Source organism: Pseudomonas sp. NPDC087358 (assembly GCF_044900785.1).
GTDB lineage: Bacteria > Pseudomonadota > Gammaproteobacteria > Pseudomonadales > Pseudomonadaceae > Aquipseudomonas.
Window position 1 is genome coordinate 1 of record NZ_JBJDOA010000020.1, and the last position, 53,055, is coordinate 53,055.

The 53,055-nt window shown below is 61.0% G+C and carries 42 protein-coding genes; 22 read left to right on the forward strand and 20 right to left on the reverse strand.

The window, feature by feature from the left end; all coding sequences use genetic code 11:
* Positions 1 to 167: 167 nt before the first annotated feature.
* The 6 genes from msrQ to ACI2KS_RS28380 form a co-directional block, all read right to left on the reverse strand.
* Positions 168 to 788 (reverse strand): protein-methionine-sulfoxide reductase heme-binding subunit MsrQ, encoded by a 621-nt coding sequence (msrQ, locus tag ACI2KS_RS28355; RefSeq protein WP_404624348.1) that lies wholly within the window; start codon positions 786 to 788, stop codon positions 168 to 170.
* Positions 788 to 1,801 carry a protein-methionine-sulfoxide reductase catalytic subunit MsrP gene (gene msrP / locus ACI2KS_RS28360; RefSeq protein ID WP_404624349.1) on the reverse strand — a complete coding sequence of 338 codons (1,014 nt, stop codon included), beginning with the start codon at positions 1,799 to 1,801 and terminating at the stop codon, positions 788 to 790. The genes msrQ and msrP overlap by 1 nt, the downstream gene beginning before the upstream one ends.
* Positions 1,802 to 1,874: 73 nt before the next feature.
* Positions 1,875 to 2,723, reverse strand: a complete 849-nt coding sequence (pssA, locus tag ACI2KS_RS28365; protein ID WP_404624350.1) for a CDP-diacylglycerol--serine O-phosphatidyltransferase — start codon at positions 2,721 to 2,723, stop codon at positions 1,875 to 1,877.
* A gap of 153 nt (positions 2,724 to 2,876) precedes the next feature.
* Complete coding sequence (gene ilvC / locus ACI2KS_RS28370) at positions 2,877 to 3,893, reverse strand: ketol-acid reductoisomerase (RefSeq protein ID WP_404624351.1); 1,017 nt, start codon at positions 3,891 to 3,893, stop codon at positions 2,877 to 2,879.
* A 48-nt stretch (positions 3,894 to 3,941) separates the two neighbouring features.
* Positions 3,942 to 4,433 carry an acetolactate synthase small subunit gene (gene ilvN, locus ACI2KS_RS28375; RefSeq protein ID WP_093469284.1) on the reverse strand — a complete coding sequence of 164 codons (492 nt, stop codon included), beginning with the start codon at positions 4,431 to 4,433 and terminating at the stop codon, positions 3,942 to 3,944.
* A 2-nt stretch (positions 4,434 to 4,435) separates the two neighbouring features.
* Entirely contained in the window at positions 4,436 to 6,160 is a 1,725-nt protein-coding gene (locus ACI2KS_RS28380; protein WP_404624352.1) for an acetolactate synthase 3 large subunit, read from the reverse strand.
* Between the two features lie 409 nt (positions 6,161 to 6,569).
* Between ACI2KS_RS28380 and ACI2KS_RS28385 the strand changes: the two genes are divergently transcribed.
* A complete protein-coding gene (locus ACI2KS_RS28385; protein WP_404624353.1) occupies positions 6,570 to 6,998 on the forward strand; it encodes a DUF4124 domain-containing protein in 429 nt (142 codons plus the stop codon).
* A gap of 3 nt (positions 6,999 to 7,001) precedes the next feature.
* On the opposite strand, the gene ACI2KS_RS28390 is transcribed toward ACI2KS_RS28385, so the two are convergent.
* From ACI2KS_RS28390 to mrcB, 3 genes are read right to left on the reverse strand one after another with little or no spacing between them, the layout of a single operon-like run.
* Positions 7,002 to 7,331, reverse strand: coding sequence for a YqcC family protein (locus tag ACI2KS_RS28390; protein ID WP_404624354.1), 330 nt, complete (start codon positions 7,329 to 7,331; stop codon positions 7,002 to 7,004).
* Positions 7,324 to 8,079 (reverse strand): tetratricopeptide repeat protein, encoded by a 756-nt coding sequence (locus ACI2KS_RS28395; protein ID WP_404624355.1) that lies wholly within the window; start codon positions 8,077 to 8,079, stop codon positions 7,324 to 7,326. The genes ACI2KS_RS28390 and ACI2KS_RS28395 overlap by 8 nt, the downstream gene beginning before the upstream one ends.
* Before the next feature lie 16 nt (positions 8,080 to 8,095).
* Positions 8,096 to 10,417, reverse strand: coding sequence for a penicillin-binding protein 1B (gene mrcB / locus ACI2KS_RS28400; protein WP_404624356.1), 2,322 nt, complete (start codon positions 10,415 to 10,417; stop codon positions 8,096 to 8,098).
* 133 nt (positions 10,418 to 10,550) lie between these two features.
* On the opposite strand from mrcB, the gene ACI2KS_RS28405 reads away from it, so the two are divergent.
* The 3 genes from ACI2KS_RS28405 to ACI2KS_RS28415 all read left to right on the forward strand — a co-directional run bounded on the left by ACI2KS_RS28405 (position 10,551) and on the right by ACI2KS_RS28415 (position 13,066).
* Positions 10,551 to 12,086: an AAA family ATPase gene (locus ACI2KS_RS28405; RefSeq protein WP_404624357.1), complete on the forward strand. Its 1,536-nt coding sequence runs from the start codon at positions 10,551 to 10,553 to the stop codon at positions 12,084 to 12,086.
* Positions 12,087 to 12,184: 98 nt separating this feature from the next.
* The gene (locus ACI2KS_RS28410) at positions 12,185 to 12,529 is read left to right on the forward strand and encodes a pentapeptide repeat-containing protein (RefSeq protein ID WP_404624358.1); all 345 of its coding nucleotides are present in this window, start codon (positions 12,185 to 12,187) and stop codon (positions 12,527 to 12,529) included.
* Between the two features lie 240 nt (positions 12,530 to 12,769).
* Positions 12,770 to 13,066 (forward strand): TfoX/Sxy family protein, encoded by a 297-nt coding sequence (locus ACI2KS_RS28415; protein WP_404624359.1) that lies wholly within the window; start codon positions 12,770 to 12,772, stop codon positions 13,064 to 13,066.
* A 200-nt stretch (positions 13,067 to 13,266) separates the two neighbouring features.
* Here the strand turns inward: ACI2KS_RS28415 and deoC are convergent, their stop codons facing one another.
* The 4 genes from deoC to ACI2KS_RS28435 all read right to left on the reverse strand — a co-directional run bounded on the left by deoC (position 13,267) and on the right by ACI2KS_RS28435 (position 16,882).
* Positions 13,267 to 14,028, reverse strand: a complete 762-nt coding sequence (gene deoC, locus ACI2KS_RS28420) for a deoxyribose-phosphate aldolase (protein WP_404624360.1) — start codon at positions 14,026 to 14,028, stop codon at positions 13,267 to 13,269.
* A 153-nt stretch (positions 14,029 to 14,181) separates the two neighbouring features.
* A complete protein-coding gene (locus ACI2KS_RS28425) occupies positions 14,182 to 14,949 on the reverse strand; it encodes a heme ABC transporter ATP-binding protein (RefSeq protein WP_404624361.1) in 768 nt (255 codons plus the stop codon).
* Positions 14,949 to 15,932 (reverse strand): FecCD family ABC transporter permease, encoded by a 984-nt coding sequence (locus ACI2KS_RS28430; protein WP_404624396.1) that lies wholly within the window; start codon positions 15,930 to 15,932, stop codon positions 14,949 to 14,951. The genes ACI2KS_RS28425 and ACI2KS_RS28430 overlap by 1 nt, the downstream gene beginning before the upstream one ends.
* A 50-nt stretch (positions 15,933 to 15,982) precedes the next feature.
* On the reverse strand, positions 15,983 to 16,882 hold the full coding sequence (locus ACI2KS_RS28435) for a hemin ABC transporter substrate-binding protein (RefSeq protein WP_404624362.1): 900 nt from the start codon (positions 16,880 to 16,882) through the stop codon (positions 15,983 to 15,985).
* A gap of 174 nt (positions 16,883 to 17,056) precedes the next feature.
* On the opposite strand from ACI2KS_RS28435, the gene ACI2KS_RS28440 reads away from it, so the two are divergent.
* Positions 17,057 to 17,386, forward strand: coding sequence for a Rieske (2Fe-2S) protein (locus ACI2KS_RS28440; RefSeq protein ID WP_404624397.1), 330 nt, complete (start codon positions 17,057 to 17,059; stop codon positions 17,384 to 17,386).
* Here the strand turns inward: ACI2KS_RS28440 and sfsA are convergent.
* Both sfsA and ACI2KS_RS28450 read right to left on the reverse strand, forming a co-directional pair.
* Entirely contained in the window at positions 17,364 to 18,107 is a 744-nt protein-coding gene (sfsA, locus tag ACI2KS_RS28445) for a DNA/RNA nuclease SfsA (protein WP_404624363.1), read from the reverse strand. The two genes, ACI2KS_RS28440 and sfsA, sit on opposite strands and share 23 nt — an antisense overlap.
* Positions 18,107 to 19,279 carry a pyridoxal phosphate-dependent aminotransferase gene (locus ACI2KS_RS28450; RefSeq protein ID WP_404624364.1) on the reverse strand — a complete coding sequence of 391 codons (1,173 nt, stop codon included), beginning with the start codon at positions 19,277 to 19,279 and terminating at the stop codon, positions 18,107 to 18,109. The genes sfsA and ACI2KS_RS28450 overlap by 1 nt, the downstream gene beginning before the upstream one ends.
* Positions 19,280 to 19,633: 354 nt before the next feature.
* On the opposite strand from ACI2KS_RS28450, the gene dksA reads away from it, so the two are divergent.
* From dksA to ACI2KS_RS28515, 13 genes are all read left to right on the forward strand, one after another.
* Positions 19,634 to 20,077: an RNA polymerase-binding protein DksA gene (gene dksA / locus ACI2KS_RS28455; protein WP_404624365.1), complete on the forward strand. Its 444-nt coding sequence runs from the start codon at positions 19,634 to 19,636 to the stop codon at positions 20,075 to 20,077.
* Positions 20,078 to 20,300: 223 nt separating this feature from the next.
* Positions 20,301 to 21,188 carry a tRNA glutamyl-Q(34) synthetase GluQRS gene (gluQRS, locus tag ACI2KS_RS28460; protein ID WP_404624366.1) on the forward strand — a complete coding sequence of 296 codons (888 nt, stop codon included), beginning with the start codon at positions 20,301 to 20,303 and terminating at the stop codon, positions 21,186 to 21,188.
* A 123-nt stretch (positions 21,189 to 21,311) separates the two neighbouring features.
* Entirely contained in the window at positions 21,312 to 21,488 is a 177-nt protein-coding gene (locus ACI2KS_RS28465; RefSeq protein ID WP_002552060.1) for a hypothetical protein, read from the forward strand.
* Positions 21,472 to 24,426: a sensor histidine kinase gene (locus ACI2KS_RS28470; RefSeq protein ID WP_404624367.1), complete on the forward strand. Its 2,955-nt coding sequence runs from the start codon at positions 21,472 to 21,474 to the stop codon at positions 24,424 to 24,426. Before ACI2KS_RS28465 ends, ACI2KS_RS28470 begins: the two co-directional genes overlap by 17 nt.
* A gap of 22 nt (positions 24,427 to 24,448) precedes the next feature.
* Entirely contained in the window at positions 24,449 to 25,885 is a 1,437-nt protein-coding gene (locus ACI2KS_RS28475; protein WP_404624368.1) for a sigma-54-dependent transcriptional regulator, read from the forward strand.
* 767 nt (positions 25,886 to 26,652) lie between these two features.
* Positions 26,653 to 28,050, forward strand: a complete 1,398-nt coding sequence (locus tag ACI2KS_RS28480) for a polynucleotide adenylyltransferase PcnB (RefSeq protein ID WP_404624369.1) — start codon at positions 26,653 to 26,655, stop codon at positions 28,048 to 28,050.
* Positions 28,051 to 28,067: 17 nt separating this feature from the next.
* Positions 28,068 to 28,547, forward strand: a complete 480-nt coding sequence (gene folK, locus ACI2KS_RS28485) for a 2-amino-4-hydroxy-6-hydroxymethyldihydropteridine diphosphokinase (RefSeq protein ID WP_404624370.1) — start codon at positions 28,068 to 28,070, stop codon at positions 28,545 to 28,547.
* A gap of 329 nt (positions 28,548 to 28,876) precedes the next feature.
* On the forward strand, positions 28,877 to 29,677 hold the full coding sequence (gene panB / locus ACI2KS_RS28490; RefSeq protein WP_404624371.1) for a 3-methyl-2-oxobutanoate hydroxymethyltransferase: 801 nt from the start codon (positions 28,877 to 28,879) through the stop codon (positions 29,675 to 29,677).
* Entirely contained in the window at positions 29,674 to 30,525 is an 852-nt protein-coding gene (gene panC / locus ACI2KS_RS28495) for a pantoate--beta-alanine ligase (RefSeq protein WP_404624372.1), read from the forward strand. Before panB ends, panC begins: the two co-directional genes overlap by 4 nt.
* Positions 30,526 to 30,532: 7 nt before the next feature.
* Complete coding sequence (panD, locus tag ACI2KS_RS28500) at positions 30,533 to 30,913, forward strand: aspartate 1-decarboxylase (protein WP_404624373.1); 381 nt, start codon at positions 30,533 to 30,535, stop codon at positions 30,911 to 30,913.
* Between the two features lie 162 nt (positions 30,914 to 31,075).
* Entirely contained in the window at positions 31,076 to 32,740 is a 1,665-nt protein-coding gene (gene pgi, locus ACI2KS_RS28505; RefSeq protein ID WP_404624374.1) for a glucose-6-phosphate isomerase, read from the forward strand.
* Between the two features lie 79 nt (positions 32,741 to 32,819).
* Positions 32,820 to 33,689, forward strand: coding sequence for an oxygenase MpaB family protein (locus ACI2KS_RS28510; RefSeq protein WP_404624375.1), 870 nt, complete (start codon positions 32,820 to 32,822; stop codon positions 33,687 to 33,689).
* Between the two features lie 374 nt (positions 33,690 to 34,063).
* Positions 34,064 to 35,242 (forward strand): acetyl-CoA C-acetyltransferase, encoded by a 1,179-nt coding sequence (locus ACI2KS_RS28515; RefSeq protein WP_404624376.1) that lies wholly within the window; start codon positions 34,064 to 34,066, stop codon positions 35,240 to 35,242.
* Between the two features lie 91 nt (positions 35,243 to 35,333).
* Here the strand turns inward: ACI2KS_RS28515 and mgtA are convergent, their stop codons facing one another.
* Entirely contained in the window at positions 35,334 to 38,072 is a 2,739-nt protein-coding gene (mgtA, locus tag ACI2KS_RS28520; RefSeq protein ID WP_404624377.1) for a magnesium-translocating P-type ATPase, read from the reverse strand.
* Between the two features lie 543 nt (positions 38,073 to 38,615).
* Here mgtA and ACI2KS_RS28525 point away from each other — a divergent pair.
* The 3 genes from ACI2KS_RS28525 to ACI2KS_RS28535 all read left to right on the forward strand — a co-directional run bounded on the left by ACI2KS_RS28525 (position 38,616) and on the right by ACI2KS_RS28535 (position 43,019).
* A complete protein-coding gene (locus tag ACI2KS_RS28525) occupies positions 38,616 to 39,632 on the forward strand; it encodes a class I SAM-dependent rRNA methyltransferase (RefSeq protein WP_404624378.1) in 1,017 nt (338 codons plus the stop codon).
* Between the two features lie 111 nt (positions 39,633 to 39,743).
* Entirely contained in the window at positions 39,744 to 42,701 is a 2,958-nt protein-coding gene (locus ACI2KS_RS28530) for a DUF748 domain-containing protein (protein ID WP_404624379.1), read from the forward strand.
* Between the two features lie 30 nt (positions 42,702 to 42,731).
* On the forward strand, positions 42,732 to 43,019 hold the full coding sequence (locus ACI2KS_RS28535; protein WP_404624380.1) for a DUF2845 domain-containing protein: 288 nt from the start codon (positions 42,732 to 42,734) through the stop codon (positions 43,017 to 43,019).
* Between the two features lie 195 nt (positions 43,020 to 43,214).
* Here the strand turns inward: ACI2KS_RS28535 and ACI2KS_RS28540 are convergent, their stop codons facing one another.
* The 4 genes from ACI2KS_RS28540 to ACI2KS_RS28555 form a co-directional block, all read right to left on the reverse strand.
* The gene (locus ACI2KS_RS28540; protein ID WP_404624381.1) at positions 43,215 to 44,894 is read right to left on the reverse strand and encodes a methyl-accepting chemotaxis protein; all 1,680 of its coding nucleotides are present in this window, start codon (positions 44,892 to 44,894) and stop codon (positions 43,215 to 43,217) included.
* Between the two features lie 487 nt (positions 44,895 to 45,381).
* The gene (locus ACI2KS_RS28545) at positions 45,382 to 46,755 is read right to left on the reverse strand and encodes an HlyD family type I secretion periplasmic adaptor subunit (RefSeq protein WP_404624382.1); all 1,374 of its coding nucleotides are present in this window, start codon (positions 46,753 to 46,755) and stop codon (positions 45,382 to 45,384) included.
* A complete protein-coding gene (locus ACI2KS_RS28550) occupies positions 46,745 to 48,898 on the reverse strand; it encodes a type I secretion system permease/ATPase (protein ID WP_404624383.1) in 2,154 nt (717 codons plus the stop codon). Before ACI2KS_RS28550 ends, ACI2KS_RS28545 begins: the two co-directional genes overlap by 11 nt.
* Before the next feature lie 46 nt (positions 48,899 to 48,944).
* Complete coding sequence (locus tag ACI2KS_RS28555) at positions 48,945 to 50,294, reverse strand: TolC family outer membrane protein (RefSeq protein ID WP_404624384.1); 1,350 nt, start codon at positions 50,292 to 50,294, stop codon at positions 48,945 to 48,947.
* 391 nt (positions 50,295 to 50,685) lie between these two features.
* Between ACI2KS_RS28555 and ACI2KS_RS28560 the strand changes: the two genes are divergently transcribed.
* On the forward strand, positions 50,686 to 53,055 hold a 2,370-nt coding region (locus ACI2KS_RS28560; protein WP_404624385.1), incomplete at its 3' end, for a retention module-containing protein.

Genomic DNA, 53,055 nt, shown 5'->3' on the forward strand with positions numbered 1-53,055 from the left:
CTTGCTGTCAACTCCTTTCTCACCGCTGTCGATTCAAGCATCTGAACCGAAGCGCTTCCTCGCTGCTTACTTCGTCCAACTCTTTGATTCTCAAGAAGTTTTTCGTTTCGTCTGCGCCGGAAGTGGGGCGAATTATAGACAGATCCGGAGGGGCGTCAAGCACTTATTTAAACTTTTGTTACAGCGCCCGCTTTGCGACTTGTGAAGCGAGGGATCCGCCGAGCAATCGCGGGGATCCTTAACAGCAGCAGGAAAACGCCGACGCCTGCATAGTAAGCCCACTCCTTGAGGTCGGCCCTGACAATCCACAACATATGCAAAAGGCCCAGCCCCAAAATCACATATATAAGCCGGTGCAGCTTCTTCCACCGCCTACCCAACCGCCGCTGACTAAAGCGATTGGACGTCACCGCCAACGCCAGTAAACACAGAAAAGCCAGGCTGCCGACGATGATATATGGACGCTTGACCAGCTCGACGCCCAATTGAGCCCAATCGAACCCCAGGATGAAAAAGCCGTACGCCGACATATGCACCACTACGCAAGCAAAGCACCACAAGCCTAGCTGCCGCCGAACCGCAATCCACCCCGGCCAACCAGTGACCCGCTGCAAGGGCGTCATGGCCAATGTGATGAGCAGCAGCACCAATGTGCCCAGCCCGAATCGATCCACCAGCACCTTCCCGGGGTCTGGCCCCAGATCGAGGATCCATGCCTGACGGAGCCAGAACACAGGTGGAACGCAGATCGCGATAAAGACCGCCAGGCGCCATAACCGGTAACGCATCAATAATCCTTGCGCAGGTCCATGCCCGCATATAAAGAAGCGACTTGCTCTGCGTAGCCGTTGAACATTTCCGTAGGCCGGATATTGGGGCTGAACAGGCCGCTGGGCAGCCGCCGTTCGCGCGCCTGAGTCCAGCGCGGATGATCGACGCTGGGGTTCACGTTGGCGTAGAACCCATACTCATTGGCCGCGATGCTCTGCCAGGTGGTTTTTGGCTGCTCGCTGACCAGACTGATGCGCACGATCGACTTTACGCTCTTGAAGCCGTACTTCCATGGCACCACCAGACGCAATGGCGCGCCGTTCTGATTGGCCAGTTCTCGTCCGTACATGCCTACCGCCAGAATCGCCAACGGGTTCATCGCCTCGTCCAGGCGCAGCCCCTCGACATAGGGCCAGTCGATCAGTGCAAAGCCTGAGCGCTGTCCCGGCATGGTCTTGGGGTCCTGCAGGGTTTCGAAGCGGATGTACCGGGCCTTGGCGGTGGGCTCGACTTGCTTGAGCAATGCCGAAATGGGAAAGCCTATCCATGGAATGACCATCGACCACGCTTCGACGCAGCGCAAGCGGTAGATACGCTCCTCCAGCTGATAGGGCTTGATGAAGTCCTCTAGCGCATAGCGGCCCGGCTTACCGACCTCCCCATCAATCACCACACTCCAGGGTTCAGTCTTCAAGGAACCTGCGTTTTGCGCCGGGTCGCCCTTGTCGGTGCCGAACTCATAGAAGTTGTTGTAGTGCGTGGCGTCCTTGAAGGGGGTGATGGCCTCATCCTTCACGGTCACGGCCTGCCACTGAGTCGAAGAGAGTTTGTTCTGGAACCAGTCCGGCGCGCTACCCGCCTCCACCCCCGCATATTGCGAAGGTTCGGCCGCCTGCGCCCATGAGGGCAAGGCGCTGATGGTCAGCCCGGCCAGCGAGGCGCCCAACAGTGAACGGCGAGAGAGGTAGATTGATTCAGGCGTGACATCCGACTCGTTGCAGGCGGATGCGGCGGGGATCTTGATAAGCATGACAACTCCACAGTCAGCAGGATTGATGCACCTTACTAGCCTGTGGAGTATGCGGGGAAACGGATCTGTAGTTCTATTTGTGACGACGAAGCCGCAACAGGTACTGAACCGGGCCCGAGGCTGCGTAGCCGAGGAAGATCAGCAGCAGGATGCGGGGCGGATCGCTGAATACCACCGCAAACACCAGAACCACGGCCAGGATTGCAACAAAAGGTACGCGGCCCTTCAGATCCAGCTCCTTGAAGCTGTTGTACTTGATGTTGCTGACCATCAGCATGCCGGCCGCCGCCACCAGCAGCGCCACCAGGAATGACAGTTTTGAACCCTGAATACCGTAATCGCTGAACGCCCAGACAGTCCCCGCCACCACGCCGGCGGCCGCAGGACTGGCCAGACCGATGAAATAACGCTTGTCCGCCTTGCCCACCTGCGTGTTGAAGCGCGCCAGGCGCAACGCCGCACCCGCGACGTAAATGAAGGCGACCATCCAGCCAACCTTGCCCATGTCGCCCAGCGCCCAACCGAAGGCCAGCAACGCCGGTGCGACACCGAAGGCGACCATATCCGACAGCGAATCGTACTCGGCGCCGAACGCACTCTGAGTGTTCGTCATACGCGCAACACGACCGTCCAGGCCATCGAGCACCATGGCCACGAATATGGCGATGGCGGCGAACGCAAAGTACTTGCTCGCCCCGACCAGGTCACCAGCGCTCAAGGCACTCTGCGCACTCATGGAACTGATGATCGAGTAGAACCCCGCAAACAGGTTCGCCGTGGTGAAAAGGTTGGGCAGCAGATAAATGCCGCGATGCCGGACCTTGCGCCCTTCAGCGTCATGGCCCTCTTCTATATGCTCATCGATCGGTAGCAGGCTTTCGGCGTCAGAAGCCTTGTTTGGCTCATCGGGACGTTCGCTCATGGACAATACCTTGCAGCTATGAATTTTCGACAGATGCTCACGGCGCCTTGGCGCCAGCGAACGATGCAGCTTTATACCAGATGAGCCCCCATAACGAAAAAACGCGACCCTGAGGTCGCGTTTTTCATTAACCGGAACTGGATTCAGACAATCTTAGTTCTTGGTCTGGTCGACGATCTTGTTCTTCGCGATCCAAGGCATCATCGAACGCAGCTGCTCGCCGATGATTTCGATGCCGTGAGCCTTGTTGTTACGACGCTTGGCGGTCATCGAAGGGTAGCCGCTTGCGCCCTCGGCGATGAACATCTTGGCGTATTCGCCGTCCTGGATGCGCTTGAGTGCATTGCGCATGGCCTGACGGGATTCGGCGTTGATGACTTCCGGACCGGTCACGTACTCGCCGTATTCGGCGTTGTTGGAGATCGAGTAGTTCATGTTGGCGATACCGCCTTCGTACATGAGGTCAACGATCAGCTTCAGTTCGTGCAGGCACTCGAAGTAGGCCATTTCTGGCGCGTAGCCAGCTTCAACCAGCGTTTCGAAACCGGCTTTGACCAGTTCGACGGTACCACCGCACAGGACGGCTTGTTCGCCGAACAGGTCGGTTTCGGTCTCGTCCTTGAAGGTAGTTTCGATGATACCGGTACGGCCGCCGCCAACGCCCGAAGCGTAGGACAGCGCAACGTTCTTGGCGTTGCCCGAGGCATCCTGGTAAACAGCGATCAGGTCAGGGATACCGCCGCCTTTGACGAATTCGGTACGCACGGTGTGACCTGGCGCTTTTGGCGCGATCATGATCACGTCCAGGTCAGCGCGTGGCAGAACCTGGTTGTAGTGAATGGCGAAACCGTGGGAGAAGGCCAGGGTGGCGCCTTTCTTGATGTTTGGCTCGACTTCGTTCTTGTACAGCTGGGACTGGAATTCGTCCGGGGTCAGGATCATGACCAGGTCGGCACCGGCAACGGCGGTGGCAACGTCGGCCACTTTCAGGCCGTGAGCTTCAGCCTTGGCGACAGTCGCCGAACCTTTACGCAGACCAACGGTGACATCAACGCCGGAGTCTTTCAGGTTGCACGCCTGGGCGTGGCCTTGGGAACCGTAACCGATGATGGCAACTTTTTTGCCCTGGATGATCGAAAGGTCGCAGTCTTTGTCGTAATAAACTTTCATGAAATTCCCCTGTTATCTTGGCCATCAAGGCCATTCGCAAAATTTAGGTTAAATGCTCAGCACTTTGTCGCCGCGGGCGATGCCCGTGACGCCGCTGCGTACGGTTTCCAGGATGGCGGTTGTGCCAATGGCCTGAATAAAACTATCCAGTTTGTCGCTCGTCCCTGTCAGCTGCACGGTGTAGACACTGCTGGAAACATCAACGATCTGGCCGCGGAAGATGTCCGTGGTGCGCTTGATTTCGGCGCGCTGGGCGCCAGTGGCCTTGACCTTGATCAGCATCAGCTCGCGCTCGATGTGAGCACTTTCCGACAGATCGACCAGCTTGACCACTTCGACCAGCTTGTTGAGGTTCTTGGTGATCTGCTCGATCACCTCATCATGGCCGACAGTCGTGAGCGTCAGACGCGACAGGGTCGGGTCTTCGGTGGGCGCCACGGTCAGGCTTTCGATGTTGTAGTTGCGCTGCGAAAACAGACCCACGACGCGGGACAAGGCACCCGGTTCGTTTTCCAGCAATAGCGAAATGATGTGCCGCATGATTAAGTCCGCTCCGTCTTGCTCAGCCACATATCGCGCATCGAGCCGTCTCTGATCTGCATCGGATAAACGTGCTCGGCAACATCGACCTGGATGTCGAGGAACACCAGGCGATCTTTCATGGCGAACGCTTCTTCCATCTTCGGCTTGAGGTCTTTCAGGTCGGTGATCTTCATACCGACGTGGCCGTAGGCTTCGACCAGCTTGACGAAGTCAGGCAATGATTCCATGTAGGAATGCGAGTGGCGACCGCTATAGCTCATGTCCTGCCACTGACGGACCATACCGAGCACGCCGTTGTTGAGCAGGATGATCTTCACCGGCAGGTTGTACTGCAGGCAGGTCGACAGTTCCTGAATGTTCATCTGGATGCTGCCTTCGCCGGTCACACAGGCAACCTGAGCATCCGGAAAGCTCAGTGCAACGCCCATGGCCGCCGGAAGACCGAAGCCCATGGTGCCCAGGCCACCGGAGTTGATCCAGCGATTGGGCTTGTTGAAGCGATAGTACTGGGCCGCAAACATCTGGTGTTGACCGACGTCGGAGGTCACGTAGGCATCGCCCTTGGTCACTTCGCACAGGGTCTCGATGACTGCCTGAGGCTTGATGAGGCTGCCATCGCCGCGGTTGTAGGGGAACAGGTCGCCATCGCCACGCCATTCGTCGATCTGCTTCCACCAGGTCGCAACCGACTCCTTGCTGGGCGTCTCGCCGATTTCCTTGAGGGTCGCGACCATTTCGGTCAGCACACTCTCGACCGGCCCGACGATAGGAACGTCGGCCTTGATGGTCTTGGAGATCGAAGCCGGGTCGATATCGATGTGGATGATTTTCGCGCCAGGGCAGAAGCGCGCCGGGCCGTTGATCACCCGATCATCGAAACGCGCACCGACCGCCAGGATAACGTCCGCGTGGTGCATGGCCAGGTTGGCGGTGTAGCTGCCGTGCATACCCAGCATGCCGACGAACTGACGGTCGGTGCCAGGATACGAACCCAGCCCCATCAGCGTATTGGTCACTGGAGTGTTCAGCAGTCGCGCAAGCTCGGTCAACGGTGCAGAGCCGTTGCCCATGATCACACCGCCGCCGGCGTAGATGATCGGACGCTTGGCCGCCAGGAGCATTTCCACAGCCTTGCGGATCTGCCCCGAGTGGCCACGTACGGCCGGGCTGTAGGAGCGCAGCTTGGCTTTCTTGGGAAAGACGTATTCGAATTTCTCGGCCGGGTTGGTCATGTCTTTCGGGATGTCGACCACGACAGGACCAGGACGACCGGACTGCGCCAGGTAGAAGGCCTTTTTCAGGACTTCAGGGATTTCCGACGGATGCTTGATCATGAAGCTGTGCTTCACGATAGGCCGGGAGATACCGATCATGTCGGTTTCCTGGAAGGCATCGGTACCTACCATGTTGCTCGGTACCTGACCCGACAGGACAACCATCGGAATCGAATCCATGTAGGCCGTTGCGATGCCGGTGATGGCGTTGGTGGCGCCGGGACCTGAAGTCACCAGTACTACGCCAGCCTTGCCGGTGGCGCGGGCATAACCGTCGGCCATGTGAGTGGCAGCCTGCTCGTGACGAACAAGGATGTGGCTCACAGCCGGTTCTTGGAACAGCGCGTCGTAAATATGCAGGAGGGCACCGCCGGGGTACCCATAGATATGCTCAACGCCTTCGTCACGCAAAAAGCGGACGACCATTTCAGCGCCAGATAAAAGCTCCACGTTGTTCACCTCTAAAACGCCAGAAAACCGTCCAGTGCAGCCGGGGACGGGTCTTAATAGGTTTACTGCAAAGCAGAGCATGAGCGACGGTGGTCGCCGACTACGTCAGCACTGACTGAGCAAGTATTGGGAGCTCCCCTGAGTGTTTCGGGGTCTTCCCACCCAGCGCGAGGTAACGCGTTGCGGGTGTAACAGGTCGACGCGGGTGTGCGCCTCATGATCTACCGAGACGGTCTGCTTCTGGCAGTCCCTCTACAGCGAACTTTGGATTGTTCTGATTCGTCCGTCTCAAGTCAAGTCATCGATGCGCTTTCTTCATCCACCGCACACGAAAAAGCACCGAATGAGGTCGTTGCGACCCGCTTGTGATAGGTTTCACCCGCACAGCAGACGAAGTTAAGGAAGCAGTATGCGCTGGATGATTCTTGCAGCCACGCTAACGTTGACGGTCGGTTCAGCGACCGGTCAGGCGGCGCAGATCTACAAGTGGGTCGATACCCAGGGCGTTACCCATTTTGACGCCCAGCCACCCGCCGGGCAGTCGGCCCAGGAAGTCGACGTGCAGAAGCCGGTCACGCCCCCACCTGCCGCCCCCGCTACCCGCGCCGGGCCGGATCAGGAACAACAGGCCGCCGATGCCAAGGTAAAAAGACAGGTCGCCGCGCAAGAGGCCAAGCGCAAGGAGTACTGCGAGACCCAACGCACCAACCTCGCACAGTTGCAGAACAACCCGCGAGTGCGCGAAGAGGTGAACGGGGAGTTCAGGCGCTTTACCGAAGAAGAGCGTCAGGCACGCATCGCCGAGGTCAGAAAGTCCATCGACGATACTTGCAACTGAATTTCAGCTCGAGGCGGTGATCAGGCGATCGAATTGCGCAAGCAGGTCCTGCAGATGGCGGGTTTCCTGGGCGCGACTGGCGTAGACCATCTGCGCCATCTCCAGAATGCCAGAGGCGTTGGGCAACGCCAGATCCTGCTCGAGTATGGTTTTCATGCGGGGCAGGAAAATCCACTGTAACCACTGATCGAAATCCAGCGTATCGACGCAGAAAGGCTCGCGACTCGACAGATCCTCGTCGCTTGGCGGCACGTCTTTCCACCAGCCCAGTACACGAAGCTCACGCTCGATCAGCAGCAGTTGGTCGGCGATCTTCGGAAAACGTTTATCCATTGGCCTTCTGCCGAGCCAGTGCAGCACCCGCCGCATCACCCTGTTTCTCCCGCGCCTGAGCAATCAGCCCCCACAGGCTCGCTTGCAGGCTGGCACGACCGTTGGCATACGTCAGACCCCGACGTGCCAGCTGTTCGGCTTGTGGGGCATCACCCTGAGCCAGGCGAACCTGCGCCAACTTGTACAGCACCTGAGGTTCACGCGGTGCAACGCGCTGCGCGCGCTCCAGGCTGGACGACGCACCATTGAGGTCGCCGCTGCTCTGCTGTTGCTGGGCGGTCGTCAGCAAGGCGAGAACCGGGCCGTCGAGTTGCTCGTCAGCCGACAGGCCACCACTGGATGCCGACGGGATACCGGTGGGTGCCGACGAAGGCATGTTGTAAGTGTTGCTCACCGCAGGCGGCGTGTAGGTGTTGTTGACCGGCGCCTGACTGACCGGCGAGGTATCGATCGGTGCAGTGCTGATCGGCGCGGTATTGCTCGGCGCAACGAAGGTCGAAATGGGCGCGGCACTGGTAGTCGCCCCGCCCGGAATCATGACCGTGACGCCAGAATCTTCCTGGATCGCTCGCGATTGCGTCTGTGCCTGCACCGGCGCGCGGTAAGTACCGTTACGCGTTGCCGACACTCGCTCGCCGTTGGACACGCGAGACCCGGAATCGACAACCGGAATGTTGCTGCGCGTCTGACTCGCGCAACCATTGAGCAAAGCCAGAGCCGTTAAAGCCGGAATCCACCACTTGTTCACTTCACACCCTCTTCGCTTAATTCAACCAGCCCTTGACCCAGTCCATCACCGAATCGGCAGGCGCTGTCGGCCCACCGCACGTCGGCCCTGGTTGCGGCTCACTGCCGCGAATATACGGCATCTGCACGGCCCCCGGGCAACTGGCGTCGGTGCCCTGGCCGGTCGAGGCATTGACCCAGGCCTGCACAACGTTATCGGGCATGGCCATGTCCAGCGGCAGCGGATCGGCCTTCTTCATGAAGCTGGTCCACACCTGCAGCGCACCGGTGGCGCCGGTGAACGGGGTCTTGCCGTTGTCGTCACGACCCATCCACACCACGGCCAGCAAGTCCTGACTGAAACCTGCGAACCAGCTGTCCCGCGAGTCATTGGTGGTGCCCGACTTGCCGGCCAGATTCAGCGTGCTCGGCAAGACGTTGTACACCGACTTGCCGGTGCCTTCGCGCATCACGCGCTGCATGGCGTTCTGCAGCAGATAAATGGAGCCGGGATCGAAACGCTGCTGGATCTGGAACGGGTAACGCTTGAGCGGTTCGCCCTCGGCGGTCAGCACACTGCGGATCCCGCGTAATGGCGTGTTGAATCCGCCACTGGCAATGGTCTGATACATGGTCGCCACTTCGATCGGGCTCAGCGCACCGGCTCCCAGCAGCATCGACGGGAACGCTGGCCAGTCACGCGTCACGCCAAGCTTGGTCAGCGTCTTGAACACATTCGGCACGCCAAGATCCAGACCGAGTTTGGCACTGGACAGGTTGTAGGAATGCGCCAGGCCCTGATACAGGAAGATATTGCCGTGGGCCTTGTGATCGAAGTTCTGCGGTTTCCAGATCTGACCGTCCGCACCCTTGACCTGGAATGGCTCGTCCGGCACCCAGCTGGTCAGCGTGTATTGCTGCGGACGCTCGAGCGCGGTCAGGTAGATCGCCGGTTTGACCAACGAGCCAATCGGCCGCACCGCATCCAGCGCGCGGTTGAAGCCGGCAAAGCCTGCCTGACGACTGCCGATCAGGGCCTGCACTTCTCCGGTTTCCGGGTTGGTCACGACCATCGCCGTTTCCATCTCGTCGGCGCCCTTGCGTCCTGAAATCCTGGCAAAGCTCTCACGCACCGCCGCTTCTGACTTCATCTGCAGAATCGGATCGAAGCTGGTGAAGATGCGCAGCCCTTCTTCGGTCAAGTCTTCGTCACGGTAGTCCTGACGCAACTGACGTTTGACCAGATCAAGGAAATCAGGGAACGAACTGTCGGCCAGCGAGCCGGTCCTGGTCACGCCCAGCGGCATTTTCTTCGCCGCTGCGACGACTTCCGGCGTGGCGACCCCTTGCTGCTCAAGCAGGTCCAGCACCAGGTTGCGGCGCTCCAGCGCCCGGTCCGGATTGCGCCGCGGATTGTAGTAGGAAGGGCCCTTGACCAGCCCGACCAGCAGCGCCACCTGATGCAACTTGAGCTCGGATAGCGGCTGACTGAAGAAATACTGGCTGGCCAGGCCGAATCCGTGCACCGCACGTTGACCATCCTGACCGACGAACACCTCGTTGAGATAGGCCTCGAGGATTTCCTGCTTGCTGTAGTGAATCTCCAGCAGGATGGCCATCATCGCTTCGGTCAGCTTGCGCGTGATGCTGCGCTCGTTGGTCAGGTAGAAGTTCTTGACCAGCTGCTGGGTCAGCGTCGAGCCGCCCTGACGCATCTGGCCTGCCGAGGCATTGACCCAGAAGGCACGTGCGATGGACTTGGGCGACACGCCGAAGTGATGATAGAAATCCCGGTCTTCCACCGTCACCAGAGTATCGAGCAGATACGGAGGCGCCTGATCGAGCTTGATCAGGATGCGGTCCTCGAGGTTTTTCGGATACAGACCGCCGATCATCAGAGGCTCGAGGCGGGCCACGGCCAGCTTGGAGCCATTGGCTGCGGTCAGATCAGCGACGGAGTCGCCGGAAAAACGCACGTGAATCTGCTGCGCAGGATCCGCGCCTTCGTAGAACTGAAAGCCACGGGTATTCAGATCGACGCTATTGCCGTTGACCGCCGCTGCGCCCGGGCCATTGGCGATGCTTTCGCGGCGGTAACCCAAAGCATCGAGCTCGATCAGGAAGTCGTCGCGCGACAGTTTCTGCCCGACGAACAATTCGAGCGGTCGAGCGTAGACCTTGGCGGGAATGGTCCAGCGTTTGCCGGAGAATTTTTCCTGAACGATGGAATCCAGGTACACGGCGAAGCAGGCGAGGATCACCAGGCCCACGAGACTGAGTTTCAGAGCCCAGCCCAACAGGCTGCGAAGGCGGCTGTTGGCAGGTTTGGGGGATTTTTTCTTAGCGCGGGATCGAGTCATGGCGGCGGATTATACGCACTTTCAAGGTCATCGGCAGACTGCCCTCGCGGCGGTTTGCAGCGATGCGCCGAGCGGCCATAATGGCCACCTTTAGTCACTTCAAAATCGACTTCGCCTCTTTCAAGGATCGTCCGTGAGCCAGACACTGTTAGCCGCGCTGCAAAATCCTGCCCTGTTTCCCCATCCGGTGGAGCAGTTCCAGGTCATCGAGACGCACATTTCCTGGGTCCTGCTGACCGGCCCCTACGCCTACAAGATCAAGAAACCGGTCAACTTCGGCTTTCTGGATTTCACCGCCCTCGCGGCGCGCGAGCACTTCTGCCAGCAGGAATTGAAGCTCAACCAGCGTCTGACCGAAGATTTGTATCTGGAAGTATTGCCGGTGACCGGCAGCGCCGAGGCTCCGCAACTGGGCGGCAATGGCGAGGCAATCGAATACGTACTCAAAATGCGCCAATTCCCGCAGGACGGGCTGCTCAGCACCCTGCAGAGCAAGGGCGAACTGACCACTGCACACATCGACGAAATGGCGCGTCAGATTGCCGGGTTCCACGACAAGGCTCCTCGCGTCCTGTCCGAGAACGAACTGGGCTCCCCCGACAGCGTAATGGCGCCGGTCACCCAGAACTTCGAGCAGATTCTGCCCTTCTTGAGTGAAAAGGCAGACCTGATCCAGCTTCAGGCCCTGGAAGCCTGGGCCAGGACCAGTTTCGACCGGCTGAAACCTCTGCTCGCCCAGCGCAAGGCTCAGGGGTTTGTCCGTGAATGCCACGGTGATATCCACTTGGGCAACATCACCCTGATCGATGGCCGCGTGGTGATTTTCGACTGCATCGAATTCAACGAACCGTTCCGCATGACCGACGTCTACGCCGACATCGGCTTTCTGGCCATGGACCTTGAAGATCGCGGCCTGAAAAGCCTGTCGCGGCGCTTGATCAGCCAGTATCTGGAACACACCGGCGACTATGCAGGCCTTGAGCTGCTCAACTTCTATAAGGCCTACCGCGCGCTGGTTCGCGCCAAGGTCGCATTGTTCAGCCTGTCGGCCGATGCCGATCATGTGCAGCGCGCCACTACCCTGCGCCAGTACCGCAACTACGCCAATCTGGCGGAGAGCTATAGCGCCATCCCTTCGAAATTCCTGGCCATTACCCACGGTGTCTCTGCCGTCGGCAAAAGTCATGTCGCCATGCGGCTGGTCGAGGCGCTGGGTGCGATTCGTCTGCGTTCGGATGTAGAGCGCAAGCGCTTGTTCAGTGCCGACAAGGACCTGTACGCCGAGGACGCCAGCGTGGCCACCTACAAGCGTCTGAACGAACTGGCCGCGGTGGTATTGCACGCCGGCTTCCCGGTAGTGATCGACGCCACCTTCCTCAAACATGAGCAGCGCATGGTCACCGCGCAGATCGCCGAAGCCGCCGGGGATCCTTTCCTGATCCTTGATTGCGCAGCCCCCAAAGCGGTAATCGAAGGCTGGCTGGCGCAACGTCAGACGAAAAATGAAGACCCGTCTGACGCAACCATGGAGGTCATCGAAGCGCAACTGGCCAACCGTGAACCGCTGACTGCAGACGAAATGCTGCGCAGCAGGCACGTAGAGACCAACATCAGCAGCGACCTGGACAAGCTCGTCACGGATATTCGCCAGTATCTGCCGGGCCTTTGAGCATCGCCCACCGGTCATCGAGTCGTGAGAACTGCCCCTTCACGGCTTGATGATAGTGGCATTATAATGGCGTCATAATTCCAACATGGTGACGCCAGATGAACCAGCCCAAGCAGCTCGATTCGCCGCTCTTTGCCTTGCTGCGCAGCGACGACGTGAATGCCTTCAATCTCCAGCGCCCCAGAAGCGGCCCCGTTGACCTCGCTGGCGGTGACTTCCGCGGCCTGGATCTGCGTGAGCTGAATGCTGAGGGTATCGACTTCACCGACGCGTATTTTCGCTCAGCGGATCTGCGCGGCCTGGACTTGCGCACAGCATCACTGGAAGGCGCAAGCATTGCCCACGCGCAGATTTCCGGCGCCTATTTCCCGCCTGAGTTGAGCGCAGACGAGATTCTCATGTCCGTCAACTTCGGCACCCGCTTACGGTATCGCACCCGCTGAACTCGAGCGCAACGATGCAGCTCCAAGCCTCTTTTGACCCTGCATGCAACGCCATGCAGGGCTGGGTCTGCCGTTCGGCATTCCTCCGCCCACTACCGTTCGGCGCCTAAATCGGAAATTTCCTGCCGCTCCCACGCCAGTCTTCCGATAGACAACTACGCTCATTCCATGGCTCGCACCTTCAGTTTGTGTGGGCGCGAGAGGTTGTTCACACGGAGCTACACCATGCACGGAGGCATCATGGAAGACGAACTGCTGCAGATGAAGAATCTGGGCAAGACATCGGCCCAATGGCTGCACGCGGCGGGCATTCACAACGCTGCGGACCTGCGCCGACTAGGCGCCATTCATGCATACAGGGCCGTCAGGACCCGCGGTTTTCGGACCTCGAAGGTCTTGCTGTATGCGATCGAGGGGGCGTTGCTGAATCAACATTGGTGTGACCTGTCCCACGATCGCAAAGCATCGTTGAACCGCCAACTGACCAAGCTTGATAAGGAGCCTGGTCGGCATCCTGAGACCCGTCAGGAAAAATAGTTCGAGATTGCCTGTTGACATACAAATGAGAATCACTATGATTATCACATCCAGTCGCGAGACTGGCCGGTAACCTGAAAGGCTCCTTGGTTCGGACTCTCAGATTATCTCCTCATCAGGCTAATCACGGTTTTTGACCCGGCTTTTTGCCGGGTCTTTTTTTGCCGGTCTTTTTTTGCCTGAGCTTCGGTTGCGGTCAATCACGGACCAACGCCCAGCTCCACCAAAAGGTCGTCCAGCAGGCTCGAAGCGCCCAGACGCAGCCTTCCCGGCTCCAGCCAGAACGAGCCAAATCTCGCCTGAGCCATGTCGAGGTAAATACGCGCCTCGCTCAGTGTCCGGACATTCCCCGAGGCCTTGAGCCCGACCTGTGAGCCAAGCTCGGCAATCGCCTCGATCAGGATTCGCGCTGCCTGCGGCGTCGCGCTGACAATCTGTTTGCCGGTACTGGTCTTGACGAACGCTGCACCTTCGCGAATAGCCGTGCGGCAAGCATCGTGAATGATCTGCGAGTCTCGCAGCACGCCCGTCTCAAGCGTCACAGTCAACAGACCGCGCCGTGCGCACTTGGCTTTGCAGGCAGCAATCATTTCGCCGCCGATCCGTTTATCACCCGCCAGATGCGCGTGAAATGGATACACCAGATCGATTTCGTCGGCCCCGGTGAGCATCGCGGCATGAGTTTCAGATTCCACCATGGCAATGGAAGCGCCGCCATTGGGGAAATTCACCGCCGCCACGACCCTGACCTCCCGGGCATGGAGGCTATCGAGCGTACGCCTGGCCAGTCCGGCAAACCGGGGTAACACACAGACCGCAGCGACATTTCCCACCGGCGTCAGCGCCCGCTCGCACAAGGCGATGATGCGCTCTGATGTGTCGTCAGCATTCAGCGACGTCAGCTCCAGCAGCCCTAGGGCCTTTTGAGCCAATTGTTCGTCGCTTTCAATCACCCTGCTCATGCTGCACTCCTCATCGCCTATGACATTCAGGGGAGCGACGATAATCCAGCCGGAGCAGGCGTGAACGGCCATGCGAGGTGCAAAGAGCCGGCCTACGCAATTATCAGAAACGTCTTAAGGAGCTTGCCTTCAAACAGGTGCTGCACGGGCTGACTAGCGGGCGATGATCAGGGGGTGACCCCGCTCGGGATGACGTTGCACCAGCACTTCAAGCCCGAACACGGCTTTGAGCGCTTCCGGCACCAGCACTGCATCCGGGGTGCCCAAGGCGAAAGGACGACCCGATTCCAGCAACAGCAGACGGTCGCAATAGCGGGCGGCGAGATTGAGATCATGCAAGATCACCAGCACTGCCCCACCGCGATCGGCGAACTCACGCACAGCCTGCAGCGTAGTGTGCTGATGCAGCGGATCGAGCATGGAGGTCGGCTCGTCAAGCAACAGCGTCTGCCCGCCCTCTCCTGGCCACAACTGCGCCAGGACCCTGGCCAGGTGCACCCGCTGGCGTTCCCCGCCAGACAACGCCAGGTAGCTGCGGTCCTGCAAATGCAAGGCGTCAGCCGCAGCAAGGGCGGCCTGAATGATCTCGGCATCGCGATGCTGACCGCTGTCGTGGGGTAAGCGACCCATCGCCACAACCTCCTGCACCTTGAAAGCGAAGCTCAGCGTCGATGTTTGCGGCAGAACCGCCAGCCGCCTCGCTCGTTGCTGACCGGTCCAGTGCGACAGAGGCTGATCATCAAGCCAGAGCTGCCCTTGCGTGGTTTTCAACTCACCACACAATGCGCCCAGCAACGTGCTCTTGCCGGCACCGTTGGGACCCAGCACACCCAGCACCTGGCCTGGCTCGAGCGTCAGATCGATATCCGCCAGCACGCATTTACCGTCCCGATAGACGCTCACCTGCTCGGCTTTGATCATCAGGTGCGCCCTCGAACCAGCAGAAACAGAAAGAACGGTGCGCCAATGAAGGCGGTAACGATGCCAATCGGCAGCTCTGCCGGGGCCAGCACCATTCGCGCGAACACGTCCGCGAACAGCAGCAGGCTCGCCCCGGCCAACGCTGAGGCCGGCAATACTACGCGGTGATCGGGACCGGCAATCAGCCGAACCAGATGCGGCACGATCAGTCCGACGAAACCAATCAGCCCTGCGGCAGCCACTGCTGCCCCGACGCCCAGCGCGATGCACAGAATCAGCTCGCGCTTGAGCCGCTCGACTTCGATGCCCAGGTGACGGGCTTCCGATTCCCCCAGCAACAGCGCGTTCAACGCTTTGGCCCGACGCGGCAGCCAGAGGATCACCAACACGCACACCAAGAGCAGCGGCCAAAGTCTCGCGTAGCTGGCGCCATTGAGGGTGCCCAGGTTCCAGAACGTCAGGGTACGCAGTGCAGCGTCATCGGCCAGATAGCTGAACAAACCAATGATCGAACCGGCCAGCGCGGTCATCGCGACCCCGGCCAGCAGCATGATGCCGACGCTGGTCTGACCGCCTCGACTTCCCAACCGGTACACGATGCCGGTCACCAGCAGGCCCCCGGCAAACGCACAGATCGACAGCAGATAAGGTTGCAGATATTCGGGCAGACCGCCCAACGCTGCGCCGGCAACAATCGCCACCGCCGCGCCCAAGGCCGCGCCGCTGGAAACCCCCACCAGACCGGGATCGGCCAACGGATTACGAAACAGACCCTGCATCGCCACACCCGACAGGGCCAGCACTGCGCCCACCGCCAGCCCGAGCAAGGTACGGGGCACGCGGATCTGCCCGAGAATCAGCTGCGCCTGTTGCAGGTTGTCCCCCGCCACAGGCACGCCCATCAAGCGCAGACCGGCGCGCAGAGTGTCCATGAGCGGCAGGCTGACCGGTCCAAGCGCCAGCGACAGCCAGATCGCCAGCAGACAGGCGATGCCCAGGACGATGAACAGCGTGCGCGGTTGCAGGATGGCCCTCATTGAGCGGGCGAAGCCTTGGCCTCAAGCGGGCCATTTGGCGGATAGAAGGCTTTGCTCAGTGTCTTCAGCGCGTCCGGCAGCCGCGGACCCAGGCCGCCGACCAGCAGCGTTGGGTCAACTTCGAACAAACGGTTGTTGCGTGCGGCCTCGGTTTGCGCCAGCAGCGGGTTCTCGCGCAGCAGCGCCTGGCGCGAAGAAGCGCCGCTCTGCGCCCGATCAGTGAAGACCAGCACCTCAGGGTTCAACCCGGCCATGGCCTCGGTGGAGAAGATCTTGTAGCCCGCGTGGGTCGCCAGGTTGCGCCCGCCAGCCTGCTTGATCAGCCAGTCACCGACGGTGCCCGCCCCGGCAACCATCGGCGCGGAGCCCGCATGACTGACCAGCAGCAAAACGCCCGGCGCCGATTGATGTTGCTGCACCTGCGCGAGCCATTGGCGCTGAGTGTCCAGCTGATGCACGTATTGCTCGCTTGACCGGCGCGCCTGAGCTTCATCGCCCAACAACGCGCCGAGTTGCTGCAGATTGCGCTCCAGCGAAGCCACATCGGCCCCGGCGGAGAACACTTCGACCTTCACCCCTGCCGCGCGCAGTTGCTCCAGAACCGGCGGCGGCCCCATTTCCTCGGTGCCGACCAGAATATTCGGACGCAGACTCAGGATGCCTTCCGACGACAACTGGCGCTGATAGCCGATGCTGGGTAACGATTTGATTGATTCAGGATGCTGACTGGTGGTGTCGATGCCGACCAGATGCGACTCACCCCCCAATGCCACCACCCATTCGGTCAACGCGCCACCGGCACTGACCCAACGCTGCGGCGCTTGCTCATCAGCCATCACCAGAGGTGGAAGTGAAAGCCCGAGCAGGATGATGGTCAGCTTGGCGATGAAGCGCATGGGGGCAATGTCCTTGATAGGGGGAGAACGCGTCTGCTGGCTGTCTTGGGGATAAGATCCACAGCCGGTCTGGATCGACGCGCTGATTGCAGAACTGTCAGACTATGCCGCTGCCGACAGCCGGGCAATTTGATAATTATTTGCATTTGCGCGTCAAGCGCGAAGGGGGCTCTGCTGAAATACTTGTGTAACGCAAATGGTCTGGCCGAAGGTTCAAGCCGAGGGTTCGACGTCGATGGCTTGAGGCTGCTGGCGGTTCGCAGGGCCGGGCGGGTCTATGTCTATCAGAACCGTTGCCCGCATCGTGGCGTGCCGCTGGAGTGGCATCCCGATCAGTTTCTCGATCCCAGCGCCAGCCTGATCCAGTGCGCGACCCATGGCGCGCTGTTTCTGATCGAAAGCGGAGAATGCGTTGCCGGGCCCTGTGAGGGAAAATCCCTGAGCGCGCTCGCCTGTGGCGAAGACGCTCAAGGCATATGGGTCAACCCGCCAAGACAGGACTGAGCGGGCGAGTCTCGGTCAGATGCACCTCCAGGCGACGATCCACCCGCACTTGATCAGGTGTCAGTTGCACGCCGTAGGCGAGCACTTCTACCCCAGCCGCCACTGCGTCCCTGAGCGCCGCCGCGTAAGCCGCGTCAATTTCTTCGGCCGGGCGCACCGCCTCGATACCGGTCAAGTTCACGCAATACAGCAAGACGGCACGTACCCCTTCACGGGCCAACGCCGCCAGTTCACGCAGGTGCTTGGCGCCGCGCTGGGTGACCGCGTCGGGAAAGGCCGCCACGTTGCTGTCAGCAAAGCCCAGAGTCACGCTTTTCACTTCCAGAAACAGCGCGCCATCGGGGTAATCCAGCCGGAAATCCACGCGACTGTTCTCCTGCCCGTAGGCCACTTCACGCTTGAGCGCGGTAAACCCGTTGAGCTCGGTGATGACCCCGGCCAACAGCGCTTCCTCGACCAACCTGTTGGCGCGCCCGGTGTTGACGCAGGCCAGACGGCCCTGGGGCGTTTCACTGATCTCCCAGGTTCCGGGCAGCTTGCGCTTGGGGTCGTTGGAGCGGCTGAACCAGACCCGTCCGCCGGGCATCATGCAATTGAACATCGAGCCGGTATTGGGGCAGTGGATGGTCAGGCGTTCGCCGCTGGGGGTTTCGATATCCGCCAGAAACCGCTTGTAGCGTTGCAGCAGGCGCCCCTCTTCGAGCTCGGGAGAAAAGCGCATCAGCCTTGCCAGCTCCCCAGCCCACGCCCGATACGCTCCACGGCTTCCTGCAGCCGCGGCAGACTTTGGGTATAGGCAAAACGCACGTGATGGCCGGCTTGATAGCGCCCGAAGTCCAGCCCCGGGGTGAAAGCCACGTGTTGGGTTTCCAGAAAATGCCGGCAGAACGCAAAGGCATCGCCGCCAAATTCGCTGATATCGGCATAAAGATAGAAGGCGCCTTCTGGCTCGACGGCGATCCTGAAGCCCAGTTCACGCAACGCGGGTAGCAGAAAATCCCGGCGCTTGCCGAATTCGGCCCGGCGCTGCTCGAGGATTTCCAGTGTCTGCGGTTCGAAACACGCCAGCGCCGCGCTTTGCGCCATGCTCGGCGCACTGATATAGAGGTTCTGCGCCAGCTTCTCAAGATCGCCGACCGCCGCCTCAGGCGCCACCAGCCAGCCCAGACGCCAGCCGGTCATGCCGAAATACTTTGAAAAACTGTTCAGCACGAAAGCGTCGTTATCTACCTCCAGCACACTGGCGGCATCGGTGCCGTAGGTCAGGCCGTGATAAATCTCGTCCACCACCAGATGACCATCACGGGCCTTGAGCGATGCCGACAGGGCGGCTAGCTCCTCACGGTGCAGCAATGTGCCGGTCGGGTTGGCCGGCGAAGCCACCAGCGCGCCAACGCTGTCCTGATTCCAGTGTTGTTCGACCAGCTCCGGCGTCAGTTGATAACGCACCTGGGGGCCCACCGGGACCAGTTGTGCCGCGCCCTCCACAAGCCGCAGGAAATGTCGGTTGCAGGGGTATCCCGGATCAGCCAGCAGCCAGTGTTTGCCGGGGTCGACCAGCAGGCTGGTTGCCAGCAGCAGCGCACCGGAACCACCCGGGGTGATCAGAATCCGCCCTGGATCGATGTCCACGCTGTAGCGTTGTTGATAGAAGCCGGAAATCGCCTGGCGCAGCTCCGGCAGCCCACGGGCAGCGGTGTAACGGGTCTTGCCGGCGGCCAGAGCGGCCTGCCCTGCCTTGACGATTGGCTCGGCGGTGGTGAAGTCCGGCTCGCCGATTTCCAGATGGATGACGTCATGTCCCGCCGCCTGCAGTTCATTGGCACGCGCCAGCAGCGCCATGACATGAAAGGGTTCGATGGCGCGGCTGCGCGCACTGTAGGGCTTGGGCATTGGCCTTCCTTTTGATCTCGGGTATCGGAAACGATCGAGCGATTCTACCCAACCGCCTGACGCGCTACAGGATTTATCGGGAATCACCCTGCCCGACGTCGCCGACGATCCACAAATGGCGATGTTATTGCCGCAGGGGGCTAGACTGATGGCACTGCAAAATAATATAAAACCCGGCGCTTTGGCCGTGGTCATAGTTCACGGGCGCGTTGTAGAGCTACGCTCGACAACCGGGAGTAGCGCGCTCCGATTCGATCTGGTAAGTTCGCCCGCTTGCAGCCGCAGGGCCGGCGGGTGTCGGCGATGGATCATTACCCTGCGCAATGGCTTAGAAGAGTGAGAGGCGGTCCGTTCATGCCCACCGAAGAAAAGCAAAAGAGCAATCAAACGATCAGTGGTTTCGAACCTTACGTTCAAGCCAAGGGTGAAGAGTACATGGGCGAGCCCATGCGCAAACACTTCACCAAGATCCTGCAGAAGTGGAAACAGGATCTGATGCAGGAAGTCGACCGTACGGTCGATCACATGAAGGATGAAGCGGCCAACTTTCCTGACCCTGCTGACCGTGCAAGCCAGGAAGAAGAGTTCTCTCTTGAGCTGCGCGCACGTGATCGTGAACGCAAGTTGATCAAGAAGATCGACAAGACGCTGCAACTGATCGAAGACGAAGAGTATGGCTGGTGCGAATCCTGTGGCGTCGAGATCGGCTTGCGCCGTCTGGAAGCCCGTCCAACCGCCGACATGTGCGTCGACTGCAAGACCCTGGCTGAAATCAAGGAAAAACAGGTCGGTAAATGACCTGCTGATTTGCCAGACAAAGGACGCTTCGGCGTCCTTTGTTGTTTGCGGCCGTCGCACCTGTCGCATTCCGGCTTGCCGGCGGTGACGCACGGGGGATCGCTACCGCCGGCAAGCGGGACTGCTACAACGAGACCGGCGCTCCAACCTTTGCGCGCCGGCAACAGACGGCAGGCGGTTCTGCGGTTTTTCGGCCCACCGAATTCCAGTACCATCAGCGCCCATGACATCCCCTTCTTATATAGGGCGCTTTGCGCCAACCCCCAGCGGTTATCTGCACTTCGGCTCTCTGGTCGCGGCGCTGGCCTCTTATCTGGATGCCCGCGCAGTCGGCGGCAAATGGCTGATGCGCATGGAAGACCTGGACCCGCCCCGTGAACAGCCCGGGGCGCAGACGGCCATCCTCAATACCCTGGAAAGCTATGGCTTCGAATGGGACGGCGAACTGGTCAGGCAAAGCGACCGTCACGAGGCCTATCAGGCAATCATCCAGCGCTGGTTCAGCCACGGGCTGGCCTATGCTTGCACCTGCTCACGCAAGCAGCTGGAAGATTTCCAGGGCGTGTATCCCGGTTTGTGCCGTAACGCCGGGCATTCGCCCGACAACGCGGCGATCCGTATCCGCGTGCCGGAACTGCAATACCGCTTCGACGACCGGGTCCAGGGCCGGTTTGCTCAGCATCTGGGGCGCGATGTCGGCGATTTCGTGATCCGCCGCCGCGACGGGCTCTATGCCTATCAACTGGCGGTGGTACTCGATGACGGCTGGCAGGGTGTCACCGACATCGTCCGCGGCGCCGACCTGCTGGACTCCACGCCGCGCCAGCTCTACCTGCAAGAGTTACTGGGCCTGCCGCAACCGCGCTACCTGCACGTGCCGTTGATCACCCAGCCGGACGGTCACAAGCTGGGCAAGTCCTATCGCTCCCCGCCGCTGCCCGCCGATCAGGCCACGCCTCTGCTGCTGCGGGCATTACGCGCACTGGGTCAGGCCGCGCCGAGCGAGCTGTCTTTCGCCACGCCACGGGAGGTGCTCGACTGGGGAATCGGCCACTGGAACGCCGATTTGATTCCACGGCTCGGCAGTCTCGAAGAAGCTCGAATAGACTGAGCCAGAGCGCTTGCCCGCCACTTCACCATAAAGCTGGCCGAAACGTCGCTTGCAGCCTGATAGCCATCCGTTACCATGCCGCTCCTTCGGCTCCACGTCTGCATCATTTATCTGGGAGGCCAAATGTACATCTATCGATTGGTCCTGCTCCTGGTGGTAGGCATCTATCTGTTCTCCCCGGCCATCATGGATTGGTGGATCGACGCGACAGGTGCCTGGTACCGACCGTATATGTTGTGGCTGATCCTGATCGTGGTGACCTTTATCCTGCAGAGCCAACGAGATGCCGATGAGCTTTAGCCTGACGCAGATGATCCTGGTCAGTGCCGCCTACTTGCTGGCGCTGTTCAGCGTTGCCTGGGTCAGCGAGCGCGGTCTGATCCCGCGCTGGATCATTCGCCACCCGCTGACCTACACCCTGTCGCTGGGCGTTTATGCCAGCGCGTGGGCGTTCTACGGCACCGTCGGCCTGGCCTACGAATACGGCTACGGCTTTCTCTCCAGTTACCTGGGCGTGTCGGGGGCTTTTCTGTTGGCACCGGTGCTGCTCTACCCCATTCTGAAAATCACCCGCACCTATCAGCTGTCATCGCTGGCCGACCTGTTCGCCTTCCGTTTTCGCAGCACCTGGGCGGGCGCGCTGACGACGGTGTTCATGCTGATCGGCGTGCTGCCGCTGCTGGCGTTGCAGATTCAGGCAGTTGCCGACTCGATCGGCATCCTGACCCGCGAGCCGGTGCGCAACTACGTCGCCCTGGCGTTCTGCATACTGATCACGCTGTTCACCATCTTCTTTGGCTCGCGCCACATCGCCACCCGGGAAAAACACGAGGGTCTGGTGTTTGCCATCGCCTTCGAGTCGGTGGTCAAGCTGGCCGCGATAGGCTGCATCGGCCTGTACGCACTGTATGGTGTGTTCGACGGCCCGCAGAGCCTCGAACAGTGGTTGTTGCAAAACCAGAGTGCACTGGCCGCGCTGCACACCCCTTTGCAGGAAGGGCCGTGGCGGACCCTGTTGCTGGTGTTTTTTGCTTCGGCCATCGTGATGCCGCACATGTATCACATGACCTTTACCGAGAACCTCAACCCTCGCTCGCTGGTCAGCGCCAGCTGGGGCTTGCCGCTGTTCCTGCTGCTCATGAGCCTGGCCGTGCCGCTAGTGCTGTGGGCCGGACTGAAACTGGGGGCCACCACCAGCCCCGAATATTTCACCCTGGGCATCGGCATCGCCGCGCATAACCCGACGCTGGCGCTGATTGGCTATGTCGGCGGCCTGTCCTCAGCCAGCGGGCTGATCATCGTCACCACCCTGGCCTTGTCCGGCATGGCGCTCAACCATCTGGTACTGCCGCTCTATCAGCCACCGGCTGAAGGCAATATCTACCGCTGGCTGAAGTGGACACGTCGCGGCCTGATCGTGGCGATCATCATGGCCGGTTACGGCTTCTATCTGCTGTTGGGCGCCAAGCAAGACCTGGCCAACCTGGGCATCGTCGCCTTCGTCGCCACCCTGCAGTTCCTGCCGGGTGTGCTGTCAGTCCTGTATTGGCCCGCAGCCAACCGTCGAGGCTTCATGGCCGGGCTGATCGCCGGGATCGCGGTGTGGCTGGTGAGCATGCTGTTCCCGTTGATCGGCAACTTCCAGGGCTTCTATATCCCGTTGCTGAACATGATTTACGTGCTCGACGACACCAGCTGGCACATGGCAGCGATCGCCTCACTGGCCGCCAACGTACTGGTCTTCACCCTGATCTCACTGTTCAGCAACCCGAGTCCCGAAGAAGCCAGCGCCGCCGAAGCCTGCGCCGTGGACAACGTCCGTCGCCCGCAGCGCCGAGAGTTGCACGCCGTGTCACCGCAGGAATTCGCCACCCAACTGGCCAAGCCACTGGGCGCCAAAGCCGCCCAGAAGGAAGTCGAGCAGGCGCTGCGCGACCTCTACCTGCCATTCGACGAGCGCCGACCCTATGCCCTGCGCCGCCTGCGTGACCGCATCGAGGCCAATCTGTCAGGGCTGATGGGCCCAAGCGTGGCCCAGGACATGGTTGAAACGTTCCTGCCCTATAAGTCAGGCAGCGAAAACTATGTCACCGAGGACATTCACTTCATCGAAAGCCGGCTCGAGGACTACCACTCGCGCCTCACCGGCCTTGCCGCCGAACTCGATGCCCTGCGCCGCTATCACCGCCAGACCCTGCAAGAGCTGCCGATGGGCGTGTGCTCACTGGCCAAGGATCAGGAGATCCTGATGTGGAACAAGGCCATGGAAGAACTGACCGGCATCGGCGCCCAGCGCGTGGTGGGCTCACGCCTGGAGACCATCGCAGACCCTTGGCGCCAATTACTGCTGGGGTTCATCAACGTGCCGGACGAACACTTGCACAAGCAGCGCCTTGGCCTGGACGGGCAGACACGCTGGCTGAACCTGCACAAGGCCGCCATCGACGAACCGCTGGCACCGGGCAACAGCGGCCTGGTGATCCTGGTCGAAGACCTCACCGATACTCAGATGCTCGAAGACAAGCTGGTCCACTCCGAGCGCCTGGCCAGCATCGGTCGTCTGGCCGCCGGGGTGGCCCATGAAATCGGCAACCCGATCACCGGCATCGCCTGCCTGGCGCAGAACCTGCGCGAAGAACGCGAGGACGACGGCGAGCTGACCGAGATCAGCAGCCAGATCATCGAACAGACCAAACGCGTTTCGCGGATCGTGCAATCGCTGATGAGCTTCGCCCACGCCGGCGGCCATCAACATGCCGACGAAGCGGTGTGCCTGGCCGAGGTCGCGCAGGATGCCATTGGTCTGCTGGCGCTCAACCGGCGCAATTTCGAAGTGCAGTTCTATAACCTGTGCAATCCCAACCATTGGGTCGATGGCGATCCGCAGCGCCTTGCCCAGGTGCTGATCAACCTGCTCTCCAACGCCCGTGACGCATCGCCTGCAGGCAGCGCGGTACGGGTCAAGAGTGAAGCCTCGGAACACACGGTCGACCTGATCGTCGAAGACGAAGGCACCGGAATTCCCAAAGCAATCATGGACCGCTTGTTCGAACCGTTCTTCACCACCAAGGATCCGGGGGAAGGGACAGGGCTTGGGCTCGCACTGGTCTATTCCATCGTTGAAGAGCATTATGGACAAATCACCATCGACAGCCCGGCTGACCCCGAGCAACAACGCGGAACCCGTATTCGGGTGACATTACCGCGACATGTCGAAGCGACGTCCGCTGTGAACTGAGACCGTCGAGAGAATCGAATCAATGCCTCACATTTTGATCGTCGAAGACGAAACCATCATCCGCTCTGCCTTGCGTCGCCTGCTGGAACGTAATCAGTATCAGGTCAGCGAAGCAGGATCCGTGCAGGAAGCTCAGGAACGTTTCAGCATCCCCTCGTTCGATCTGATCGTCAGCGATCTGCGCCTGCCTGGCGCGCCTGGCACCGAGCTGATCAAACTGGGCCAGGGCAAGCCGGTGCTGATCATGACCAGCTACGCCAGCCTGCGCTCGGCCGTGGACTCGATGAAAATGGGCGCGGTCGATTACATCGCCAAACCCTTCGACCACGACGAAATGCTCCAGGCCGTCTCACGCATCCTGCGCGACCGACAAACGGTGCAGAGCATGCAGGCCGAGCGCGTGGCTGCCGGCAAGGCATCACCTGCCGACAAGGCCGGCGCCGACAACAGCAATGGCGAGATCGGCATCATCGGCTCCTGCCCACCCATGCAGGATCTGTACAGCAAGATCCGCAAGGTCGCGCCGACCGATTCCAACGTGTTGATCCAGGGTGAGTCCGGCACCGGCAAGGAACTGGTTGCCCGTGCCCTGCACAACCTGTCGCGCCGAGCCAAGGCGCCGATGATCTCGGTCAACTGTGCAGCCATCCCGGAAACGCTGATCGAATCCGAGTTGTTCGGCCACGAGAAAGGCGCGTTTACCGGCGCCAGCGCCGGCCGTGCCGGTCTGGTGGAGGCGGCGGATGGCGGCACGCTGTTCCTCGACGAAATCGGCGAGCTGCCCCTCGAAGCCCAGGCCCGCCTGTTGCGCGTGCTTCAGGAAGGCGAAATCCGTCGGGTCGGCTCGGTGCAGTCGCAGAAGGTCGATGTGCGCCTGATCGCAGCCACCCACCGCGACCTGAAAAGCCTGGCCAAGGTCGGGCAGTTCCGTGAAGACCTTTACTACCGCCTGCACGTAATCGCGCTGAAGCTTCCCGCCCTGCGCGAGCGTGGCGCCGACGTCAATGAAATCGCCAACGCCTTTCTCGCCCGGCAGAGCGCCAAGGCCGGACGCAACGATCTGAGATTCGCCGCCGATGCCGAGCAGGCCATTCGTCACTACTCATGGCCTGGCAACGTGCGCGAGCTGGAAAACGCGGTGGAGCGGGCGGTGATTCTGTGTGAAAGCCCGGACATCTCGGCCGAGCTGCTGGGCATCGACATCGAACTCAGCGACCTGGATGTCGACGAGTTCATCGGCCTGGCGCCGCAACAGGCGGCAGCCAGCTCGACCGCCCACGAGCCGACTGAAGACCTGTCACTGGAAGACTACTTCCAGCACTTCGTACTCGAGCATCAGGACCACATGACCGAGACCGAACTGGCACGCAAGCTGGGCGTGAGCCGCAAGTGCCTGTGGGAACGCCGCCAGCGGCTGGGTATCCCGCGGCGCAAGACCGGGGTGGCCAGCGAAACCTGAAGCAACAGTTCGCGCGAGGCTCTGGCACGCAGTGCACAGCGGTCGTGAAAAAACTGTTACCTCATTTACCAGCACGTAACAAAAGCCGGGGCGTACGGTAACGTAACCCCGGTTTTTTTTCGGCCGCAGAAAATAGCGTCATTTTGCCACACCCCCGATTTTCAAGGGCTGCAGCATGTTTTGAAAAAGTTGGCACGCGTCCTGCTATATCTATTCGTACAAGAACAACAAAAATCAGTCACCCGCAAAACCAACATAATAAAAACAAGACGAATCGACTCACGCATAACAAGAACAACACGGCGGAGGCGCAGCTAACTGATTCTTTTGGAGAGGCGTTGCATTTGGGACTTGTCCCGCAACCAGGCCGAGAACAACAAAAAACTACCCTAAGGTAGAGCCTGAACTGGTTGGATCGATAGATCACTGCTGCACAGCGACCAAAGCAATCCGTTTGCTCTTGACTCCCGATTGGGAGGTTTCACAGGCGAAAGCCGTGAATTGGGCACTTAACAAAAACAAAAAGCCCAACAGACAATAAAAATAAGAGCACACACTTTGGGGGAGCTTCGGCTCCCCCAGTAGCTTCCGGCAAAAAATCCCGGACACAAAAACACCCGCAATAACCGTTCAAGCCCCGTACTACCTGCCCCCACGCGGCCATCGCGCAGCGTCCTACACCATCCCTCGACTAAATGCTAGAATCCCCGCCCATCATGCGGTCATTCTTCGTAATTGGCCGAATATTCCTTCAAACAGTGCATCCCATGCTGAAGAAGCTGTTCCAGTCATTCCGTTCCCCTCTGCGCAAGCCGCAGCAACACGTGCGCACGACGCCTGAAGTGCTCAGCAACAGCCAGCACTCGCTGCAGCGCAATCAATTCAGCCGCTATGCGGTCAACATCGTCGAGCGCCTGCAAAATGCCGGCTACCAGGCCTACCTGGTCGGTGGCTGCGTACGCGACCTGATGCTCGGCATCACTCCGAAAGACTTCGACGTTGCCACCAGCGCCACGCCTGAGCAGATCCGCGCAGAATTTCGCAATGCCCGCATCATCGGTCGCCGCTTCAAGCTGGTTCACATTCACTTCGGTCGCGAGATCATCGAGGTGGCAACCTTCCGCGCCAATCATCCGCAGGATGAAGACGAAGAAGACAGCAACCAGTCGTCGCGCAACGAAAGTGGCCGGATTCTGCGGGACAACGTCTACGGCACCCTGGAAGACGACGCCCAACGCCGCGACTTCACGATCAACGCCCTGTATTACGATCCGGTGACTGAGCGCGTGCTCGATTACGCCAATGGCGTACACGACATCCGCAATCGCCTGATCCGCCTGATCGGCGACCCGCAGCAACGCTACAAGGAAGACCCGGTGCGGATGCTGCGCGCCGTGCGCTTTGCCGCCAAGCTGGACTTCGGCATCGAGAAACACAGCGCCACACCGATTCGTCCGCTGGCACCGATGCTGCGCGATATCCCGGCCGCGCGGCTGTTCGAGGAAGTGCTCAAACTGTTTCTCTCCGGTTACGCCGAAGCGACCTTCGAGATGTTGGTCGATCTGGAGCTGTTCGAGCCCTTGTTCCCGGCCAGCTCCAAGGCACTGGAACACAATCCCACCTACACCCACACCCTGATCAGCGATGCGCTGGCCAACACGGATCTGCGCATCAAGCAGAACAAACCGGTGACTCCGGCGTTCCTGTTTGCCGCCCTGCTCTGGCCTGCCCTGCCCGCCCGTGTGCTGCGCTTGCAGGAACGCGGCATGCCGCCGATCCAGGCGATGCAGGAAGGTGCTCACGAACTGATCGCCGAACAATGCCAGCGCATCGCCATTCCCAAGCGCTTCACCATGCCGATCCGCGAGATCTGGGACATGCAGGAGCGTTTGCCCCGCCGGTCCGGCAAACGCGCCGACCTGTTGCTGGAGAACCCGCGCTTCCGTGCCGGTTACGACTTCCTGCTGCTGCGTGAAATGGCCGGTGAAGAAACCGACGGCCTGGGCGACTGGTGGACCGAATATCAGGACGCCAACGATGCCGGACGTCGCGACATGATCCGTGATCTGGGCAACAAGTCCGAAGCCACTGGCCAAGGCCCGCGCAAGCGTCGCCGCAGCGGTGGCGGCAAGCGTAAACGCGCTGGCGCCGACGCCTCGGAATGACCTCGGGGCAATCAGCCATGGAACGTGTTTATGTCGGCATGGGCAGCAACCTGGCCGATCCCGCCGAGCAATTGCGTGAAGCCATCCAGGCCTTGGCGCACTTGCCGCAGACTCGCCTGTCGGGTGTTTCTGCCTTTTATCTGAGCGACTCGCTGTTACCCGGTCAACCGCGTTACACCAACGCGGTGGCGGCGCTGGATACCGCCCTGGAGCCGCTGGCATTGCTCGACGCCTTGCAAGCCGTCGAGAACGGCCAGGGCCGCGAGCGCCTGGAGCGCTGGGGCCCGCGCACTCTGGATCTGGACATCCTGCTGTTTGGCGATCATCTGATCGACGTGCCGCGCCTGAAGGTGCCGCACTATCACATGCAGGCCCGAGCCTTTGTGCTGTACCCCCTCGCCGAACTGGCGCCGGGGATCACCCTGGCCGACGGCCGCAAGCTGGATGACTTGCTCGCCCAATGCCCGTTCCAAGGGCTGGAACGACTCGCTGGGTAGCCACAGGCCTGTAGGCGTAAGCTTGCTCGCGATGGTGATCGTTGCCACGTGAATCCGGCGACTGACGTACCGCAATCGCGAGCAAGCTCACGCCTACAGACGGATCCGTTCGATCGCGCGCAGGTAACACCCTCACCAAACCGGTAACACCCGGAATTGACTTCCCGCCCCCTCCTCACGAAGATAAGCGTCCCGAAGCCGGACTACCGGTCACAAGGCGCGGAACAGGCCTTTGCAAACATCGCGAAACGACGATGTGCCTGAGTCTCAAGAATGAATCACGCGTTGCTCGCCGTCGTATTCACAGCGCCTGAATGAGGACTTTTTTCATGCCAGATATCACCGTTACGTCTTTGCTGGGCCTGAAGCAAAAAGGTGAAAAGATCACCATGCTCACCTGCTACGACGCAACCTTCGCCCACACCGCCAGTCAGGCCGGGGTCGAAGTCCTGCTGGTCGGCGACTCGCTGGGCATGGTCCTCCAGGGTCATGACAGCACCCTGCCGGTGACCACCACCGAAATGGCCTACCACGTGGCCTGCGTCAAACGCGGCAACCACGGGGCGCTGATCCTCGCCGACCTGCCGTTCATGGCCTATGCCACCGCTGACCAGACCTTCGCCAACAGCGCGATGCTGATGCAGGCCGGTGCGCACATGATCAAGGTCGAGGGCGCGGCGTGGCTGGGCGAATCCATTCGCCTGCTGGCCGAGCGTGGCATCCCGGTGTGCGCGCACATGGGTCTGACGCCGCAGGCAGTCAATGTGCTGGGCGGCTATAAGGTACAGGGTCGTCAGGAGTCCCAAGCCCGGCAGATGCGCGCCGACGCCATCACCCTGGAGCAGGCCGGCGCCGCCATGATCCTGCTGGAGTGCGTGCCGAGCGAGCTGGCCCAGGAGATCACCCACGCGGTGAAGATTCCGGTGATCGGCATCGGCGCCGGCAGCGCCACCGACGGTCAGGTACTGGTGCTGCACGACATGCTCGGGCTGTCGATCAGCGGACGAGTCCCCAAGTTCGTGAAGAACTTCATGGCCGGCCAGCCGGATATCCAGGCTGCCATCGCGGCGTACGTCAGCGCCGTCAAAGACGGCAGCTTCCCAGCCCCTGAACACGGATTCTCGGCATGAACACAGTCAAAACCGTTCGCGAGTTGCGCGCAGCCGTTGCGCGGGCCCGCAGCGAAGGCAAACGTATCGCCCTGGTGCCGACCATGGGCAACCTGCACAGCGGCCACACCGCGCTGGTCACCAAGGCCGCCCAGCGCGCCGACTTCGTGGTGGCGAGCATCTTCGTCAACCCCCTGCAGTTTGGCCCCAACGAAGACCTGGCGACCTATCCGCGCACCCTGGCGGCCGATCAGGAAAAGCTCCTGCAAGCCGGTTGCCATTTGCTGTTCACGCCGACGGTCGAAGAAATGTATCCCCACGGCATGGCCGATCAGACCATTGTCCGGGTACCGGTGGTATCCGAAGGCCTGTGCGGTGGCAGCCGCCCGGGGCATTTCGACGGTGTGTCGACGGTGGTCAGCAAGCTGTTCAACATGGTCCAGCCCGATATCGCCATCTTCGGCCAGAAAGACTTCCAGCAACTGGCCGTGGTCAGCGCACTGGTACGTGACTTGAACATGCCGATCCAGATCATCGGCGAGCCGACCGTACGCGGCGCCGACGGCCTGGCCCTGTCCTCGCGCAACGGTTACCTGAGTGAAGACGAACGCGCCACGGCACCTGCGCTGTACCGGGTGATCAAGCAGATTGGCGAGGCCCTGCACCAGGGCGAACAGAATCATGCGCAACTGCTGACCGACGGCAGCAAGGCGCTCGAAGCCGCAGGGTTTCGGCCTGACTACCTGGAAATCCGCAATGCCGTGAGCCTGCGTCCAGCCACGCCCGAAGATCACGATCTGGTGGTGCTCGGCGCGGCGTTTCTGGGCAAGACCCGGCTGATCGACAATCTGCACCTGACCAAGGAATAACCGCCCCATGCACGCCATCATGCTCAAAGCCAAACTGCATCGTGCGCAAGTGACGCACGCAGTCCTGGACTACGAAGGCTCCTGCGCCATCGACGGCGAATGGCTGGACCTGTCGGGGATTCGTGAGTACGAACAGATCCAGATCTACAACATCGACAACGGCGAGCGATTCACCACCTATGCTATTCGCGGTGAAGAAGGGTCGCGGATGATCTCGGTCAACGGCGCAGCCGCGCACAAGGCAAAAGTCGGAGATCGCGTGATCATCTGCGCCTATGCTCACTACGCCGAGGCCGAGCTTGTGAATTTCAAGCCGCGCATGCTTTATATGGCTCCGGGCAATGAACTTAGCCACACCAGCAATGCCATACCGGTACAGTTCGCCTGACAAAGGCGACATTACCTTGTGAGAAAAAGTACCGAGCAGAGGTAAAGCAAGGCGCAGACGTCGGCGCGTCCGGGGGTTAGGCTTCCGGGCACGCATCCATTCGATCTCCCCTGGCTTTTCAGTGTCCAAAAAGGCAGTTCAAGTACAAGGAAACCCGCAGCGATGGCGTACTACCGCACTCCTCATGACGTCACCACCCTGCCCGCCTGGCAGGCGCTCATCGATCACCGCAAAGCGATGCAGAACTTCAGCATGCGCGAGGCGTTCAACGAAAACCCGCAGCGCTTCAGCGAATTCACCCTCAGCAGCGCCGGGCTGTTCCTCGACTACTCGAAAAACCTGATCACCGCCGAGACCCGCCAGTTGCTGGTCAACCTGGCCAATGAAGTGGGCCTGAAGGACGCGATCAAGGCCCAGTACGACGGCGAGCTGGTCAACGCTTCCGAAGGTCGCCCTGCGCTGCACACCGCGCTGCGCCGTCCGGTGGGCGACAAGCTGCTGGTCAATGGCGTCAACGTGATGCCCGAAGTGCACAAGGTGCTGAACCAGATTACCGATCTGGTCGGGCGCATCCACGATGGCCTGTGGCGCGGTTACACCGAGAAGCCGATCACCGACGTGGTCAACATCGGCATTGGCGGCTCGTTCCTGGGTCCGGAACTGGTGTCCGAAGCGCTGTTGTCCTACGCGCAGAAGGGCGTGCGCTGTCACTACCTGGCGAACATCGACGGCACCGAGCTGCACGAACTGACTGCCAAGCTGCGCGCCGAGACCACCCTGTTCATCGTCTCGTCCAAGACCTTCTCCACCCTCGAGACCCTGAAGAACGCCACGGCCGCCCGCGCCTGGTACCTGGCTCAGGGCGGTTCAGAAGCCGAGCTGTATCGTCACTTCATCGCAGTATCGAGCAACAATGCCGCAGCCGTGGCGTTCGGCATTCGTGAAGAAAACATCTTCCCGATGTGGGACTGGGTCGGCGGTCGTTACTCGCTGTGGTCGGCGATCGGCCTGCCGATTGCGCTGGCCATTGGCATGTCCAACTTCAAGGAACTGCTGTCCGGCGCCTACACCATGGACCAGCACTTCCAGAACGCCTCGTTCGAACAGAACATGCCGGTGCTGCTGGGCTTGCTGGGCGTCTGGTACGGCAACTTCTGGGGTGCGCAGAGCCATGCGATCCTGCCGTACGATCACTACCTGCGTAACATCACCAAGCACTTGCAGCAGCTGGACATGGAGTCCAACGGCAAGAGCGTGCGCCAGGACGGCGTGCCGGTGAAGACCGACACCGGCCCGGTCATCTGGGGTGGCGTCGGCGCCAACGGTCAGCATGCGTACCACCAGCTGCTGCACCAGGGCACCCAACTGATCCCGGCCGATTTCATCGTGCCGATCGTCAGCTTCAACCCGGTCTCCGATCACCACCAGTGGCTGTACGCCAACTGCCTGTCGCAGAGCCAGGCACTGATGCTGGGCAAGTCACGCGCCGAAGCGGAAGCCGAGCTGCGGGCCAAAGGCATGCCGGAAGAAGAAGTGCAGCGTGTCGCGCCGCACAAGGTCATTCCGGGCAACCGTCCGAGCAACACCATCGTGGTCGAGCGCATCAGCCCTCGTCGCCTCGGCGCACTGGTCGCGATGTACGAGCACAAGGTGTTCGTGCAGAGCGTCATCTGGGGCACCAACGCCTTCGACCAGTGGGGCGTGGAGTTGGGCAAGGAGCTCGGCAAAGGCGTCTATAACCGTCTGGTAGGCAGCGAAGAAAGCGCCGCCGAAGACGCATCGACCCAAGGCCTGATCAACTACTTCCGCGGTCGTCACCGCGGCTGATCGAGTCTGGCGCAACACCCCCGAACCCGCCCCTCGCAAGAGGCGGCGGGTTTTGTGTAGCTGGAGCATCGGTGAGCCCATGGAATTCATCCGTACACGCATCGAAACCCAGGTCATGAGCATGACCGGCCTCGCCCTGGGGCAACTGGATCTGGAAAACCCCAGGGGCGATCCTGGTCTGTTCGGCCCGCAAGCGGTGTGCTGGCGCGTGCACGGGGATTTTCCCAGTATGTTGATTGGCGGCATCTGCGCCTTGATGCTGCAGATGCTCCATCCGCGGGTACTGGCCGGGGTCTGGGATCACTCCAACTTTCGCCAGGACATGCTGGGACGCTTGCGCCGCACAGGCCAGTTCATCTCCGGCACGACGTTCGGCTCGACCCACGACGCCAACTGGCTGATCGAAAAAGTGCGCACGATTCACGCACGGATCCGCGGCACTGCCCCCGACGGCAGCACCTACGCAGCCGACGATCCTGATCTGTTGACCTGGGTGCATGTGGCGGAGGTCAGCAGCTTCATGGCGGCCCATCTGCGCTATCTGAACCCGGATCTGTCGCTGGAAGATCAGGACCGCTACTACGCCGAAACCGCAATCGTCGCTGAACGGCTCGGCGCCCGCGAGGTACCGCGCTCCGCGAAGCAGATCAGCCACTATCTGGAAGTCATGCGCGCGCAGCTGGTGTGCGACGAGCGCGCCCGGGAGGTGCTGCATATCCTGCAGGGCGCCCCCGCTCCGAGCCGTATGGCCAGGCCCATGGGCAAGCTGATGATGCAGGCGGGGATCGAACTGCTGCCACAGTGGGCCAGTGCACTGTTCGGTATCCGCCAGACGCCTTTGAGGCGCAAACTGATCCGCCTTGGCGTCAACCGCAGCGCGCCCCTGTTGCGCTGGGCGGTGCGCAATGCGTCGATCCATCGGGCCAAGCGGCGCATGGGTGTGCTGTAAAGACCCGCGTCTGCGCGCAGGCCGTGGGAGTCTGCCGGGGTGGCGCTCCACCTTGCCGACGATCTGTCGGGAACCGGCAGCAAACCCTGCCAATACGGTGGGCCTGACAGGGCCAAGGTGCCTGACTTGACTGCCGCTGCGCGCCAGGTCGCGAGCAAGCTTGCCCCCGCGCCCTGCGGCCAGAATCAAAAGCACGATGCGCCAGACATCCGGTAGCACAAGGTCGCTGACTGATTCGGATGACAAAGGGCTTAAATTATCTCCATCATCCATGCCACCATATGCACCCTTGAGTGCGCTGTCCCGGACCTTCGACCTCTTCAGCTCTTCCCCGGGTCCCGGCGCCAAGCCCCACAACAATGAGGATTCGTACCATGCAAGATGTCGTTATCGTTGCCGCCACCCGCACCGCGGTCGGCAGTTTCCAGGGCTCTCTGGCGAACATCCCCGCCGTTGACCTGGGCGCCGCCGTCATCCGCCAGTTGCTGGCGCAGACCGGTCTCGACCCGGCCCTGGTCGACGAAGTGATCATGGGCCAGGTGCTGACTGCCGGTGCCGGCCAGAACCCCGCGCGCCAAGCCTCGATCAAGGCCGGCCTGCCGTACGCCGTGCCCGCGATGACGCTGAACAAGGTCTGCGGCTCGGGTCTGAAGGCCCTGCATCTGGGCACTCAGGCGATTCGTTGTGGCGACGCCGACATCATCATCGCCGGCGGCCAGGAAAGCATGAGCCTGGCCAACTACGTGATCCCCGGCGCGCGCACCGGTCTGCGCATGGGCCACGCGACCATGGTCGACACCATGATCAGCGACGGCCTGTGGGATGCCTTCAACGATTACCACATGGGCATCACTGCCGAGAACCTGTCGGAAAAATACGACATCAGCCGTCAGGCGCAGGATGCCTTTGCCGCTGCCTCGCAGCAGAAAGCCACGGCCGCCATCGAAGCTGGGCGTTTCGTCGATGAAATCACGCCGATCCTGATTCCTCAGCGCAAGGGCGACCCGATTGCCTTCGCCACCGACGAGCAACCACGCGCCGGCACCACTGCCGAATCGCTGGGCAAACTCAAGCCTGCGTTCAAAAAAGACGGCACCGTGACGGCCGGTAACGCTTCGTCGCTGAACGATGGCGCAGCCGCCGTGATCCTGATGAGCGCCAGCAAAGCCGAGGAGCTGGGGCTGCCGGTACTGGCGCGTATCGCCGCTTACGCCAACGCCGGTGTCGACCCGGCGATCATGGGCATCGGCCCGGTCAGCGCTACCCGTCGCTGCCTGGACAAGGCCGGCTGGTCGCTGGGCGAGCTGGATTTGATCGAAGCCAACGAAGCGTTCGCCGCGCAATCGCTGTCGGTGGGCAAGGAACTGGGCTGGGACATGGACAAGGTCAACGTCAACGGCGGTGCCATCGCCATCGGCCACCCGATCGGTGCGTCGGGTTGCCGCGTACTGGTGACGCTGCTGCACGAAATGATCAAGCGCGATGCCAAAAAAGGCCTGGCGACCCTGTGCATCGGTGGCGGTCAGGGCGTGGCCCTGGCGTTGGCGCGGTAATTTCGACCACGCCGCAAATGGCTTCTGCCCGGAGGGCGTTTGATCGTTCCCACGCTCCGCGTGGGCACGATCATACGGTTACCGCATTATCTCACTGCCAGCCGAACCGCCTTACATAAAACCCCTTCACCGCCTGCGTCAGCCCGACATACGCCAGCAGAATCAGCGGCAGGATGACGAAGTACAGCGGCGGCAAGGCCTGCAACTTGAAGTAGTGCGCCAGCGGGCCCATCGGCAGGAAAATCCCCACGGCCATGATCACCCCGGTCATCACCATCAACGGCGTCGCCGCGCGGCTTTGCAGGAACGGGATTTTCGGTGTACGGATCATGTGCACGATCAACGTCTGGGTCAGCAGCCCCACCACGAACCAGCCCGACTGAAACAGGGTCTGGTGCTCGGGCGTGTTGGCGCCGAACACGTACCACATCACCGCAAAGGTGGTGATGTCGAAGATCGAACTGATAGGCCCGAAGAACATCATGAAGCGCCCGACCTCCGCAGGCTGCCAGCGTTGAGGTTTTTTCAGCAGTTCTTCGTCGACGTTATCGAACGGGATAGCGATCTGCGAAATGTCGTACAGCAGGTTCTGCACCAACAGATGCATCGGCAGCATCGGCAGGAACGGGATGAACGCGCTGGCCACCAGCACCGAGAACACGTTGCCGAAGTTGGAACTGGCCGTCATCTTGATGTACTTGAGCATGTTGGCGAAGGTGCGTCGCCCTTCCAGCACGCCCTCCTCCAGCACCATCAGGCTTTTTTCCAGGAGGATGATGTCCGCCGCTTCCTTGGCGATGTCCACGGCGCTGTCCACCGAGATGCCGATGTCGGCCGTGCGCAGCGCCGGCGCGTCGTTGATGCCGTCGCCCATGAAACCGACCACATGCCCATTGGCCTTGAGCAGGCGCACGATGCGCTCTTTGTGCGACGGCGTGAGCTTGGCGAAGACGTTGGTGCTCTCCACCGCCACGGCCAGTTCGGCATCGCTCATGCGCTCGATATCACCGCCCAACAACAGCCCCTGACGCTCCAGCCCCACCTCACGGCAGATCTTGGCGGTCACGCGCTCATTGTCGCCGGTCAGCACCTTGACCGCCACGCCATGCTCGGCAAGCGCCCTGAGTGCCGGAGCCGTGCTTTCCTTGGGCGGATCGAGAAACGCCACATAACCGATCAGCGTCAGGTCGTTTTCATCGGCCAGGCCGTAGGTGTCGCGACCGGCTTCCATCGAGCGCGCCGCCACGGCGACCACGCGCAGGCCTTCATCGTTGAATTCAGCCGTCACCTGGACAATGCGCTCCAGCAGCGCAGGGGTCAGCGCTTCATCAAGCTCGCCATGGCGCACGCGCTTGCACACCCCCAGCACTTCCTCCAGCGCCCCTTTGCAGATCAGCAGGTGCGGTTGCCCTTGCTCCTGGACCACCACCGACATGCGCCGCCGGTTGAAGTCGAACGGTACCTCGTCGACCTTGCTGAAGGCGGTGCCGACCTGCAGCTCGCGGTGAATCTCCACGTGTTCCAGCACTGCCACATCCAGCAGGTTTTTCAGGCCCGTCTGGTAGTAGCTGTTGAGATAGGCCATTTCCAGCACGTCATCGGACTCATCGCCCCACACGTCCACGTGCCGCGCGAGGAAAATCTTGTCCTGAGTGAGGGTGCCGGTCTTGTCGGTGCACAGTACATCCATGGCGCCGAAGTTCTGGATGGCGTCCAGGCGCTTGACGATGACTTTCTTGCGCGACAGAAACACCGCGCCCTTGGCCAGGGTCGAGGTCACGATCATCGGCAGCATTTCCGGGGTCAGGCCCACGGCAATCGACAGCGCGAACAGCAGCGCCTGCATCCAGTCGCCCTTGGTGAAACCATTGATGAACAACACCAGCGGCGCCATCACGAACATGAAACGGATCAACAGCCAGCTGACCTTGTTGACCCCGGCCTGAAACGAGGTCGGGGCACGGTCGGTGGCGCTGACCCGCTGGGCCAGAGCGCCAAAATAGGTGTTGTTGCCAGTGGTCAGAATCACCCCGACCGCCGCCCCGGACACCACGTTGGTGCCCATGAACAGGATGTTTTCCAGATCCAGCGGGTTGCCGGTATCGATGTGCTGCCGGCGTGCGAATTTCTCCACCGGCATTGATTCCCCGGTCATCGCCGCTTGGCTGACGAACAGATCCTTGGCGCTGAGCACGCGGCAATCGGCGGGAATCATGTCGCCGGCAGACAGCACAATCAGATCCCCCGGCACCAGTTGTTTGATGGGCAGTTCGACCCGTTGCGCCTTGCCAGCGGTAGCAGCGCCTTCCTGCAGGATGGCCTGTCGGCGCATCACCGTCGCAGTGTTGCTGACCATGGCCTTGAGCGCATCGGCGGCCTGGTTGGAGCGGGTTTCCTGCCAGAAGCGCAGCACGGTGGAGAGCACCACCATCGAGAAGATCACCGTTGCCGCTTTCATGTCCTCGGTGAGCCAGGAAATCAAGGCAAGCAAGGTCAGCAGCAGGTTGAACGGGTTCTTGTAGCAGTGCCACAGGTGCACCCACCAGGGCAGCGGCTGTTCGTGCTCGACTTCATTGAGGCCGTGAAGCTGACGCAGCTCCACCGCCTGCTCGTCGGTCAGGCCATCGCCGTGAGTGCCCAGCCGTGCCAGCAGCTCGGGCACCTCGCTGCTGGCGCCGCGGGTCAGGGTTTGCGCCAGTGTTGGCGGGACTTCGCGGCTGACAGTGGCGTCGGTCACGCTGTCGAGCATTGCCAGCCGACGGAAATGCCGGCCCAGGTGGCGAGTGCGCAGAAAGCCTGCGAAGAACTCTTTCAGGAGGATGAATTTCATGGCTCTTTCCCCGGACTTACGGGCTACTACAAAGAAGTCCCAGGCAGGTACGGCCAGGTGCACGCCAGGCTCCCCCAGGGAACGGCGCGCAAAGTCTGGCCCGCACGACCGAAAAGTCGCACGCGGGTGTGGCGTCAGGAAAGGACAGGAAGTACTGCTGCCGTTTCTCGCGTTGTCGGCGAGATAACAGCAGTGAAAGACTGCGCGTTATCGTGCCGAGGATTGGCCGGTCATCAAAACCGGCTGACGTCTGTCACTCGAACAAGTACCCACTGTGGGTCTCCGCATTGGTTGAAAACGGGCGAAGAATACGCTCGGCTTTTATGAGAGTAAACCGCCATTACAGGGGCTGCCGAGACTATTGCAAGAGGCTTCAGGGAAGGTTCAGGAAGGCGACTCACCTGTCGCAGTCCGGCTTGCCGGCGGCAGTGATCAAAGACGCCCGCGCCGGCGAGCCGGATTGCCACAGGGTGATGCGTGATTCACGCCATGATTCAAACTGCTAAACTCGCACGCCCTAATTCCTGCTCCAAGGCGCCGTGCATGTCTTCGTTGAATCAGGCGCTCAGCGTCGCCCTCGACAACCGTCAATCCCTGCTCGCGCAACTGCACGGGCAAGGCACCGATTGTTATCGCCTGTTCCACGGCAGTCAGGAAGGCGCCAGCGGGCTGACCATCGACCGCTATGGCCCGCAGCTATTGATCCAGAGCTTCCACCACAGCTTGGACCGCGAGGCCCTGCTGGCGCTGCATGCGGCCATTGATGCGCGTCTGGGTCTGCAACTGATGCTGGTGTACAACGACCGTTCGCAGGGCAACTCCCGGGTTGATCGCAGCGATCCGGTTTACAAAGCCGAGGACGCGGCGCTGGAGGACCTGGTCGCCCATGAATGGGGCCTGAATTACCGGGTCCGGGGCCGTCATGCCGGGCAGGATCCGCTGCTGTTCCTCGACCTGCGCAACGCGCGCGGCTGGGTCAAGGAGCACGCCAAAGGCAAGAGCGTACTCAATCTGTTTGCCTACACCTGCGGCGTTGGCTTGAGCGCAGCCGCCGGCGGCGCCCGTGAGGTGTGCAATCTGGATTTCGCCGAGGGCAACCTGGCGGTGGGGCGCGAGAACGGCCTGCTCAATCCGCAACTGGCGCCGATGCAGTTCATTCAGTCCGATTACTTCCCGGCGATTCGTCAGTTCGCCGGCCTGCCGATCGCCTCGCGTCGTGGCCATAAACTGCCGGCTTACCCGCGCCTTGAACAACGCCAGTTTGACCTGGTCCTGCTCGATCCGCCCGCCTGGGCGAAGAGCGCATTCGGCACCGTCGACCTGCTGCGCGATTACCAGAGCCTGTTGAAACCGGCATTGCTGACCACTGCCGAAAACGGCGTGCTGATCTGCTGCAACAATCTGGCAAAGGTCAGCATGGACGACTGGCGCGATCAGGTATTGCGCTGCGCCGACAAGATCGGCCGGCCGGTCCGCGACTGTCAGGTACTGGCGCCGGGCGCCGACTTTCCGTCACTGGACCAGCAGCCGCCGCTCAAGACGTTGATCTTGCAGCTGTGATCACCGACTGACCGCCGGGAAATTTCCTACAGGTTTGTCAGGGACGACTTCGGAACCAGATTGGCGTGCCATACTCCAAGGCACCTCAGATCGAGAGAGTTGGCGACCTACATGCCCAAAGGATTGAAACGCGCCATTGGCGCCTTGCTGGCCGTCTTCGCAATCTACAGTTTGCTGGGGTTTCTGATCCTGCCAGGCATTGCGCTGCGGATCATCAACCAGCAACTGGCGAACTACGCCACGCTGCCGGCAAAACTCGACCGCCTGGAACTCAACCCCTACAGCCTGGAAGTCACGCTGTGGGGCCTGAATATCGGTGCCCCGGGCAAGGAGCAAATCGGTTTCGAGCGGCTTTACGCCAATCTGCAGATCGACAGCCTGTGGACCAAGGCCCTGCACCTGGCCTCCATCGAACTGGACAAACCCAAGACCGAGCTGCTGTTTTCCAAGGATGGCAGCCTGAATCTGGCGCGCCTGTTCAAGCTGCCGCCCAGCGAGCCGGCAAAACCTGACGAACCACCGAGCAAGCCGTTTCCGCTGCGTATCGGCGAAATCAAACTGGCGGACGGTTATGTGCACTTTCAGGACCTGCGCCCCAGCGAGCCGATCGAGTTCCTCTACGACACGCTGAATTTCGAGCTGAAAAACCTCAGCACCCTGCCCGAAGACAACGCCGACATGACACTGGTGGCCGCAGGACCGGAGGGCGGGCAGATCGATTGGGTGGGCCGTATCAGCCTGGTGCCGATCACCTCCGAGGGCACACTCAAGATCACCGACGGCAAGATGAAAGTCTGGTGGCCGTACGTACGCGACGCTTTGCCCCTGGTGCTCAAGGACGGCGTGCTCAACTTCAATACCCATTACAAACTCAGTCTGGCGAAGGAAACCGAGCTGCTGCTCGACAACACCTCGCTCAAGGTCGCGCCGTTCGCCATCGATGCCCCGGATGGTCGGCCACTGGTACGTCTGAAGAACCTTGAAGTCAGCCAGACATCGATCGATCTGGCCAAGCAGCTGGTCACGGTGGGCAGCATCCGCAGCCAAGGCCTTGAAACATGGGCAACGCGCGAGTCCGATGGACAACTGGACTGGCAGAAACTGTTCGCCAGCCAGCCCTCGAAAACCGAGCAGAAAAAAGCCCAGGCCGAAAAACAGCAGCCGGCCACTGCAACCGGCAGCGAGACCCCGCCAGCCACTGCGTCCGTTGCGCCGAGCAAACCCTGGCAAGTGCTATTGCGCGACACCCAATTGCGCGACTACCGCATTCACCTGGCCGATAAAGTGCCCAAGGAGCCGGTAGCGCTCGAGGTCGGTCCGCTGAATCTGGACCTGACCCACTTTGACAGCCTCAACCAGTCACCTTTCAACATCAAGCTCGATACCGGCCTGGGCAAACAGGGCAAGATCAGCGCTGAAGGCGAGGTCAACCTGGCGCCGGTGCGCGCAAAACTCAACGTCACCACGCGCGACATCGACCTGCGCATCGCCCAGTCGTATGTCACGCCGTTCATTCGCCTTGAAGTGCGCAGTGGCATGCTCAACACCGATCTTGCGGTCGACCTGAAGAGCACAGAGCCGCTGGCGCTGGGCATCACTGGCAAAGCCCAGGTCGATCAGCTGCACACCCTGGACACCCTCAAGTCGCGAGACTTCGTGAAGTGGCAGCGGTTGAACGTCGAAGGCCTGAATTTCCAGCTCGGTGACAGCCTGAGCATCGCTGCGGTCAACATCGAACAACCTTACGCGCGCTTCGTGATCGCCGATGACCGCAGCACCAATATCGACGACCTGTTGATCCCGCAGCCGGCCGACAGCGCGCCCGCCGTGGCCAAGAGCAAGGCTGCGGCCAGCGCCGACAAACCGATGGGCATCCACATCGGCGAAGTGAACATCAACAACGGTTCAGCCAACTTCGCCGACTTCAGCCTCACGCCTAACTTCGCCACGGCGGTGCAGCAGCTGAGCGGGAAAATCGGCACCCTGGATAACCGCCAGAACACGCCGGCACCGGTGAACATTGCCGGCAAGGTCGACCGTTACGCGCCGGTTACCATCAAGGGCGCGCTCAACCCGTTCAACCCGCTGGCTAGCCTGGACATCGCCACCAGTTTCAAGCGCGTCGAGCTGACCACCCTGACCCCCTACTCCGGCAAGTTCGCTGGCTATCGCATCCGCAAGGGGCGGTTGAACCTCGACCTGCATTACCTGATCACCAAGGGCCAGCTCAAAGCCGAGAACAAAGTGGTGGTCGAGCAACTGCAGCTCGGTGAGAAAGTCGACAGCCCGGATGCCGTGAACCTGCCACTGAAGCTGGCGATCGCCCTGCTCAAGGATGTCGACGGCAAGATCTCCATCGAGCTGCCGGTCACGGGCGACCTGAATAACCCGCAGTTCAGCGTCATGCCGATCGTCTGGCAGACCCTGCGTAATCTGCTGGTCAAAGCCGCTGCCGCACCGTTCAAGTTCATCGGCGGGCTGATCAGCGGTGGCGGCTCGGAAGATCTGGGTACGGTGTCCTTCGCGCCAGGCTCCGATGAGTTGAGCGGCGAGGCCCAGGGCTCGCTGAACAAACTGGCGGCCGCCTTGAAAGAGCGCCCGGCACTGCGCCTGGAGATCGAAGGCACCAGCGCCGAAGCCAGCGACGGTCCGCTGATCGCCCAGCAGCGGCTTGAGCGTGAATATCAGAGCAGCTACTACAAGATCCTGCAGCGTCGCGGCGACAAGGTGCCCGCTCAGGCCAGTGACCTTAAAGTGCCGGATGACGAAAAGCCGCCGATGCTAGAAGGCATCTATCGCACGCGCCTGAAGCAGCAGCCACCGGCCGAGTGGGTCGATCTGGGCAAGGAAGACCGGCAGAACAAGATGCGCGATGCGGTGCTCAAATCCTGGAGTTCCAGCGCCCTGCTGTTGCGTCAGCTCGGCCAGGCACGCGCCGGCAGCATCAAGGATTATCTGGTCGACAAGGGACAACTGGCCGATGAGCGGGTCTATTTCGTCGACGCAAGCCTGGGCCAGCCGGAGAAAGACGGCCGCGTCATCAGCCCCCTGCATCTGGACAGCGAGTAACGACTTTTGAAGAGTGTGTTAACGAGGACCGTGACGATTCTCGGTTTTGCAGCGTTGAGCGGGCTGGCCCATGCCGACACGCTGCGGTGTGGCAGTCAGCTGATCAGCGCTGGCGACCGGATGTTCGAAGTGCAGCAGAAATGCGGCCAGCCGATCAGCCAGGACATCATCGGCTACAAGGAGACGGTCAATCATTACCGACAGGTCGATCAGGTGCAGGTCCAGGAATGGATCTACGGCCCGAACAACGGGATGTACCAATACCTGCGATTCGAAGGTGGGCGATTGATCCGCATTGATAGCAAGCGGGGAAGGTAGCGGACAGTTTTTGCGAAACGCCACGACACGTAGGAGCGTGGCTCGTCCCGCGATCTGCTGCGCAGCAGCAGCAGCGAAACCGGACAACTGCGCAGAATCAGACACACCGCGTTTCGCCGGTTTTGCTGCCAGTGCCTGGCAGGTCGCGGGACAAGCCGCGCTCCTACGGGGCAAGTATGGGTCAATTGCACTGCATCAAATCCTGAACTGCTTCACCAGCCCGCCCAGGCGATCCCCCAGATCGGTCAGGCTGCGCGCCGTCCGGGCACCGTTCTGCGCGTCGTCGGCGACGCTGTCCACCGCCTGGGCAATCTGCGTCATGCTGCGGCTGATCTCTTCCGCCACTGCCGTCTGCTCCTCCGATGCGCTGGCGATCTGCGCGTTCATATCATTGATCGTCTCGATCAGTTGCCCGATCGCATCCAGCGACGTGCCCGCCTCGTTGGCCAGCTCACCGGTGGTCTTGCCGGTATCGCTGGAACGACTCATGGCAACGGTGGCGTCCTGCGCGCCACGCTGCAACGAGTTGATCATGTCGTGAATTTCCTGGGTGCTCTGCTGGGTACGGCTGGCGAGCGCGCGGACTTCATCGGCCACCACCGCAAAACCGCGACCGGCATCTCCTGCCCGGGCCGCTTCGATTGCCGCGTTGAGCGCCAGCAGATTGGTCTGTTCGGCCACCGAACGAATGACATCAACCACCGTGGCGATGGACTGCACGTCCTGACGCAGATGGTCGAGCGATGAGCTGCTCTGGCCGATGTCGACGATCAGCGCATGGATGCTGTCGATGCTTTTATTGACCACGGTTTTCGCGTCCATGCCGACGTCGCTGGTTTTGCGCGCGGCCTGGGACGCGCCCTGAGCGCTGATCGAAACCTGATGCGCCGCCGACGACATCTCGTGGATGGCGGTGGCGACCTGATCGGTTTCCTGGCGCTGACGACCCATGGCCTGTTCGGACCGCTGGGCCTGCGAAGACATGTCGCTGACCAGGCCGTTGAGCTGCCCCGTCATCTCGGCGATCTGGCGCATCAGGCCGTGAATCTTCTCCACGAACTGATTGAAGGATTTGGCCAGCGCACCCAGCTCGTCGTTGCTGTTTTCCGGCAGGCGACGGGTCAGGTCGCCATCTCCGGCAGCGATGTCGTCCAGATTCTGCTTGATGACCAGCACCGGCTTGACCAGCCCGTTGCCCAGGAACACCGCGATCAGTGCCACGACCAGCAGGAACACCGCGACAATCGCCACGATCAATGCGGCGGAGGATCCGATGCGATCCTGCGTGGTGCTGGCGATCGCCGCCACCTGATTATCGATGTCGTCCAGGTTTACCTGAGTGCCAAACGCCAGGTCCCATTTCTGCAGATACGAGGTGTAGCCCAGTTTCGGGATGGGTTTGTCGCTGCCGGGCGTAGTCCAGTCATAGCGGAAGAAATGGCTGCCGTCTTTGGCCTTGTCCACCAGACCGCGGATCACGTAGACGCCGTTGGCGTCCTTGGCGTCGGAGAAGTTCTTGCCGATGTCCAGGTCCTTGTCGGCCCAGAACACCCGCACGTAGGCCGAGTTGTAACCGAAGAAGTAGCTGGCTTTGTCGTATTGTAGGCTTTTGAGGATCTTCAAGGCCTGATCCCGGGCCTGCATGTCGCCCGGCGCAGAGGCCTCGTAAAGAGGCTTGATCGCCGCTTCGCCGATCTGCTGGTAGTTCTTCAACGACAGCTTGCGCTCTTCAAGCAGCAGCGTTCGGGTCTGTTCGACTTCCTGAGTGGCCAGCTTCTGCAGCACGGCCCACGTGATACAGCTGATGACCGCAGCCAGTAACAGGCTCGGAATAATGGCAAGGAGGATGACCTTGCGGCGCAGGTTCAACGTCACGACGATTTCCTTGTAGGCAGGAAGTATCATTTTCGAGGATAAAAAATGATCAGTGTCTTGTGGTTATTGGTCGCGTGAACGACAGGTTCAGTAAACCGTATCGCTGGTTTGGCCCGGATCTTTAGCGCACGGCCGCAATAAATTACGACCGAAATATGTCACAAGGCTACTATCCTTGAGAAGGATTGAAAGCCATGACGGGAGCATGCCGGGTATTGGTTTGAGGGATGGATTTGGCGGGGTAATGCCGTGCTTTTGATTCTGGGCTACGTCCCGTAGGAGCGGGCTTGCCCCGCGAGCTGACGGGCACCGGCAGTAAAATCAGACGGTCCCGACAGATTAGACACACCGCGCTGGCAGTGTTTGCTGCCGCTTTGCGTCAGATCGCTGGCAAGGTGGAGCGCTACCCCGGCGAAGTCCCACGCCCTCCGGGCAGAAGCCGATTGGCAGCACGACATTGCTGCCGCGCTGCCGAATCAAGTGAGGATCAACGCTCGTGCAAGGCTTCGGCGCGAGCCTTCAGCACCGGCTTGAGCAAGTAGCTGAGGACGCTCTTCTTGCCAGTGATGATGTCCACCGAGGCGACCATGCCGGGAATGATCAGCAGCGGGTGCTCATCGGTACCCAGGTGGCTGCGGTCAGTGCGTAGCTTGATCACGTAGAAAGTGTTCTTCTTCTCTTCATCCTGAATGGTGTCGGCGCCGATCTGCTCCAGCTTGCCCTTGAGGCCACCATAAATGGTGTAGTCATAGGCGGTGAACTTGATCATTGCTTCCTGACCCGGATGCAGGAAGGCGATGTCCTGCGGACGGATACGCGCTTCGACCAAGAGGGTGTCGTCCAGCGGCACGACTTCGGCAATGTCGCTGCCTGGCTGAATCACCCCACCGACGGTGTTGACCAGCATCTGCTTGACGATGCCGCGCACCGGCGAAGTGACCATGGTGCGGTTGACCCGATCTTCCAGACCTTTGGCGGTGGACTGGGCCTTGGAAAGATTGGTGCGCGCTTCATTCAATTGCGTCAGGGCATCGCTGCGAAACTTGCCGCGGGTCTCGTCGATCTTGCGCTGGACCTCGGCGATGGCCGCCTGGGCCCGAGGAATGGCCAGGGTCGTGCCATCCATCTGCCCGCGGGTCTCCACCTCGGAGCGCTTCAGACGCAGGATATCCACCGGCGATACCGCCCCCTGGGCAACCAGCGGCTCGGACATGCCGATTTCCTGGCGCAGCAGGCTCAGGCTGTTGCGGTATTGCTCCTGCTTGGAGGCGAATTCGCGCAACTCCTGCTGGCGCTGGATCAGCTGCTGCTGAAGACCACCCACCTCATCGGCCAGTTGCTGACGACGACTCTTGTACAGCGACTCTTCGTTGGCGGCCTGGCTTGCGGCCGACTTGCGCGCTTCGGGGCTGATGTTCAGCGGACGATCATCGACTTCGGCGCTCAAACGTTCGACGCGCAGTTCCATGGAGACGCGGTCGGCTTCGGTTTCCCCGACGTTGGATGCGAAGCGGGTGTCGTCCAGACGAATCAACGGCGCACCGGCTTCGACGATCTGCCCGTCATGGGCGTAGATCTGCGCGACGATGCCGCCCTCCAGGTTCTGGATCTTCTGGATCTTGCTCGAAGGAATGGCCTTGCCCTCACCTTTGGTCACTTCGTCGATGACGGCAAAGTTGGCCCACAGCACCAGGAAGGTGAAAAACAGAATGACCGCCCAGATCGTCAGCCTGACGATGCGCGGCGCATCGTCGACCAGTGCCTTCTGCACCTCGGGCATGGGTTGCCCTTCAAGCGACGGAGCACCCTTGAAATAGCCGAACAGACCGCCGCCCGAATGTGGACCCGATTTAAGCAACACTGATCTGCCCCTTCTTCAACGCTTCCATCACGGCGGCTTTCGGCCCGTCGGCAAGGATCTGGCCACGGTCGATAACCAACAGACGATCAACCAGACTGAGCAGCGAGGCTCGGTGGGTCACAAGAATCACGGTCTTTTTCTCGATAACGGCTTGCAGGCGCTGCTTCAAGCGCTCCTCACCGGTGTTGTCCATGGCGCTGGTCGGTTCGTCCAGCAGCAGAATCGGCGGGTCGAGCAGCAACGCACGCGCCAGGGCCACGTTCTGCCGCTGGCCGCCAGACAGGTTCTGCCCGCGCTCCCCCACTTGCAGCTCGTAACCTTGCGGATGCAGACGGGCAAATTCATGCACCCCCGCCAGTTCGGCAGCCTGCAGCACCATCTCGTCATCGACGTAGCGCGCACCGCAGACCAGGTTGTCACGCAGGGTGCCGGCCAGCAGCTGGATATCCTGGGCGACATAGCCCACGTTGTGGCGCAGCTCGCTGACATCGATCTGGCGAATGTCCACGCCGTCGACCAGCAGCGAGCCCTCGTCCGGCTGATAGAGACCGACCAGCAGCTTGGCCAGCGAGCTTTTGCCCGAGCCACTGCGGCCGATGATGCCGATCTTCTCCCCCGGACGAACCACCAGATTGATGTTTTTCAGCGCCAGATTCTGCTGGTTGGGGTAGGTGAAATCGATGTTGCGAAATTCCATCGCGCCCTGCAGCACCTGACGGCTGAGCGGACGCTCGTCGAAGTTGCGCTCCTGCGGCAGATCCATCATCTGATCAACCGAGACCATCGTCACTTTGGCCTGCTGATAACGCGTCAACAGACCCGAGAGCGCGGCGAGCGGGCCAAGGGCGCGACCGCTGAGCATGTAGCAGGCGACCAGACCGCCCATGCTCAGGTTGCCGTCGATGATCATGTAAACGCCGAAGCAGATCATCGCCACACCCGCCAATTGCTGGATCAGCAGGGTGATATTCATCGCCAGACCGGAGAGGATCTTCACCCGCAGTTCCAGACGGCTGAGGGTGCCGATGGTCTGCTCCCAGTGATACTGACGCTCGCTCTCGGCGTTGTTGACCTTGACCGCATCCAGCCCGGCCAGGGTTTCGATCAGGCTCGACTGACGCTCCGCGCCCAGGGCCATGGTGCGCTCAAGGGTGGCGGTCAACGGCTTTTGCAGCAGGTGCCCGATGCCCAGGGCCAGCGGGAACGCCACGATCGGGATCCACACCAGATGGCCACCGAGCAGCGCGATCACCAGCAGGATGATCAGGGTAAATGGCAGGTCGATCAGGCTGGTCAGGGTCAGCGACGTCAGAAAGTCGCGCATGCCCTGAAACTCGTGAATGTTCTGGGCGAAGCTGCCCACCCGCGCAGGGCGAAACTTCATCGCCATGCCAACGATGCGTTCGAACAGCGTGGCAGAGATGATCAGGTCGGTTTTCTTGCCGGCCAGGTCCAGGCACAGGCTGCGCAGGCCCTTGAGCAACAGATCGAACAGATACGCGCCGCAGATACCGGTGGCCAGCACCCACAACGTCGCGGTGGCCTGGTTCGGGACCACACGGTCATAGACGTTCATGACGAACAACGGCGCGGCCAGGGCAATCAGGTTGATCACGAAGCTGGCGGCGATGGCGTCGGCATACAGCCAGCGCGACAACTTGAGGGTGTCCTTGAACCAGGAGCGCGCCCGGGGGATGAGCGAGCCTTTGGTTGCGTCAAATTTATGCTGCGGCTGGGCGAAGAACACCTTGCCGCTGAAATCCTGAACCAGCGCCTCGCGCTCGACATGCACCTCACCGCCGTCGCTTTCGCTGATCAGCAGGCGGGCGACGTCACCGTCCCAACCCAGCAGCACCGCACAGCGCCCCTCCTTGAGCAGCAACATGGCCGGCAGGGCAATGGCGGGAATCTGTTCCAGCTTGCGCACCAGCAACCGGCCCTGCAAACCGGCGCGGGCCGCCGCGCGAGGCAGCAGGTCCGGGCTCAGGCGCTGATCCGGCAACGGCAAGCCGGTGCTCAGCATCGCCCGGCTCGCCGGCTTGTGATGCAAGGCGCAGAGTGTCAGCAGACCGTCCAGCAACGGATCATCATGCTGGCTGCGCGGATCATGACCCAGTTGAGCCGAAGGTAATTCCAAATCCACGCTGACACTCTCTATAGCAGTTGAAAGAAGCCGACTCCGTCAAGAATCAGTTCATGCCCGGCAGTTTGACCGTCGGTTTGATATCGTTTTGCACAACCGATGCCAGCGGCGCCACGACACCCTGACTTTTCAGCAAGGTGCCGATGTCCGCTTGAATGCGGTATTGGGTGTAGGTCTTCAGGCTCTGCAGCTGGACCAGGCGCTGTTGCGCGGTGAACAGCTCGTTCTCGCTGTCCAGCAGGTCGAGCAGGGTACGCTCTCCGAGGCTGAACTGCTGCTGGTACGACGTACGGACGCTGGTCGCGCGGTCTACGTATTGCTGAGCGATCGGCACCTGTGCGGCGGCGTTATTGGCGGCGTTCCAGGCCAGGCCCAGCTCTTCGTTCAACTGACGCAGTGCGTTGTTGCGGATGTCCAGCGCCTGCGAGGCTTGATACGACTTGGAACTCAGGTCGGCCTTGTTGCTGCCACCGGCATACAGGTTGAACTGCATGCGCACCATCGCTTCCCAGCCATTGTTATGGCCTTCGTCACCACCGACGTTGTTGTCGGCGTTGCGGCCCAGCTCGGCATCGAAACGCGGGTAAAAGGTGGATTTGGCCGCCTGATACTGCTTTTCGGCGGCGGCGATGTCCGACTCGGCCGAGCGCAGCACCGGGCTGTTGTCGAGCATCTGACGGCGGGCTTCTTCCAGATCGGCGGGCATCAGGGCAAACGGCGCTGGCTTTTCCAACTGGTCGGGCAACTGACCAACGGCGCTCAAGAAATTGGTCTGCGCGTCGGCCAGATTAGTTTGTTCTGTAATCAAGTTGTTACGTGCCTGTGCCAAACGAGCATCGGCCTGATCCATATCAGCCATTCGTCCGACACCACGGCTGGTGCGCAACTTGATCTGATCGTAAATGCGCTCGTGGCTCTTCAGGTTTTCTTCGGCCAGGCGAACCATTTCGCGTTGGGTCATAACGTCAATATAAACTTGCGCAACTGTCAACGCAGTGCGCTCGGAAGTATTCAACAAAGAGTACGCCCGAGAATTGGCGGTGGCTTGTTGACGGCCAACTTCGTTACTTGTGGAAAAGCCGTCAAAAAGCATCTGGCGAAGACGCACGCTGGACTCGCCGCGGTTCAGCGTCTGCCAGTCATTGTTGCCGCCGATGGCGCGGGTGCTGGGGGTGTCCGAACCGGCCCGGCCGTAACCCGCCAAAACGTCGACGCGCGGCAGGTAGCCGCCCTTGGCCGCGCGAACGTTGTAGTCCTGCGCAATACGGGCGTTGACGCCTGCCTGCACCTCGGGATGCACGTCCATGGCCTGCTGCATGGCTTGTGGCAAGGTTTGTGCCTGCACAAAGCCTACTGAAAGGATGAAAGGTACAGCAGTGAAAAATTGCACACGCATTCTGGTTACTTCCCGAGAACGTACTTGTTTCAAAAACGCAGCAGAACACCGCCGCCGCATCGTAGAAATGGCCATTGAAGTGATCGTTGTCGGAGTGTTCTGAGGGCGTTTGGGATCACACAGCAGAAATAAGCGATCTCATCGAATATCAATGTGACATTACGGGTGCGATTGTTTAGGATGGCGCCCAATAGGTCAATACTTTGGCGAAAAGTTAATTCAAAAGCCGACCTGCTGCAGATCGGTATTTGGCGTCAAATATTTAACATTAACTAAATCAACTAGTTAATTATTTATTGCAATAAATTCTCAATATTCCGGCTCTTCGACGCCGCCCGCCCAGAGGCCGGCGCGCAGGGGAGCCACCGACGTAGATCCGGAGAGTCACCCCATGAGCAGTGTTGTTGCCATCGTCAAAAGCATTGTTGGCCAAGTAGTCGCAGTTTCTCCGGAAGGCATTCGCCGCGTACTGATCGAGGGTGACCGCCTGCTGGCGGGTGAGCAGATTCTGACCGGGCCGGAAGGCGCCGTGACCCTGGAGCTGGCCGACGGCCGCCATCTGGATATCGGCCGCGATACCCAGTGGAGCGCCGATGCGCCGACGTCCACCACCGACCTGGCTGAAGCGACCGCACAGGCAGCGCCGTCGGTGGCCGAGTTGCAGCAGGCCATCGCTGCAGGCGCCGACCCGACCCAGGATCTGGAACCTACCGCAGCGGGCGACACGGCTCCCGGCGCGGGCGGCGATGCAGGCGGTGGCCACAGCGTTGTGATGCTGACCGAAACCGCGGGTGTGGTTGACCCGACCATCGGCTACCCGACGGCGCCGATCGGCACCACCGCCGCCACCGGCATACTACAGAACGCCGCTGACGACGCGCTCAACACTCGCACTCCGTCCACGCTGAGCCTGACCGGCACCTCGTCGATCACCGAAGCGGGCGGCGTACTGGTCTACACCGCGACCCTGACCGTCGCTGCCCAGTCGGCACTGAGCGTGACCCTGTCCAATGGCCAGATCATCACCATCGAAGCCGGTCAACTGAGCGGCTCCGTCAATGTGCCCCTGGCCGACGGCAACGATGTGTACATCAACCCAAGCCAGATCAGCACCACCATCACCGGCACCTCTGGCGGCGACGGCATCGCGGTCACCACCGACCCGCAACCGGCCACTACCCAGGTCACCGACACCGTCGACACCACGACGGTCAGCCTGTCCAGTGACACAACGGCAACCGAAGGCGGCCAGATCACCTACACCGCCACCCTGACCAATGCTGCGCAAACGGCAGTCTCGGTGACCTTGTCCAACGGCGCAGTCATCAGCATCGCGGCGGGCGAATCCAGCGGCTCGATCAACGTCAATGCCCCGGCGAATGACGTCTACAAAAACACCTCCACCGTCACAGCCACGATCAGCAATGCATCGGGCGGTAACTTCGAGCAGCTGGCAATCGACGGCAAAGCGGCCTCGACTACCATCGTCGACTCCATCGACACCACGCGCGTGACCCTGGCAGCCAGTAGCACCGTCGCCGAAAACGGCACCATCACCTACACCGCCACGGTGTCCAACGCGGTGACCGGCTCCCCGGTCAGCGTGACGCTGGACAACGGCAAAACCATCACCATCGGCGTCGGCCAGACCAGCGGCAGCACTACCGCGGTCGCCACCAATGATGTGTATGTGGGCCATGCCGACATCAGCGGCAAGATCACCGGCGTCAGCGGCGGCAACTTCGAGAACCTGACGTTCAGCAGCACCCCGGCCACCACCACGGTTTCCGATGTGCGTGACACCACGACGTTGAGCATTTCCGGCCCAGGCTCCGTCACCGAAGGCGGCAACGCGGTCTACAGCCTGGCGCTGACCAACCCGACCCACGCCCCGGTGACCGTGACCCTGAGCTACAGCGGCACCGCCACCGATGGCACCGACTTCACCGCGGTCAAGACCGTAACCATCCCGGCCAACGCCAACGGCACCACCTTCACCCTCGCGACCACCGACAACAATGTGATCGACGGTACGCGTGATGTGACCGTGAAGATCGTGTCGGCCAGCGGTGGCAACTTCGAAGACCTGGCTGTCAGCCCCAGCGCGGGCAGCGTGACGACTTCGATTCTGGATAACGATATGCCGGTGGTGACGCCGCCTGCCGACAGCACGGCGCCTATTGTCGATCTCAACGGTGCAGCCAGCGGTGTCGACTTTGCCCTCGGCCTGACTGCCGACACCAAAGGCGTGTCCGTGAACATCGCTGACGCCGGCGCAACGGTATCTGATGACAAACACGCACTGACTGGCGCGACCATTGACCTCAAAGGTGGTTTTCCAGGCGACACGTTCGACATGAGCGCCGTTGATCTGAGCGGTACGGCTATTACCTTCGGCCCAGGCACTACCGACACTCACATCGTTCTCGTCGGCAACGGCACTGACGCCGAGTATCAAGCGATCATCAAAGCCATCACTTTCAGTACGACCTCCGACACCGCGGGTGTACGTTCGGTCGAAGTGGTGGTCACGGATGACGGGGGCAAGACCGGGATGGCCACTACCGCCATCAACGTAGTTGCACCTGGCACAACGCCGGTCACTGACACCACGGATCCTGTCGTTGACCTCAATGGTCCAGGCACGGGCGCCCAGGCGGGTGTGGACTTGACCCTCAGCCTGACCGGCGATGCCAAAGGCGTGTCCGTCAATATCGCCGATACGACCGCTACCGTTTTCGATGACAGCAAGGTCATCAAC

Bases quoted from the DNA above. Each gene is read 5' to 3' on its own strand.
- msrQ (WP_404624348.1), bottom strand. From the start codon at position 788: ATGCGTTACCGGTTATGGCGCCTGGCGGTCTTTATCGCGATCTGCGTT.
- msrP (WP_404624349.1), bottom strand. From the start codon at position 1,801: ATGCTTATCAAGATCCCCGCCGCATCCGCCTGCAACGAGTCGGATGTC.
- pssA (WP_404624350.1), bottom strand. From the start codon at position 2,723: ATGAGCGAACGTCCCGATGAGCCAAACAAGGCTTCTGACGCCGAAAGC.
- ilvC (WP_404624351.1), bottom strand. From the start codon at position 3,893: ATGAAAGTTTATTACGACAAAGACTGCGACCTTTCGATCATCCAGGGC.
- ilvN (WP_093469284.1), bottom strand. From the start codon at position 4,433: ATGCGGCACATCATTTCGCTATTGCTGGAAAACGAACCGGGTGCCTTG.
- ACI2KS_RS28385 (WP_404624353.1), top strand. From the start codon at position 6,570: ATGCGCTGGATGATTCTTGCAGCCACGCTAACGTTGACGGTCGGTTCA.
- ACI2KS_RS28390 (WP_404624354.1), bottom strand. From the start codon at position 7,331: ATGGATAAACGTTTTCCGAAGATCGCCGACCAACTGCTGCTGATCGAG.
- mrcB (WP_404624356.1), bottom strand. From the start codon at position 10,417: ATGACTCGATCCCGCGCTAAGAAAAAATCCCCCAAACCTGCCAACAGC.
- ACI2KS_RS28410 (WP_404624358.1), top strand. From the start codon at position 12,185: ATGAACCAGCCCAAGCAGCTCGATTCGCCGCTCTTTGCCTTGCTGCGC.
- ACI2KS_RS28415 (WP_404624359.1), top strand. From the start codon at position 12,770: ATGGAAGACGAACTGCTGCAGATGAAGAATCTGGGCAAGACATCGGCC.
- deoC (WP_404624360.1), bottom strand. From the start codon at position 14,028: ATGAGCAGGGTGATTGAAAGCGACGAACAATTGGCTCAAAAGGCCCTA.
- ACI2KS_RS28425 (WP_404624361.1), bottom strand. From the start codon at position 14,949: ATGATCAAAGCCGAGCAGGTGAGCGTCTATCGGGACGGTAAATGCGTG.
- ACI2KS_RS28435 (WP_404624362.1), bottom strand. From the start codon at position 16,882: ATGCGCTTCATCGCCAAGCTGACCATCATCCTGCTCGGGCTTTCACTT.
- sfsA (WP_404624363.1), bottom strand. From the start codon at position 18,107: ATGCGCTTTTCTCCCGAGCTCGAAGAGGGGCGCCTGCTGCAACGCTAC.
- ACI2KS_RS28450 (WP_404624364.1), bottom strand. From the start codon at position 19,279: ATGCCCAAGCCCTACAGTGCGCGCAGCCGCGCCATCGAACCCTTTCAT.
- dksA (WP_404624365.1), top strand. From the start codon at position 19,634: ATGCCCACCGAAGAAAAGCAAAAGAGCAATCAAACGATCAGTGGTTTC.
- gluQRS (WP_404624366.1), top strand. From the start codon at position 20,301: ATGACATCCCCTTCTTATATAGGGCGCTTTGCGCCAACCCCCAGCGGT.
- ACI2KS_RS28465 (WP_002552060.1), top strand. From the start codon at position 21,312: ATGTACATCTATCGATTGGTCCTGCTCCTGGTGGTAGGCATCTATCTG.
- ACI2KS_RS28470 (WP_404624367.1), top strand. From the start codon at position 21,472: ATGCCGATGAGCTTTAGCCTGACGCAGATGATCCTGGTCAGTGCCGCC.
- ACI2KS_RS28475 (WP_404624368.1), top strand. From the start codon at position 24,449: ATGCCTCACATTTTGATCGTCGAAGACGAAACCATCATCCGCTCTGCC.
- ACI2KS_RS28480 (WP_404624369.1), top strand. From the start codon at position 26,653: ATGCTGAAGAAGCTGTTCCAGTCATTCCGTTCCCCTCTGCGCAAGCCG.
- folK (WP_404624370.1), top strand. From the start codon at position 28,068: ATGGAACGTGTTTATGTCGGCATGGGCAGCAACCTGGCCGATCCCGCC.
- panB (WP_404624371.1), top strand. From the start codon at position 28,877: ATGCCAGATATCACCGTTACGTCTTTGCTGGGCCTGAAGCAAAAAGGT.
- panC (WP_404624372.1), top strand. From the start codon at position 29,674: ATGAACACAGTCAAAACCGTTCGCGAGTTGCGCGCAGCCGTTGCGCGG.
- panD (WP_404624373.1), top strand. From the start codon at position 30,533: ATGCACGCCATCATGCTCAAAGCCAAACTGCATCGTGCGCAAGTGACG.
- pgi (WP_404624374.1), top strand. From the start codon at position 31,076: ATGGCGTACTACCGCACTCCTCATGACGTCACCACCCTGCCCGCCTGG.
- ACI2KS_RS28510 (WP_404624375.1), top strand. From the start codon at position 32,820: ATGGAATTCATCCGTACACGCATCGAAACCCAGGTCATGAGCATGACC.
- ACI2KS_RS28515 (WP_404624376.1), top strand. From the start codon at position 34,064: ATGCAAGATGTCGTTATCGTTGCCGCCACCCGCACCGCGGTCGGCAGT.
- mgtA (WP_404624377.1), bottom strand. From the start codon at position 38,072: ATGAAATTCATCCTCCTGAAAGAGTTCTTCGCAGGCTTTCTGCGCACT.
- ACI2KS_RS28525 (WP_404624378.1), top strand. From the start codon at position 38,616: ATGTCTTCGTTGAATCAGGCGCTCAGCGTCGCCCTCGACAACCGTCAA.
- ACI2KS_RS28530 (WP_404624379.1), top strand. From the start codon at position 39,744: ATGCCCAAAGGATTGAAACGCGCCATTGGCGCCTTGCTGGCCGTCTTC.
- ACI2KS_RS28555 (WP_404624384.1), bottom strand. From the start codon at position 50,294: ATGCGTGTGCAATTTTTCACTGCTGTACCTTTCATCCTTTCAGTAGGC.